The sequence below is a fragment of the Lysobacter sp. CA199 genome (assembly GCF_052078715.1).
In the GTDB taxonomy this organism is placed as follows: domain Bacteria; phylum Pseudomonadota; class Gammaproteobacteria; order Xanthomonadales; family Xanthomonadaceae; genus Lysobacter.
The window spans coordinates 1-57,347 of sequence record NZ_JBQJIL010000019.1 but is presented as its reverse complement, the minus strand read 5'-3'; the positions used below and the strand labels follow the sequence as shown (position 1 = coordinate 57,347).

The window sequence follows — 57,347 nt, the reverse complement described above, 5'->3', positions numbered from 1 at the left end:
TCGGCGCGCTGTTCGGCAGACAGGGCTCGTCCACCACCCGGCGCGAGACCATCATCCTGCTCACCCCGACCCTGGTCCGCAATCCGCAGGAATCGCGCGGCCTCACCGATGACTACAGCCGCCGGTTCCGCGCGATGGAGCCGTTGAACCCGAAAGAGAAGAAGAGCAAAAAGTAAACGCGGCCGCGGCCCCAAGGGGGACGAGGCAATCGCGACGCGGGGCCGGCATTGCCGGCCCCGTCGTTTTTTCGGGGCTTGCAGGACGAAGGCAGTGGACTGGCCCGCATGACGCCGCCATCACCCGCGCCGCACCCCGATCGCGCACACTATGCGCGTCCCTTACGAATGCGCAGATGCCCGAACGTCCGCACCCGCCATCGCTCCGCCGTCCCGTGCCGCCGCCCGAGCGCGTCGGCGCCGGCTCCTTCGGCGCCGCGTCATGAGCGAACTGCCGATCATCGTGGTGCCGGTGGGTGTAGACGACGACGCGCTCGACGCCTGCCTCGCCGCGCTGGAGCTGTGCACGCCGCCCGGCGCACGGGTCTGGCTGGCCGACGACGCCCAGACCGGGCCGCGCGGTTACGCCATCATCGAACGCTGGTTGCAGCGCACCGCGCTCAAGGCCGACTACAGCCGCCGCCAGCGCAGCATAGGCGAGGTCGCGCACCTGGACGAAGTCTTGAAGGCGTGCGGCGACGCCGACGTCGCCGTGCTCGCCGCCGACGCGGTGCCCGCGCCGGGCTGGTTGTCGCGGCTGCAGGCGTGTTTCGCCGCCGACGGCGCGATCGCCTCGGCCACGCCGTGGTGCAACGCCGGCGAAGCCGCGGCCTGGCCGCGGATCGGCGAAATCGCCGCGCCGCCCGACGCCAGCGACGCCGAGCGTCTGGCGCGCGCGCTGGCGCAGATGCCGGCGGTGCTGCCCGAACTGCCGGCCGCGATCGGCCACGCGGTGCTGTTGCGCGGCAGCGCGCGGCGCCGCGCCGGCGGCCTGGACGCGTCGAGTTACGGCTCCTGGTACGCCGCGTTGACCGATTTGTCGCTGCGTCTGTCCGGACTGGGTTGGCGCAACGTATTGTGCGATACCGCCTTCGTCGCCCGCGTCGGCGAAGGACGGCCCAGCGACGGCGACATGGACGCGCTGGCCGCGCGCTGGCCCGACTGGCATGCGCGCCTGGCCAATTTCCTCATGCGCGATCCTCTGCGCGATCTGCGCCAACAACTCGCCGAACGGTTGGAACGCGTCGGCCCACCGGACATGCAACGTGATCTCTTCCTCTGACCAACCGATGAGGTTGTCCGCCAAGGGCCCGGCCTTCAACGCCGTAGTGGTCAGCTACCGCAGCGCCGCGACCATCGACGAATGCCTCGAGCGCTTGCGCGCGTGCGACGGCGTCGCCGCTATCCGCGTGGTCGACAACCAGTCCGACGACGGCACCCTCGACATCGTCCAGCGCCAGGCCTCGCTCGATCCGCGCCTGCGCTTCATCGCCAACCCCGACAACCCCGGTTTCTCGGTCGGTTGCAACCAGGGCGCGGCCGATCTGGAGCCGGCGCCGGACGAAGACGACTGGCTGGTCTTCGTCAATCCCGATTGCATGGTCGAAACCGACACGCTGCGGCGCCTGCACGCTTTGGCCACGCCGCTGGGCCCGGTGCTGATCAGCGCCGACCTGGTCAACGAACAGGGCGAACGCGATGCCGCGGTGCGCCGCCGCGACCCGGATTTCGGCGCCATGCTCGCCGGCCTGTTGCGGCCGTGGGCCGCGCCGAAGATGGCGGTGGCGCCCGACGACACTCAGGCCGTGCAAGTGGTCGAAGCCACGTCCGGCGCGCTGATGTTGATGCCGCGTCCGCTGTTCGCGCGCGTCGGCGGATTCGACGAAGGCTATCGGCTGCACGCCGAGGACCTGGACCTGTGCCGGCGCGTGCGCGAAGCCGGCGGCACGGTCGCGGTCGCCAACGACGTGCGCGTGGTGCACGTGCGCGGCGTGTCCAGCCGCTCGCGGCCGTTCTTCGTGGAATGGAACAAGCACCGCGGCCTGTGGCGTTATTTCCGTAAATTCGAAGCGTCGCGTCGTGGCGTGTTGGTGCGCGCGGGCGTGTTCGCGGCGATCTGGCTGCGGTTTCCGATCGCGGCTTTGCGCGCGGCCTTACGCTAAGCGCGGTCTCGCTGCTCGGCGTCGCCAAGCTTGCGCTTTAGCGGGACTTTTGTGGGAGGGGCTTGAGCCCCGACGCTTTTGGCTCCGGTCGCTGCGCTCGCATGAGATCCAGGCGATCCGAACGAAGAGCGTCGGGGCTCAAGCCCCTCCCACAAAAGACTTCGCTGCTTTCGTTCAGGCGGCTTAGATGCGATGACGCTATTGCGCCATCGGAAGGCGACGGGTCGGTAACTCGCTCGCGATTCGTGGGCAGGGGACTTGAAATCCGGTGTCTTTCGCCCGGTCTTTGTGGGCTCTAGACGCCTCGGCGATCCGAACGAAGAGCGTCGGGGCTCAAGCCCCTCCCACAAAGATTTCGCCGCTTTCGAAGCACTTTGCGCTTTCGTTCGAGACGCGTGAGGGTTGAAGGCCTACAGCTCCATCAGATCGCGACCGATCACCAACTCGCCCTTGAAGTGCGGCGCGACCGCCGCGCGCCATACCTCGTCGGTCAAGGCCGGGTCGCCGCCGGGTACGAAGTGATTGAGCACGAGGGTCTTCACTCCGGCCGCGGTGGCGAGTTCGCCGACTTGTTCGGTGGTGGTGTGGCTGTCGAGCAGGTGCTGACGCAGTCGCGCTGCCTGCGCTTCGCTGGCGATGAGTTTCTCCAGCGCGGGCAGGTACATCACTTCGTGGACCAGTACGTCGGCGCCGCGCGCCAGTTCGATCAGCGCCGGACTCGGCCGGGTGTCGCCGGAAAACACGATCGAACGGTCGGGCGTATCGAAGCGGTAGGCGAAGGCCGGGCGCAGCGGCGGATGTTCGACCAGCGCCGCGCTGACCCGCACGCGTTCGTCGCGCATCACCTCGCCGCCGCGGAGCAAGTCGTGCGGGCGGATCATCGCGGCGAGATCGGGACGGCCTTCGTCGGCGATGCGGGTGCGGATATCGGTGGCGTTGAGGCGCAGGAACTGCCGGGTCATGCGCTTGAGCGGCGGCGGTCCCCAGGTGTCGACCGGGTGGCGCAGGTCCGCGGCCCAGGCCAGCCACAGCAGATTGCCGTAGTCGGCGTTGTGATCGGAATGGTGGTGAGTGACGAACACGCTGTCGATCGCGCCCAGCGACAGACCGGCCAGGGCCATCTGCCTGGCCACGCCGTTGCCGCAGTCGACCACGTAGATCGCGCCGTCGACCACCACCGCGCTCGCCGGCGCCGCGCGCAAGGCCTTCGGCGTGGGTCCGCCGGCGGTGCCGAGCAGGATCAAGCGAGTCTGCGCGACCGGTTTCGCCGGCGCGAAGAGCTGCTGCGGCGCGGCGAAAGCGGGCAGGGCGCTCAGCCCCAGCGCGGAGGCGGACGCCAGCAGCAGACGGCGGCGTGCGGAATCTGTGAGTCGGTCCATGGCTTTAGCCTAACCTGCGATCGCGATGTGTGACGTCTGCGAATTCGCGGCCGTACGGACCTGCCCGTATAGTCGGACGATCGGGCCCGCGGGCCGACCACAAGGAACTGGTCATGTCGTTGTTCAGCAAGCTGTTCGGCGGCAAGCGCGAGACCGCGGTGCTGACCCATCCGATGGACCTGCACGCGTTCACCGACCGCTACGCGGCGGCGTTGCGTGCGGCCTGGCCGCAGGCGCGATTGAGCATCGCCCACGGCGCGCTGGCGGCGGACACGCGGATCGAGTGGTCGCTGGACGACGGCTTCCAGGCCACGCATTTTCTCGGCAACAGTTATCAACGTTATCTGGATGCGCCGGAACTGCTGGAAGACGTGTTCGCCGATCAGGTGGCCGCGGCGCGCGAATTGCAGCGCCGGTTCGCCGCCGACGGCGCGGAGCCCGGCGACGCGGACAACGCGATGATTCTGCCCGTGCTCAAGACTCGCGGCTGGCATGAGGTCGCCTTGCAGCAGGCGCGTTCGATCGGTAACGGCAACCGCATTGCCTTCATCGTCGAGCCGCTGGTCGGCGATCTGGTGCTGACCTATGTCGAGGACAAACCCGATTCGATGAACTTCCTGTCGCCGGACGAAGCGCAACGGCGCGGCCTGGATGCGCAGACGTTGCGCGAACGGGCGCTGAGCAATCTGAGCCGGTTCCTGCCCGAACTGGACGTGCAGGGCAACGGCGGCCGCTATGCCGCGCGCCTGGATCGCAACTACGACGCGAGCATGGTGCTGCTGTTCGAACACTGGCGCGAGCGCGTGCAGGTGCGCGGCGAGCCGGTGTTCGCGATCGCCGCGCGCGATGAGGTGCTGGTGTGCGGCAGCGAGGATCGCGAGAGTCTGGATTCGCTGCGGGACATCGCCGAGGAAATCTCGCGGACCTCGGCCTATAACCTGTCGCGCACGTTGTACGTGTTCCGCGAAGACGGTCTGCACGTACTGGTCGATTGAGCCCCGGCCGACGCGGGTATCCGCGCCGGGTCGCGCAGCGCGCGAATCAGGGTTCGGTCGAAACGATCAAGGCTTCAAGTTCGGTCCGTTCTTGCGCCGTGCACGGATCGAGAAAGTACAGGTCCGGGCCATAGGTCAGATCGAACTTCACATTGAAGTGTTTTCCGCGCCAACGGCAGAAGAACACATCGGCCTCGGGAACGAAGCCTTGACGGATCAGCTCGGCTTCGCCACGCCTGAACAGCGCGCGCAGCGACGCGGCGACCTCGAGGTTGTCCATGTGCAGGAACGAAGCGCGGCTCATGCCGGGTGGCGCTCAGCGATAGCGATTGATCTGGTCGCGCAAGGATTTGGCCGCTGCGGCGGCGGCTTCGGCGTAGTCCTCGCCCTGGGAGGCGTACAGGATCGCGCGCGAGCTGCTGACTATCAGGCCGGTGCCGTCGGCGGTCTTGGCGTTGCCGATCACCGCTTCGACGTCGCCGCCTTGCGCGCCGACGCCGGGCACCAGGAACGGTATGTCGCCGACGATCGCGCGTACCTCGCGCAGTTGCGCCGGCCAGGTCGCGCCGACCACCAGCGAGCAGTTGCCGTGGGCGTTCCACTCGCGCGCGACTTTCTCGGCCACGTGCTGGTACAGCGGTCGGCCGTCGACCAGCAGGTCCTGCAGATCGCCGGCGCCGGCATTGGAGGTGCGACACAGCACCACCACGCCGCGGTCGGCGCGGTCCAGGAACGGCTGCACCGAATCGCGACCCATGTACGGATTGACGGTGACCGCATCGGCGCCGTGGCGATCGAAGGCTTCGCTGACGTAATGCTGCGCGGTGCTGCCGATATCGCCGCGCTTGCTGTCCAGGATCACCGGAATGCCCGGATGCCGCGCGTGGACGTACTCGATCAGCCGGCTCAGCGCGTCTTCGGCGCGCAGCGCGGCGAAGTGGGCGATCTGCGGTTTGAACGCGCAGGCGTACTGAGCGGTGGCATCGACGATGTCGCGATTGAAGACGAACACCGCGTCGGCATCGTCGGCGAAACGCGCCGGAAACTTGGCCGGCTCCGGATCCAGGCCCACGCAGACCAAGGTGTCGGCTTGTTGCCAGCGGTTACGCAGGGACTGCATGAAGCTCATGGCGGGAATCCTGGGATGGAGACGGGAATCAAAAGCGCGAATCAAAAGCGCGAATCAATAGCGAGAATGGGGAACTGTGGATCAAGGTATTCGGAATCAGTAACGAGCCCGAATGCTGCAGTACTTGCGAACCGCTTCGCCACGTCAGTCCCCTGATCCCGCATCTCGTTCCCCGCCCTTTACCCCCTCACGTAACGATGATCGGATCGCCCGAAGTCACCACCACCGTGTGTTCGAACTGCGCCGCGAAGCCGCGGCGGCAGCGCATCGCCCAGCCGTCTTCGCCTTCGTCGGTCTGGGTGCAGTGGGTGGCCAGAAACGGCTCGACCGTGATCACCATGCCTTCGTGCAGGCGCCGGGTATCGCGCGGATCGTAGTAACCGGGAATATTGCCCGGCGCTTCGTGCAGGGCGCGGCCGACGCCGTGGCTGCCGAGGTTGCGGATCACCCGCAGGCCGCGCTTGGCCGCGATGCCTTCGACGGTGCGGCCGATGCTGTTGATCAGGTTGCCGGCGCGCAATTGCGCGATGGCCGTGTCGCGCGCTTCCAAGGTGGCGTCGAGCAACTTGCGTTGGGTGGGGTTGGCCGGGCCGATCACGAAGCTGCCGCCGGTGTCGGCGAAGTAACCGTCGAGTTCGGCCGAGACATCGATGTTGACCAGATCGCCCTCGCACAACACGGTGCCGTCGGGGATGCCGTGCGCGGCGACGGCGTTGATACTGATGCAGGTCGCGCCGGGGAAATCGTAGGTCAGCTGCGGCGCCGAGCGCGCGCCGGCGTCGCGCAGCATGGCTGCGCCGATGGCATCGAGATCGCGCGAGACCGCGCCGGGCACGGCGGCTTCGCGCATGGTCGTCAGGATCGACGCCACCAGCGAACCGGCGCGGCGCAGACCTTCGAGTTCGAACGCGTGCAGGACGGTCATGTGGATTCCTCGGGGGCGGAGGCCATGGGCAGATTAACTCCATGCGGGTGCACGGCGGAACACGGGAATGCCGGCGCGCGTGCCACGATTTGGACGATGGCCGGAGGTCTTTTGTGGGAGGGGCTTCAGCCCCGACGCTTTCCGGGCAGATTGCCGTGCCCGGGGCGAAGAGCGTCGGGGCTGAAGCCCCTCCCACAAAAGGCTTCGCGGTTTCGAATCCGGGGCGGCGATCGCCGCGAAGACCGATGGCTCGGAACCCGGCCTGCCGCGCGAGCCTGCCGCCGATACGACAACGGGACCGTCTCCGGTCCCGTTGTCGTAACGCGCAGGAGCAGGGTTACTTCAACGCCTTGAACCGCAAACGATGCGGCTTGGCGCCTTCCTCGCCCATGCGGCGCTTCTTGTCTTCTTCGTACTCGCGGTAGTTGCCCTGGAAGAACTCGACGTGCGAGTCGCCTTCAAACGCCAGGATGTGGGTCGCGATGCGGTCCAGGAACCAGCGATCGTGCGAGATCACGAAGGTGTTGCCCGGGAATTCGAGCAGGGCGTCTTCGAGCGCGCGCAGGGTTTCGATGTCCAGGTCGTTGGACGGCTCGTCGAGCAGCAGCACGTTGCCGCCCTGCAGCAGGGTCTTGGCCATGTGCAGGCGGCCGCGTTCGCCGCCCGACAGCGAGCCGACCATCTTCTGCTGGTCCTGGCCCTTGAAGTTGAAGCGGCCGATGTAGGCGCGCGACTGGATCTCGATGCCGTTGATGTTGAGGATGTCCAGGCCGCCGGACACTTCCTGGAACACGTTGTGGTTGCCGGTCAGCGCTTCGCGGCTCTGGTCGACATAGGCCAGCTTGACGGTCGGGCCGGTCTCGATCGTGCCCGAATCGGGCAGTTCCTTGCCGATGATCATCTTGAACAGCGTCGACTTGCCGGCGCCGTTGGGGCCGATGATGCCGACGATCGCGCCCGCGGGCACGCTGAAGCTGAGGTCTTCGATCAACAGGCGATCGCCGAACTTCTTGTTGACGTTCTTGAACTCGATGACCTTGTTGCCCAGGCGCTCGCCCGGCGGAATGAAGATCTCGTTGGTTTCCTGGCGCTTCTGGTAGTCGACCGCCTGCAGTTCATCGATGCGCGCAAGACGCGCCTTGCCCTTGCTGCGGCCGCCCTTGGCGTTGCTGCGGGCCCACTCGAGTTCCTTCTGGATCGCTTTCTGGCGCGACTTTTCCTGGTTGTCTTCCTGCTTCAGGCGCTCGTCCTTCTGCACCAGCCAATCGGTGTAGTTGCCCTTCCACGGAATGCCGCGGCCGCGGTCGAGTTCGAGAATCCACTCGGCGGCGTTGTCGAGGAAGTAGCGATCGTGGGTGACGGCCACCACAGTACCGGTGTAGCGCGCGAGGAACTGCTCCAGCCATTCGACCGATTCGGCGTCGAGGTGGTTGGTCGGTTCGTCGAGCAGCAGCATGTCGGGCTTTTGCAGCAGCAGCTGGCACAGCGCGACGCGGCGCTTCTCGCCGCCGGAGAGGTTGCCGACCACGGCCTCCCACGGCGGCAGGCGCAGCGCGTCGGCGGCGACTTCGAGCTGGTTCTCCAGCGTGTGCGCGTCGCCGGCGGCGAGGATCGACTCCAGGCGCTGCTGTTCGGCGGCGAGCTTGTCGAAGTCGGCTCCGTCTTCGGCGTAGGCGGCATAGACCGCGTCCAGCGCGGCCTGCGCGTTGATGATCTCGCCCAGCCCGACTTCCACGGCCTGACGCACGGTGTGGGCCGGATCCAACTGCGGCTCCTGGGCCAGGTAGCCGACTTTGATGCCGTTGGCCGGGCGCGCTTCGCCGGTGAAGTCGGTGTCCACGCCGGCCATGATCTTGAGCACGGTGGACTTGCCGGCGCCGTTGAGGCCGAGCAGGCCGATCTTGGCGCCCGGGAAGAACGACAGCGAAATGTCCTTGATGATCTGACGCTTCGGCGGCACGGTCTTGCTGACGCCGTTCATGGTGTAGATGTATTGCATGCGAGCTCCGAAGCAAAGGCGCGCCGAGCCGGGCCGGGAATGGCCGGGGGGCGGGGCGGGGGGCATTGCGAATCCCCGATTATCCCGCAGGCGCTGGCGTGGTTCCAGCGCGGGGCAGAGGGAAAAGGTGAATGTGGACCGACGGCGGCCTTTGTGGGAGGGGCTTCAGCCCCGACGCCTTTTTCTCAGGGCGGGGCGATCTGACCGGAAGGCGTCGGGGCTGAAGCCCCTCCTATAAAGACCACCGCCCGAGAGAGCGGCGGGGATTACAACCAGACGATGAAGGCGACCACCGCCGCCACGGCCGCGTATTTGAAGAAGTAGTAGGTGCCCTTGCTGCGTTCCTTCAGGGCCTTGGACTTGAGCCGCAGCACGTAGAAGTAACGGAAAATCTTGTTGATCGCGCCGGTCTTGTCGCCTTCGCTGTTGGGCGAGGCGCCCGCGGCGATCAGGCGCTTGGCGATGAAGCGGTTCAGGCCGCGCGCCCAGCCCCAGCGCATCGGGCGCTCGATGTCGCAGAACAGGATGATCCGGTTCTGCTCGGAACCGTTCTGGGCCCAGTGGATGTAGGTCTCGTCGAACATGGTCCATTCGCCGTCGCGCCAGCTGTAGCGCTGGCCGTCGACGTCGATGAAGCAGGCGTCGTCGTTGGGCGTGTCCAGGCCCAGGTGCAGGCGCAGCGAGCCGGCGTAGGGGTCGCGGTGCGGACGCAGTTCGCTGCCCGGCGGCAGTTCGGTGAACATCGCCGCCTTGACGCTGGGCACCTCGCGCAGCAGTTGGGTGGTGACCGGACACAGCTCGGCCGCCGAGGGGTGGGCGTCGTCGTACCACTTGAGGTAGAAGCGCTTCCAGCCGCGGCGGAAGAAGGAATTGAAGCCGACGTCGTTGTACTGGTCGGCGGCCTTGATCTGCTGTATTTCGCGCAGGTGCAGCGCTTCGGCGCGGATCTCGCGCCAGCGCGCGCGCAGCGGCTCAAGCTCGGGGAAGTGCTGATCCGGGTTCAGAAATGCGGTGGTGGGCACGCGCGAGCAGGCGTACATCAGCACGTTGATCGGAGCCATGAAGGTCGAATGGTCCAGCAATTGCCGGCCCAGACGATGGCGTACGCGCCCGCGGAAGTGCACATACACCGCGCTGGCGAGGAACAGGAAGACGAAGACCCATTTCATGGTCGGATATCCAAAGCTGAAGCTGTCATAGTCGGGGCCGCCGTGAGCCTGGCGGCCGGACCGGCCGGTAGAGGCGGGTCCAGGGAAAGAGTCGACGGTCATTGTCCGCCGGGTCGGGCTGCGAGGGCAGCCCCGTCTTGGCGGTTGGCCGCCATACGCCCCTAGGCTAACATTTCAAGTCTTGCGTCAAGCCACCCGCAGGTTAACGGCTCAGCGCCCGGCCTCTCCCTGAAATGGCCCGGCGCGCCTGCCATCCGGCCTGATGCGACGTTCCTCCCCCCTCCCGTCCGCTCTTTCCCCGAGGCCGCGAATGTTCCCCAGCCACACCCGTATTGCCGGATTCGACGACGAACTTGCCCAGGCCATCGCCGACGAGGCCCGCCGTCAGGAAGACCATGTCGAGCTGATCGCCTCGGAAAACTACGCCAGCCCGCGCGTGCTGGAGGCTCAGGGCAGCGTGCTGACCAACAAGTACGCCGAAGGCTATCCGGGCAAGCGCTATTACGGCGGCTGCGAATACGTGGATATCGCCGAGCAACTGGCCCTGGACCGGGTCAAGCAGCTGTTCGGAGCGGGCTCCACAGAAGATATGTACGCCAACGTGCAGCCGCATTCGGGCTCGCAGGCCAACCAGGCGGTGTACTTCGCCCTGCTCAACCCGGGCGACACCATCCTGGGCATGAGCCTGGCCCACGGCGGCCACCTCACCCACGGCGCCAAGGTCAACGCCAGCGGCAAGCTGTTCAACGCGGTGCAGTACGGCGTCAACGAACAGGGCCTGATCGATTACGACGAAGTCGAGCGTCTGGCCGTCGAGCACAAGCCGAAGATGATCGTCGGCGGCTTCAGCGCCTACTCGCAGGTGGTCGATTGGGCGCGCTTCCGCGCCATCGCCAATAAGGTCGGCGCCTACCTGTTCGTCGACATGGCCCACGTCGCCGGCCTGATCGCCGCCGGCGTTTACCCGACCCCGGTGCCGCACGCGCATGTGGTCACCTCGACCACCCACAAGACCCTGCGTGGCCCGCGCGGCGGCATCATCGTCGCCAAGCGCTGGGAAGGCTCGGTCGACACCGGCACCGGCGCGGTGGATTTCGACGAGATGCAGAAGAAGCTGCAGAGCATCGTGTTCCCGGGCATTCAGGGCGGTCCGCTGATGCACGTGATCGCGGCCAAGGCGGTGGCGTTCAAGGAAGCGCTGGAGCCCGAATTCAAGGACTACCAGGCGCAGGTGGTCAAGAATGCCCAGGCGATGGCCAAGACCATCATCGCGCGCGGCTACAAGATCGTTTCCGGCGGCACGCAAAACCACCTGATGCTGGTCGACATGATCGGCAAGGGCATCACCGGCAAGGACGCGGAAGCCGCGCTCGGCCGCGCCCACATCACGGTCAACAAGAACGCTGTCCCCAACGATCCGCAGAAGCCGTTCGTGACCTCGGGCCTGCGCATCGGTACCCCGGCGGTCACCACCCGCGGCTACAAGGAACCTGATTGCGTGGCCCTGGCCGAGTGGATCTGCGACGTGCTCGACAACCCGAAGGACGAGAAAGTCATCGCGGGCGTGCGCGAGAACGTCACCAAGCAGTGCGCGCAGTTCCCGGTGTATGGCTGAAAGGTCGGGATTCGGGATTGGTGATTCGGGATTAGAGAGCGCATTCGCGGCGGCTTGGCACTATGCTGAGCCCTGCCGCAACCGCTTTTGACTTCCCGACTCCCAAATCCCGCCCCCATGCACTGCCCCTTCTGCCAGCACCACGACACCCGCGTCATCGACTCGCGCGTGTCCGACGACGGCGCCACGATACGGCGCCGCCGCGTGTGCGAGGCCTGCGGTGAGCGCTTCAGCACCCTGGAAACCATCGAGCTCAAGCTGCCGGTGATCATCAAGGGCGACGGCCGTCGCGAGGCGTTCGACGCGCGCAAGCTGCGCGGCGGCTTCGACCGCGCGCTGCAGAAGCGGCCGGTCGCGGAAGAACAGATCGAAGCGGCGGTGCGCGCGGTCGTGCATCAGCTGCGCATGACCGCCGAACGCGAATTGCCCTCGCGCCGGGTCGGCGAATTCGTCATGGCCGAGCTGCGCAAGCTCGATCATGTGGGCTACGTGCGTTTCGCCTCGGTGTATCGATCGTTCGAGGACGTGGCCGATTTCCGCGAGGAACTCGACCGCCTGGAGCGCGATATTCCCGGCGACGGCCAGTTGACCTTGCTCGGCGACGACGAGCCGCGCTTGGACAACAAGAAGAAGCGTTGAGCGTTTTCACGGCGTTGTCCGCCGGTACGCGCCAAAAGGAGTTCGCGCATGCGCAACCTGATCAGATTCGCGTCGTTCGTGGTGGCCGGGTTGGCCGCGGCGCCCGCCTGGTCGCAGGCCGGCAACACCGCCGAAGATCAAGAACGCGCGCCGCTCGCGGGCCGTTACGTCCTGGAGGGCGCGACCCAGGCCCGCTCGCAGTTGCTGCTGCAGGCCGACGGCAGTTTCGAGTTGGATTTTCAGCATGCCGGGCGCGAGCAAGCCGCCAGCGGCCGCTGGACGCGCAGCGCCAATGACGTGGTGTTGACCAGCCAACCGCGCAAGACCGGCACGCCGCTGTTTTCCGTCGCCGAGGCGACGCCCTGGCAGAAGGGCGCGCAGGCCGCGTTGAAGGAGTCAGAGTCCGCTCACCGCAGCGAGCTCATCCGCGCCGCGTGTCCGTTCGTCAAGACCTACGAGGAAGGCATCGTCCAGGCCAGCGCGAGCAACGCGGCCGCGCAGGTTTTCGCCGAAGCCGAGAAAGACGCCGAGCGCAAATCCTCCGTCGAGGCCGATTTGACGGTCGCGATGATGGAACTGGAACAGGCTCGGGCGGAGGCCGAAATCGCGATCGGAACGGCGATCATGACCGGCATCGTGCGCGGACGCCCCAGCGACGACACCGCCGCGCCGGCGGCGATGGACGATATGGCCATCACGGCCGATAGTGCGGTGCGCGCGTATCTGGAACGGGTGAAGGACGTCGGGCAGCTGTATGCATTGAGCGGGCGCGGCATACCGACGCTGCGCGAGCCTGCATTCAAGCGCGAGGCGTGTTTGCGCGAACCGCGCATGGCCGACGCGAAGCCCGGATACGGGATCGTCATCGACTATTCGGACCCGGACTTCTCGCTGCAGTCGTTGCCGGTGGATTTCATCTATTCCGACGGCCGCGTCGAGCGCCGCGAAACCAGCCCGGACAAATCGGCGCTGGTGCCGCAGCGTCCGGGTACGCGCCTGACCCAGGTCACGGTGCATATCGATCGCATCCATTCCAATCATCCGGCCGAAACGCTGGCGGTGGATGAAAGCAAGGGGCGCATTTTCGTGCTGCGCTTGGATACCGCCGCGGTGAGGCCGTTGGCGTTTGAGGAAATGCCGCTCAAGCTCGATGGCGGCGATCTGAAATCGCTGGATTTCGGCGGCCGCTATGTCCGGCATTGAGGAGCCCGCAATGAACGGTGCTCGTGCGGTACGCATCCGACGCTATCGATTCGGCCCGCTTGCGCTCGCGTTGATCGGCTGCCTATCGGCGTCGGCGAATGCCGCCGCGGCAGCGTGTGCGGCGCCCGGCGATGCGGCGCTGGTGGCCAAATACACCACGCCGGTGGACAACTTCGCCACGCCGTCCGAGAAATCGATCTCGACCCTGCAAATGAACAAGGACGGCAGCTTCCGTTGGTACGACCTGCCGCCGCTGCCTTATCCGGAAATCGCCGGTTGCTGGCAGCGCAAGGGCGATACCGTGATGCTCGTACTCGGCGCGCCCGCCGGCGGCGACGGGGTCAAGCGCTCGATGCCCACGCCATGGACCCAGGCCGATTTGAACCAGGTGCGCCGCGAAGGCGTCCAGACCATCGCGCAGGCGGTCGATGCCGGGCTGCTGGCGGCCGGGCGGGTGTGGGCGTATCAGACCCGCAAGGCCGGCGAGCCGGTGCGGGTGAAAGTGTACGAGCCCACGATCGGCATCCCGCCGGGCGAGGTCAAGGTCACGCTGCGATTGCGCGACGGCGAACTCGTCGAAGGCGCGCCGGTGCCGGACGAGGAACAGGTCATCGATAACCGTCCCCGGCCGAGCGGCGGCGAGTATCTGTTCGCCTCCTTGCCCGGCGACGCCGCGGTGCGGGCCATCGGCATCCGTTTTCCGAACCAGCCCGATCGCCCGCGTTGGGTGACGGTCGAGGACGACACCAGGCTGCTGTACATGATCGAATTCGACGCCAGGGCCACCGCTTCGCTGTATGGCGGTGTGATGACGTTCAACGTGGACGCCGATGGCAGCCTGAGTCCGACGCCGCCGGATCGTGGCGAACCTTTCAAGCGCACGCCATGACCACCAACTTCACCACCACCGACCACGCTCACATGGCCCGCGCCCTGCGTTTGGCCGAGAAGGGCGCCTACACCACCAAGCCCAACCCGATGGTGGGCTGCGTGATCGCACACGGCGACGAAGTCGTCGGCGAAGGCTGGCACGAACGCGCCGGCGAGCCGCATGCGGAAGTGCATGCGCTGCGCGCGGCCGGCGAACGCGCGCGTGGCGCGACCGCCTACGTGACCCTGGAGCCGTGCGCGCACACCGGCCGCACCGGGCCGTGCGCCGATGCCTTGATCGAGGCCGGCGTGGCGCGCGTGGTCGCGGCGATGCGCGACCCGTTCCCGCAGGTCGACGGCGCCGGTTTCGCCAAGCTGCAGGCGGCCGGCATCGCGGTCGCCAGCGGTTTGATGGAAGCGCAGGCGCGCGCGCTCAATCGCGGGTATCTCTCGCGGATCGAGCGCGGGCGGCCGTGGTTGCGGGTCAAGCTGGCGACCAGTCTGGACGGGCGCAGCGCGCTGGCCAGCGGCGAGTCCAAATGGATCAGCGGCGACGCCTCGCGCCTAGACGTGCAGCACTGGCGCGCGCGCAGTGGCGCGATCGTGACCGGCGCGGGCACCGTGCTCGCCGACGATCCCTCGCTGACCGTGCGCCTGGGCGACGACACAGCCTTCGTCGCGCCGTTGCGGGTGGTGCTCGATCCGGGCCTGGCCACGGTGGCGCGCGGCCGCGTGCGCGAGGGCGATGCGCCGACTTTGTATCTGCACGCGCCCGACGCCAAGCCGCCGCGCGATTTCGCCGCCCAGCACGCGGCGGTGCCGATGATCGACGGCCGCATCGATCTGCAGGCGGTGCTCAGGCTGTTGGCCGAGCGCGGCGTCAACGAGATCCAGCTCGAAGCCGGCGCGACCCTGGCCGGCGCGTTCCTGGCGCAGAATCTGGTCGACGAGGTGTTGCTGTACGTCGCGCCGGTGTTGCTCGGCGAGAACGCGCGGCCGATGTTCGACGGCCTGGGCATCGAGGCGATGACCAGCAAACTGCATCTGGACCTGGTCGATCTGCGCCGGCTCGGCGAAGACACGCGGGTGCTGTTGCAGCCGAGGCGATAACGGCGGCGACGGCGCGCCGAGCGTCCGTCGGCCGAAAGCGGCACCATCGCAACACGGCCTGCGGGAGTTCACGGGCATGAACCAGAACGCATTCAAGGACCATTTCTCCGCCATCGCCGGCGCTTATGCGGCCGCGCGTCCGGAGTATCCGGACGCGTTGTTCGAGCAGATCGCCCGCCATGTGCCGGCTGATGCGCAGGTGTGGGAACCGGGCTGCGGCAGCGGCCAGGCCACGCGCGGACTGGCCGCGCATTTCGCCCACGTGCACGCCAGCGACCCCAGCGCGCGACAGGTCGAGCAGCATTGGGCGCGCGACGCCGCGCTGCGCGGCGAGGGCCGGGTGAGTCTGGCGATCGAACCGGGCGAACGCACCGAACTGGGTCCGGCCAGCGTGCAACTGGTCGCCGTGGCTCAGGCCCTGCATTGGTTCGAACGCGAACGTTTCTTCGCCGAATGCGAGCGCGTGCTCGCGCCGGGCGGCGTGCTGGCGGTCTGGGCCTATGGCGATTTCCTGGCGCCGGAAGGGATGAGCGAGGCGATGGCGGGGTTCCACGCGCAGATCGACGGTTATTGGCAGCGCGAGAACGCCGAAGTCCGCGCGGGCTATGCCGAGTACGAATGGCCGTTCGCGGCGTTGCCGACCGCGCCGCTGTGGCTGGAGGCCGAGTGGGGCCTGGGGCGGTTTCTGGGTTACCTGAACAGTTTGTCGGCGACCGAACGCTGCAAGGCCGCCACCGGCGAGGATCCGGTCGCGATCAATCGACCGACGCTGTCGCGGGCCTGGGGCATGGCCGAGGACGTGCGCACGATCCAGTGGCCGATGCATCTGCATCTGCGGCGGAAGAGCGGGGATTAGGGGTTGGGGATTGGGGATTTCGGGACTCGGTGGTGCCCTCTCCTGCGTCTGTTTTTGCTCGTCATTCCCGCGTTCGCGGGAATGACGGCGAAATCGATTTTTACGTGTCTGTCACCAGCCAGGGCTGTCCGACTAAGTTGATAAAATGCCTTGAATTAAGGTGTTTAGTGTCTCGCGCTGTCCGGGGCTCGCTGGTCACATCCAGGAAAACTGTTGGTATAGTTGTTGGTATCAAACAGAAGCAAGGAGGCAGACAGATGGCGTTGACTGATCTACGCATCAGGCAGGCGAAGGCTGGGGAAAAGCCGTATCGCTTGGCGGATGGTGGCGGGATGTTCCTTGAGGTGCGCCCCAACGGGGCCAAGTTCTTTCGATACGCCTATCGCATTGATAAGAAGCCGAACCTGTACGCGATCGGGGGCTATCCCGAGAAGACCCTCCTGCAAGCGCGTGAGGAGCATGTACGAGCGCGCGCGCATGTAAAGGCCGGTCGTCATCCGGCCCATGAGCGTGCCCGTGAGCGGCGCGAGGTCATCCAGCTCAACAAAGAAACCTTCAAGGCGACGGCCGAGGAGTGGTTCAAGAGTAAGCGGACTATCCCCGCCGAGGGGCCGAACAAAGGACAGCGCGGCTGGTCGGCCAGTCATGAGGATCGGACCCGGCGATACTTGGACAAGGACATCTATCCGAAGCTGGACAACATGGCGCTGCGGTCAATCAAAACCGTTGACGTGGCCGGCATCGTAAAAGCGATGGAGAAGCGCGGGGCTCCAGTGGCAGCGCTCATCGCTCGCCAGATTGTCTCGCAAGTGTTTGTGTACGCGATCTCCGACGGGCGTGCTGATTTCGACCCCGCCTACATCATTCGCCGCACCGCCAAGCGAAGGGGCACCAAAGTCGTTCACAAGACGCCGCTTCGCCCGAGCGAAATACGGGTGCTGTCGGATCGTCTGTCCGCATTTAAGAAGAAGCGAGTGCGGGTGATCGCGATCTTGCTGCTGCTTCACACCTTTATTCGAGGGAAGGAGTTGCGGACGACGCCTTGGGCGGAGGTTTTGCCGGCCCTCGACAGTTCCTTGTGGGTGATTCCTGGAGAGAGGATGAAGATGGGAAGGACTCACCTAGTCCCGCTGTCGCCGCAGGTAGTAGAGCTTCTGAAGGAGCTGCATGCGCTGACCGGCGACGGTGAGTACCTGTTCCCGCATAGCAGAAAGGCCGGGTTGCCAATGGGCTACGATGGGGTCAACTACGTCCTGCGGGAGTTGGGTTATCCCCGCCGTTCGCTCACCGGGCATGCTTTCCGTGCAACTGCTTCGACCCTACTCAACGAAATGGACTTTCGTTTAGAGCACGTCGACATGCAGTTGGCCCATGCAAGCGGCGATGCGTACAACCACGCGCGCTACCTTCGCGAACGCACCAAGATGATGAAAGTGTGGTCGAACTTCATCGACAAGATCGCGCGCGGCGAAGACGTCGAGGGGCAACTCGCAAACGAAGGCTTCATTGCTTCGTTAGTCAATTGAGCATGGGTCGCCAGCGCCTCGCGCGCTGGCGACCATCTGCTTCACTGCGGTCAAGCCGCAGACCGGATCGAAGCGCCTTTCGTATTGCGCAGGTTGATCCGTGAGGCGATCCATGCCTGGATTTCATCATTGACCCAAGCAGAAATGCCGCCCCCCAGCGGAACCGGCCTAGGGAATGCATCGCCGCTGCCAAGCGCGTAGACGCTGCTACGACTCATCCCAGTTTTTTCAATAACGGCTTTAAGCCGGAGGAGCTGGGCGGGTACGAGCCGCACGCGCGGCACGAGGCCGAAGCGCTTGTCGCGCTGCGCAATACACTCATCGATCCAGGCCTGGACTTCGCTCTCAACCCATCCGGGCATGGCGCGGCTCAGCGCCACCGGCGTGGGGAATGTGCCCGCCTGGGCTCGGGCATAGAGCGTGCTTCGCCCGAGCCCGGTGCGTTCCATGACGGTCTTCGCTCGGATCAGTCGCGCATCCATTATGCCGCTTTGCCTTTAGGTTCAGTATTCTGTACCTTATGGGCGGAAATGTGCCTCGTCAAGGCCGAGCGGGATGGGAGGTGTGCTACTTAATGCCCTGAGCCATCTCTGCCAGCAGCGGCGACGACATGCTGGGCGAACTGGTCAAGACTTTGTATAGGAGGGCGATGGCGCGGGCTTCGCGGGGAATGCCCGTTCGGTCAGGCGCGATGGCTTTGAGAACGAGCTTCAGTCGGTCTATGTCAAGTTCAGCGGATCGGACGTTGGCGCGTTGTTCGCCCGACCCCGTCGCCAACCACTCGACGGAAAACCCTGTCACTGCCTGGATCGCAAAGAGGTTCGCAGGGCTTGGGGAGGCGATGCTGTCGCACTCCCATTGACTGACTAAGCTTTTGCCTATCTTGACCTTGGTAATGCTGGAAATGCCTGCCGCTAGTGCTTCTTGCGACAGATTGGAGTCTAGGCGTGCGTAACGAATCCTTGCGCCAGTCGTTCGTGGATGGGCGACTGCGGCAGTGCGGAGAGGACGCTTAGTCATAAGTTGCCGATCTTGTTAGAAGAAGGTTTATTAAAACGCACCTAATGCGAGATAGCTTAACCTATCTGCGGGGTACCTATTTGGGAATTCTATTACGGAAAGGAAGGGGTCTTAGTAGGTCTGGGCATCACCTTTTATCTCTCTTTCCATCAGACTTAAAGCGCTTTTATAAGGCAATCGTCTAGTGAGACGGGCTCATTAATAGGCAGTGAGGCCACAGCCTCACGCCCTCTCTTAGTCCGCCCAAGTGGCGAGCTGATTCGATGGCTGAGGGGAGCAATCGAGGAGGAGCGACCCACTTGAGCGTCAGCGAATATTGTGACGCGCGTCAACTTTTCAAGCGCAATGTGCTCGGCGCTCCCGAACCTTGCGGCCAGCAATCCGGTGGTGTGCATTGAGGGCACAGCCGGTGATCACTTCTTGAGTCCTGACGACCTGCTTAACGTCGTCGGAACCGCTTGAATCTGAATGTGTAGACGGCCGACGGGTGAATCATTGAAGCTCGCGCCAGAAAGAAAGGGGGAGGCCCCCTGAAGAAAAACGAGAAAGGATCTCAAGTGAAGGACACCGAAGGCAGCAGCACCGTTATCCCGCTCCCTACCCCGCTCAATGTCACCCGAATCCGGCTGGGCAATATCTGGCTCGTGGCTGCCGAACTGGTTCGGAGGGTGGGCCACACTCAGCGTAGCGCCGGCGAAGCGCCCTATGTACTTGTGCTCGATTCATTAGGCGACGTGCATGCGGTGCAATCCGGTGACCCGGATTACGCCAGCAGCGTCTGCGCGGATGGCTTCATTTGCACCCTGGACGCTACGACTCCGATTGGCGAAGTTGCGGCGGGTCTGCGTGCCGCTATCCGGCGCCTGGGTGCGCAGGAGATCGCATGAGGGCGCAGCGGCGCTACGGTAGCTCGTTGATCCGGCAGATCGGATCGTCCGATCGCGTGAAGCGCGAACGGACGAAGCGAGGTGACCTGGAGGCCACGCATGGGCGCGCGCTGGTGCGCTGGGCGGATCTCATGTCTAAGGCAGGTCGACCGGAATTGGCTTTCCTTCTCCATATCCCCAATGGCGGAGCCCGCTCCGCAATGACCGGGGCGGAGCTGAAGCGTCAAGGCGTCCGCAGAGGGGTCTGGGACTATCTGTTGCCCGTGCAGCGTCATCCGCTTGGCGTAACGCCTTATGCGGGGCTCTGGATGGAATTTAAGCGACCGGGTGAACGCCGCGCGATCCGCGGCGGGCTGTCTCCGCAGCAACTGGCATTCGGACGGTTCGTTCATGGCCACGGCTTTGCCACCGTAGTCGCTTACGAGTGGACTGAAGCCCGAGACGCGCTCCTGGCTTACTTGGATGCCCAAGAGGTGCCTTTTTTTTGGTGCCCATTAGGTACAGTTTAATGCACCTAGCGCCATAAGCAGCCAATGCTCTTTGGTCGCCAGTGTCAACCGAGTGATTCCCACGTCAAAGGAGTGTCTTCGTGCGAAGCGAAAGAACAGTACGGGAAAATGATGTGATGGCCTCGCTCCCCAGGTTTGGAAGGGGTGTGGCATGAGTGCGGACTTTATGACTCGCCCTGAGCGGGCGACGCAGCGCCGTCAAGGGCGGGTGCTGGTGCAGAAAGTGAAAGCATGCGGCGGATGCTTCTGCTGCACCTACAGAGACCGAAGCAGCGAGGCATGGGGGCGCGCGCTGTGTGGGAAGAAGACGCCCGCTCGTTTCCTCAAGGCCGGCTGCGACTTCGATCCTGAGTACAGCCGCATCTACGGAAGGGAGCAGGTCGAATGACAGACCCTCACCCCCTTCCGTTCCGGCGTCGTAACGTCGCCAAGATGCTGGCGCGACTGCATCCCAAGGGCATCACCGAGCCCTTTAACGGCGCGCGCAGTACCGCGCCGCAGCGGGAGACGGCGATGGATATTGCGGGCGCCTTGGGCGCGGCCGGACAAGCTGGCGCGGCCCAGCGCCTCGCGGTCCATGTGCTGTGCTTACGATGGTGGCCGGGCCTGTTCGAAGGCCCTGCCCGCGTCGTCGGCCATCGAACGGTGCCGGTAGCGGCTCCAGTAGTGCCGTCCTCACCCAGGCAGGCTGCGTTGCGAGCACCCGCTGATCTGCAGGCGTCGACGGTACGTTTACCCGTGGAGCAGCCCGCCGAAACGTTGGCCTTCCGGCGACTGGCGGATCTCATCGGCTCCCGACTCGCGATCCGAATTCAACGTGACCGCGCGCGCCAAGACGCGGAGCTGGTGCAATGGCTGTCCGCCTGGGTGCATGGCGGCGAAGCACCGCAGCTGCCGGATGGGCAGTACGCGACGCGCGAGTGCTTGGACGATGCGCTGACTCAGCGGGTACTTGCACCGGGCTTTCTTGGCGCCTGGTCGCGCGCGGTGATCGATGAGTTTCGCCAGCCGAACCACTGTGCCGCCTGCCACGGCTTCGGCGAACGCCTTCAGCTCACCGGATTGGGCGGCAGTCGCGCTCGCGCGGATTTCCTGAGCTGCGAGCACTGCATCGGCCAGGGCGTCATGCCCTGGTCGAAGAAGCGCCGCGCGCAGCAGCTATCGATCGGCGAGCACCCGTTCCGGAACTACCTCAACACCCACCACGAGGGCGCACTGGCGCTGCTGCGCGAGTTGGAACATCGCGGAGCCGTGCTGCTGCTGCGCCACCTGGGTACAGACGACCCCACGGAGACCGTATGAAGGTCAAACCAGATATCCCCGGCAGGAAAGGCAGTGACCGTTCCGCTCGCCGACAGGCACCGCGTAAAGCCAAGTCGCTAGATGCACGCCAAGCGTTTCTGGCGGCTGCGAAACAACAGGGGCCGCGCGATGACGGACGCAAGCAAAGAAAGCTCGCCGAACTTGGCGCGCAGATCCTCGCAACACCGCCCGCTCGTCATCAAGTGGCGTACCTGCATTCCGCGTTCTGCCGCGTGGGGCTGCCCAGGTCGACGCCCGAGGGCGATGTGTTTGAAAGAAGCAGTGGAAACGTCAGCCTGCAGCTGGAAGCGGGCACCTTATGGAACGGGACGCAGACCATCACACCGGGCTTGCCATGCGGCACCCGACCGCGACTGTTGCTCCTGCATCTGATTCGCACGTACCTGCATACACACAATCGAACCATCGATCTAGGCGCGACACTTCGGCAGTTCCTGATCGAAACCTTGTGCATCGAGCCTAGCGGCGGCAAACGCGGGGCCGGAACTGCATTCAATCAGCAACTGGCGGCCTTGGCCGCTTGTCGGCTGTGGATTGGATATGGACCGACGTCCGGATCGGCGGGCACGCGACGCGCCACTGGATGGGTCTCAGTATTTGAAGACGCATCGGTGGAGGGCGCGGCGTCTGACTCGCGCAAGCCTTGGCAAGGCTCGATTACGATCTCGCGCTCGTTCGCGGCCAGCTTGCGCGACTCCGCGGTTCCGCTCGACATCCGCGCGCTGCGCGGTATTCAAGACAGCGCGCTGTCATTGGACGTGTACGCGTGGCTGGCGCATCGACTGCACCGCTTGGAGCATCCAGGCGTACTCCACTGGGCCAGCCTGCGCGGCCAGTTCGGGCATGAGTACCGCGACAAGAGGGCATTCAAGCGTAATTTCAGAAAGAGCATGCACGACGTATTGATCGTGTATCCGCAGGCGCAGGTGCGGCCGGTCTTCGGTGGCTATCTGTTGACGCCTTCGCCATCCCCGGTGATAGGCATGCCGGGCAGCGACGGGGCCTTGTAGCGACCAGCTAATTCATTTCAACCCAGCCGGCCACCCCGCATCGACGGATAGCGGAGTGGCCCACCTTTCGTGCCGTGTCGGGCGCGATCACCATCCTTTGCGCAGCGAGCTGCGCGAAGGCATCGTCGTGCGCGAAACAAAAACGGCGTTTTTTAAGGATAAACGCATCGTTTATTCGTGCCGAAACTGTGGATAAGCCTGAGGATAAAGGCACTTATGCACAATGAATCAGAACCCCCACGAGGATGAATCGCAGTCCCCGTTTTGGAGGAATTGCGATCCCCAAAATACGCTGAGTTAGTGCCCCCCTAAAGCTTATAGCTCTTGCTTATAGCTTTTGCTTATATAAAAACCTTGTAGTAGGCGGCGTTTTCTGTGGATAACTCCGGTGATCGATGCGGACGAATCGAAAACTGCGTTCATCGGGCCGCGCATAGGCGTTGGATAGGAACTTCTCGCGTGCGCGCCGAGGCCGATGCCGTAGGCGAAAATCATTAGGTTCAGAATACTTGACCTAGCGCACCCCCATCCCCTACGCTTCGCCACGCTGGGTCGATTACGCCTCCCCCTCGACCCAGCGCCCGCCCACTCCCACGCCGGGGTGGGTTCCCCCCGAAGCCCCCGACCGCTCCCCTCGGTCGGGGGCTTCTTCATTTCGGCCGTACTGGCCGCCTTCCCCAAGCGCAGCACGTCACCCGCCTCAGCGGCGCGGCGGGCGCAGCGCATTGCTCAGGACGTCGCATGCTCCGTTTACCGGCTACCCCGACCGCGCTGATGCGCGAAGTCATCGCGCCTGCCCTGGCGCAGTTCCCCGCCTCGTGGGCGAGCAGCGAAGCCATCGCGCTGCTGGTGGCCATCGCCATCCAGGAAAGCAACCTCGCTACTCGCCGCCAGGGCACAGCGTTGAAACCAGGGCCGGCCCGTGGCCTGTGGCAGTTCGAAGTGGCCGGCGCCGATGGCGTGCTCCACCACCCGCAAACGCATGCCCAGGCGCTGACCCTGTGTCGGGAGGCGCGCATCACCGCCAGTGCGGGCGCAGTTCACCGCCGTGTCGAGATCGACGATCTGCTGGCGTGTCGCTTCGCGCGCTTGCTGCTGCGCAGCGACCCAGCGCCGCTGCCGACCGTGGACCTGCGTTCGGAAGCGGCCGCATTCGCCTACTACCTGCGCAACTGGCGTCCTGGCGCAGCGCGTACGCCGCAGGGTCGCGCGAAGTGTGCGAAGCGCTTCACGCGGGCATGGCGACTCGCGCTGGAGGCCGTGGCATGAGCGATCCGTCCACGCAGACCGCCGCCGCGCTCGCTAGCCAAGTCGCGGCGGCGTCCGGTGCAGCAACGGGCGCGACTTTGCTGGTGCTGGGCATCCCGCTTGAGGCGCTGCTGGCGGCGCTGATCGGTGCGGCTTTGAGCTACGTCGCCCGTCCTGCGGTATCGCATTCGAAGATTCCGGTGCGCCTGCTGGGCATCGTGTCGGATGCCCTCATCGGCGGCTGGCTGTTCGTGATCGTCGTGAAGCTGACGCCGCTGCATCGCTTTGGCGTAGACGACATTCCCATCGAGGCCGGAGCGGGCCTGCTGGCGCTGCTGTGGCGTGTGCTGCGTGTGTGGCTGCCGGCGAAGCTGGATCGGGCCTTCGACGCACTGCTGGCGTTCTGGACGCAGGGGCGCGATCACGATGACAGCGGGGACTCGCGATGATCGCCGTGCTGTCGGTGGTTGATGGCATGGCGTGCGCGGTCGTGGCCTGGGTCTGCGGCGCGTTCTTGCTCAGCGCTCATGGCAGCGGTGTTCGGTCGCTCGTGTTCAACCTCAGCCTGCTGATCCTCGCGGTCGGCGTGGTCGCACTGGCGTTTCTCCCTTTGGGCGGCATCGGCATCGCGGTGTGGTCGCTACGGGCCGCCAAGATCGCAGGCGCAGTCGTTGCCGTCGAACTCTATGCGCAGCGCCTGGGCTGGACCGCGCAAGCGCGTGCTGTGCTGGAGCTACTGGCGCAGCGCGCGACCCAGGTACGCGTCCTTTGGCGTCGTCTTCGTGATCGATCTGCGCGTAAGCGCTCTGGACGCCCGACGTGATCGCGGCCGTCGCCGCTTTCAAGGCTATGGCGGGTCGTTGGACGCTGGTCCTGGCGCTCGCGCTGCTGGCGAGCCTGTCGCTCAACCTGTGGCAGTGGGAGCGGGCGAGAACCGCACCACTGCGGATCGAGAACCGCACGCTGGGCGCGGCGCTGACCACCGTCCAGGCGCTCGCCACGGACGCTACGCGCGACAACAAGGCGCTGCTGATCGAACTGGACGCGCTGGTTGAGCGCGGACGCGCCACACGCACCGTCTACCGCCATGCAGCCAGCCAAGCGCCGCTGCCTACGCAGTGCGCGCCCGGAGCCGCACGCATTCAAGCAGTCAACCAAGGGCTCGGGCCGTCCGAGCCCTCTCAAGAGAGAGTGAAGTGATGCAGAAGAACGCAGTATCCGCCCTGATCGAGACCCATGTGCTGCTGATGATGCTGAAGCCGGATAGCGGCGAGGGACGCTTGGGTCACAAGCGACCGGAGACGAGTCTGAGTCCGAAGTTCGACCCTAACTGCGGCGCGCTGACAGCGGCGGTCGAAGCGCAACGCCCGATGTCGGCAGTGACCAGCGAGCCGAACTCACCGCCGAGTTCGATCGTCGCGGCATGCGTGGAATTGGGGGAAGAGCAACTTACCAGTCACGAACTGATCGATCGCTTGGTCAAGTGCCTGCTGCCCGTACTGGCGCGGGAAGCACCGGGCAGTGCCGTCGCGTCCACCTTCAACGTGCTGCCGCCCGTGTTATCAGCGCAGTCGCCGTTACACGCGGATCTGCAAGATCGCGTCAAAAGGCAGCGCGAAGTCAATCGACGGTTGCGTAGGCTACTGGAGCGAGTCGTCGTTTGAACCATCAGGGCACTGCACTAGCCGCGCTGGTGATCGCACTCGCCGGTTGCAGTACCGCCCCCAGCGCCGGGACACCCCCGGCGCTGTGCGACGCGCGCTGCTTAGTTCCGTGTGTGGATGAGCGAGGCGATACCGGCGTGCGCTGGGAATCAGCCGCAGACGACCCGGCCGCTTTCGACGCGTTGGGCGAGTCGGTCATCCCCGCATTGGCGCAGAAGTTGCGGCAGTGCGAGTTGCACCGCCGCGCCTGCGAGCAGTGTCTGCGGCGTCTGCACGATCACCGTGTCATCGCGCTTTAACCCACTTCGTCTCCAAGGCATCACGATGACGCCTCAGCGCTCAGCCCAATCGTCCAGGCGCGTGCGCAGGCGGCGCAGGGTGCGCTATCTGTCGCTGTTCTCCGGGATGGAAGCCGCCCAACTGGCCTGGGGGCCGTTGGGCTGGGACTGCGTTGGCGTCGCCGAGATTGATCCGGCCCCGTGCGCGGCACTTGCGCACCGCATGCCCGGTGTCCCGAACCTTGGCGACGTCGTGGGCATCACGCCGCACATGGTCGCCGCGTTGGGTCGTATCGATATTGTGGTCGGCGGTTCGCCCTGCCAAGACCTGTCCGTCGCAGGGCGACGTGCGGGGCTGGCTGGCCAGCGATCCGGCCTGTTCTTTGAGCAACTCAGAATCTTTGATGCAGCACGATCTCTTTGCGGGGCACGATGGCTTGTCTGGGAGAACGTCCCCGGAGCCTTCAGCAGTAACCGAGGCCGAGACTTTGCAGTCGTGGTTGGGCACATGGCAGGACTTGACCTCTCGTCCCCCGACCAGGGCTGGGGCACGGAAGGCGTGGCGCTCGGTCCCCGCGGCCTTGTCGAATGGGGCGTGCTGGACGCGCAGTGGTTCGGAGTGGCGCAGCGGCGCCGCCGCGTGTTCGCTGTCCTCGATACTGGAGACTGGGCCGGTCGCCCCCCGGTACTACTTGAGTCCGACCGCCTGCGCGGGGATCTTGCGCCGAGCCGCGAAGCGCGGAAAGGCGCTGCCGGAACCGCTGAAAGGTGCGTTGGAGGCCGTGGCGGCGCAGGCCCAAATGTTGCCGACCGAGAACGGTTGATCGCGGGGACGCTCCAAGCTAAGAACAAGTCGGCTTGCACGGCCACGACTCAGGACGCGCGCGCGGGCTTGGTGGTGCCATTGGCCTTTGGCGGCAACAACACTGCCGGAGCGATCCAAGTCGCGACCGCGCGCACCGCGTGTGCTAGCCCCAGTGGGCGAATGGACTTCGACTCCGAGACCTTCATTGTCCAGCCCGTCGCGCATACGCTGCGTGGTGCCGGCTTCGACGCCAGTGAGGACGGAACCGGTCGCGGCACGCCCTTGGTCCCGATGGCATTCACGCAGAACCAGCGCGATGAAGTGCGCCCGCTCAACGTGGCCGGTGCGCTGGCGGCCCGCCCAGGCGTTAAGCAATCCACGTACCTTGCCCTGAGCGATGGTGGGCCGAAGGACACCGCGCGGGTTGAGTCGGCTTTCGTCGCCAGCGACTATAAGCAAGGCTCCTTCGCGGAAACGGACACCGCGAACCCGTTGACGACCAGCTCGGACCGCAGTCGCGCAGCGCCCATCGCGACTGCCTATGGTTTTCAACCGCGCATTGCCCGCAACGGTCGCGGCGACATGGGCGCGGTCGCGGCCGCGCTCAATGCGCAGTCGGGCAGCACCGGCAAGGGCGATGCCGCGCCCTGCGTTGCACAGCACAGCGCCGTGCGTCGCCTCACGCCCCGCGAGTGCGAACGGCTACAGGGAGCGCCCGACGATTGGACGTTGACGCCGAACGCACTCGGCAAGCCGATGGCAGATGGGCCGCGCTACAAAATGCTGGGAAACAGCTTTGCGGTGCCGGTCGTGGCATGGATCGGTCGTCAAATCGCGCACGCGATGCAATTCGACGCCAGCGGCACCCATTCAGAAGACCGAGGATTCGATGACTGACAAGATGTCTTCGGCCCCGGAGTCGGTCATCGCCGCCTACCGACGCCTATCGGTCAAACAAGCTGCATTCGCGTTGGCCATTCCAACCGCACCCAGCCTGGTGCAAGCGGCGTTGACGGCCGGGTACTCCGATAAAGCGGCCAAGGCGCAGAGCAGCAGACTGGCGCAGCACCCGGACGTAAACACCGTGGCCGATTGGCTGGTGGGCGGCGGCTTAGCGGTAGCGCAACTCACGGTCGAAGGGGTCATGCGCGAGCTGGCGGCCCTCGTGTTCGCCGATCCCACGCAGCTGTTTGATCCGGAAACAGGGGCGTTGAAGCCCCCGAGCGCTTGGCCGGAGGCGGCCGGTAAGTTCGTGACCGCCGTCGATGTCGCCGACTTGTACGAAGGCAGTGGGAGCGACCGAACGAAGGTCGGCGAGATCCACAAATTCAAGTTCGCCGACAAGCTAGGGGCGATCAACACAGCACTGAAGCTGTTGAACGCTTTCCCGGAGAAGAAAAAGGCAGTGACCCACACGCATCGGGTCGGCGTAGTGGTCGTACCGGCTAAAAACGTCCATCGGGATGCGATTGATGTGCAGTCGGCCGAATCGCTACCCCTGCCGGTGGTCGTGCCGACTCGGATGGACCCGTTTCGATTGATGAAGCCCTCCGGGTCGTGAGCAGCAACAAAGCGTGATCGAGGACTCGTCGAGGCGCGCGAAACGCCTTAGCCTGAGCAGGCGGCCTATGCCGCCCTGCCTGCGGAGTTCGCCTATGTCCGTCGAGTCCATGTCATCCATCGAACCTACCTCGCCGATGGCGAAGCGCTGCCTCTATATCGCGGTGCCAACGAATGCCACGCAGTTCAAGGTGGGGATCGCGCACCGACCAATGGAACGCCTGCGAGGGTTAGGCCTTGTCGCACTCGACCTGAACTATTCCGCAGTGGTCGAGGGACCGGCCCCCGCTATCGCGCAGTTGGAACGCGTCCTGCACTTTGAGCTGGACGCGTGGCGCAAGCCCATACCTGATCGGCGCGCTGGATTCACTGAGTGGTTCGACCGTTCCGGCCTAGGCCCCGCGCTGGACGCGATAGCCCGCCTGTTGGAATCACACAAACACTTGGAATTGCGTCGAGTCTCTTGGGACGAATTGGAAAGCAAATCCCCAACCGCAAAGGGTGACTCGGAGCTGTCACCACAGACCCGCCGCGCAGCGAGGCAGGCGCAGCGTCGACTGGAGTGGACTAAGACGATCGAGCGAACCGCACAGCGTGCGTTGGCCCACCTCGATCATTTGCAGATGATGATCGAGTTCGCCGTGACACGCGGGCGAGGTGTGGCGCTGGGTCAAGGCGGCGAATTGGTGATCGGATTTGACGGCCTGACCGAATCGGACCGTCACTGGCTGCACGATTGGAACGCGCGCCAAGAGCCGGTCGGCTGCGTCGAGATTTATCATTTCTTGTTCGTCCTCTCCATCGACAAGGTTGGGACGTTGGTTGAAATCTGTTTTACGAAGACACCGCCGAATGAGTTGATGACGACCCTGCACGAACAAGGTGTTGCCAAGTCTTTGCCAGTCGCGGTCAAGGCGTACGATGCGCTGAATCGCTTCTTCGACGCATTCCACCGACGTATGGCCGCTATGCCGGCCGTTGAATACCGAAATCTAAACAGCAAACTGAGAGAACTGTCCGACGAATCGTCTGCCAGTCCTATGAATTCGCGGACCGGCCTGCCTCCTGACCAGTGACGAAACTCGGCTTAAGCCGAGCGCGGGCCAGCAATGACTTGGTCATAGTTCACTTAGCTTACTCATGGATCACTCCTCGGCCGACGAGGAGGTGGTGTGGCAGCCGACCGCGAAACAAGCCGAGTTCCTGGCCTGCGACGACTTCGAAGTTTTGTACGGCGGCGCGGCCGGTGGTGGCAAATCCGACGCCCTGCTGATCGACGCCTGGGCGCTGGCGCATAACGGCCCCCAGCATCCGCAGCACCGCGCGATCTTGTTCCGGCGCAGCTTCCCGGAACTGAAAGACCTGATCGATCGCTCGCACGAGTTGTACCCGGCCTTCATCGAGGGTGCGGTCTACGACAAGAACGAGCACCGCTGGCGCACGCCCTGGGGGGCGATGGTCGAGTTCGGCTATCTCAACCACGACAACGACCGCTTCAAATACCGTGGCCGCGCCTGGAATGTCATCGGTTTCGATGAGCTGACGCTCTGGACGACGCCGGTCTGCTATCTCTACCTGCTGTCGCGCAACCGCACCACGGCGCGCGACCTGCCGCGCTACATGCGCGCCACCACCAACCCCGATGGCGTCGGGCAGCGGTGGGTAATGGAGCGGTTCGCCATCGAAGAAGCCGGTGGCCCTGCGCGGCTGTCGGTGGAGATGGATTTCGAGGAAGAGGACGGCGCGGGTGGCTACCGCGAGGTCAAGCGGGCGTTCTACCGCACCTTCATCCCCGCAAAGCTCGCCGACAACCGTCACCTTCGCGGTACTGGGTATCGCGAGACGTTGATGATGCTTCCGCCAGAGGAGCGCGACGCGCTCTTACGCGGGCTGTGGCGCGGCAACCGCGTCGAGGGCGCTTTCTACTTCCGCGAGTTGCAAGCGATGCGCGCTCAGCAGCGCGTCGGGAAAGTGCCGCATGTCCCCGGTGTGCCGGTCAACACCTTCTGGGATCTGGGCTACAGCGACTTCAATTCGATCTGGTTTCACCAGCAGATCGGACTGACGCATCGCTTCATTCGCAGCTATCAGAACAGCGGCTACGGCGTCGATCACTACGTGACCTTGCTGCAAGAACTTCAGCAGCAGCACGGCTATCACTACGGCACCCACTACCTCCCTCACGACGGCGCGCACCACTCCGGTCAGACCGGCAAGACCATGTACCAATTGCTTAACGAGTCCATGCCCGGTAACAACTTCCAGATCGTGCCGCGCGTCCATGCCCTGATCGTCGGCATCCAACAGACGCGCGCTGCGATGGCGTCGTGCTGGATCGACGAGACCGAGTGCGCCGATGGGCTGGCCTCACTGGCGGCCTACCGGAAGCGCTACAACAAGATCATCAGCGCGTTCGCCGACGAACCGATTCACGACAGCCACTCCAACTATGCCGATGCCTTTCGCCAGTTCGCGCAGGGCTACGACGGTGCGCGGATGGTGGTGACGAGTTCGTCTGCCGAGTGGAAGCGCAAGTTGGCCCTGGCGCAGCGTGCCGCGCGTCGCAACCACATGACAGCCTAAGCCTTCTATGAGCGATCATCGGAGCGCCAAGCCACAACACTTGGTCAGTGTGAGTGGTGGCAAGGACTCCACGGCTTGCTATTTGCTGGCCATTGAGTCGGGTCGTCCGTTCCGAGCGGTCTTTGCCGACACCGGGAACGAGCACGAGGCGGTCTATGAGTATCTAAGCAGGCTTCACGAGCGAACCGGCGGACCTCGGGTCGAAACGGTGCGTGCCGACTTCACGAAACAGTTGGCCCGGCATCGTGAGTTCGTCCTTCGTGAGTGGCCGAAGCAAGGCATATCGAACGAGATCGTGCAGGAAGCGGCTGCGCTGCACGCGCCTACCGGAAACCCCTACTTGGACTTGTGCATCAGCAAGGGGCGATTCCCGTCGAGGATGGCGCAGTTTTGCACCAGCGAGCTGAAGGAAATCCCGATCACCTCGCAAGTGGTCTTCCCGATGTTGAAGCGAGGCCCCGTCCTGCAATGGCTGGGTATCCGGGCCGATGAGAGCCGTAACCGGGCGACGCAGCCCCGATTCAACCGCCATGACTCGGGTTCGTACCTGTGGCGACCCATCTTTCGGTGGTCAGTGGAAGACGTGTGGGCGCAGCACAGGAAGCATGGCCTCAAACCGAATCCTCTCTATGAGATGGGTATGGGCCGGGTGGGTTGCATGCCGTGTATCAACTGCCGCAAATCCGAGTTGCGCACCATCGCGGAACGGTTTCCTGACCACATCGACCGTATCGAACGCTGGGAGCGCGTGGTGACCAGTACGAACAAGCGGCGGTCTTCCACCTTCTTTGCCGCTGTGACCGACCCCACTGACGTTGATCGGCCTGGAACCTATGCGGGCATTCGCACATTGGTCCAGTGGTCTCGGACCACTCGTGGGGGTCGTCAGTACGGGATGTTCTTCGAAGGCCAGCAAGGATCGGGTTGCAGCTCTGACCTGGGCCTGTGTGAAACCGAAGCGGCCTGAACGCTCAAGTTCTTTGTAAAGCCTTTAATTCAATGACCGACACGACCCGCCATCGCGACGTAGCGCGCGAGGTGTTCTGGCGTCTGGAGGAATTGCGCACGCGGGGGCATGAAACCTACATGCACCATGCGCGTCGCCTGGAGGACTACTACCTCGGCGGCGGGCGGCAGTGGCGGGCGCAGGACCGCCGCGCCGTCGAGGAAGAGGGCCGACCGGCGCACGAGGTGAATGTCTGCTTGCAGGCCATCAACGCGGCGGCCGGCTATCAGATTCAGAACCGCGTGGACATGGCCTATCAGCCCAAGGGAGGTCGGGCCGACGAAGCCCAGGCCAAGGTGCTCTCGAAAGTCATCAAGCACGCTCTGGAAAATACAGATTATCGGTACGCCGAGACTGACTGCTTCATGGACGGGATCATCCAGCAGCGGGGCTATCTCGACATTCGGATGGATTACTCGGACAACGAGGAAGGTGAGCCGCGCATCATCACGCTCGATCCGATGGACGTTCTACCTGACGCAGACGCCAAGGGCTACGACCCCGACAGTTGGGCCGACTGCACGACGACCCGCTGGCTGACCGCGTTTGAGATCGAGCAGCACTACGGCCGCGCCGCGGCTCAGGAAATCGTGGGTTCGTCCCGCAACTATTGTGATACCGACAATTGGTGGACCGATGTAGGCGTGCGCCGGGAAGGCTTCGCATCGATGCCGCCCAGCTATGCGATGAGCGTGGGCTACTACGGCACTGAAGGCCCGTGGCGGCGCTATCGGATCGTGGACCGGCAGGCGAACGAGTATCAACCCACGCTGGTCGCGCGCTGGCCCACGGGCGATCTTCGTATCGTGGAGGGTCTGCCGAGCGAGCACTTGGCGTGGCTGATCGACCAGGGCGTCTACGTGACGCGTCGGCGCATGCGCCGCGTTCGTTGGCAGGTCTGCGCACCGGAGGTCTGTCTTTACGACCAACTCAGTCCCTACGAACACATCACCGTCGTTCCGTACTACCCGTACTTCCGGCGCGGACGCACCATCGGGATGCTGGACAACGCCGTTAACGTCCAGGACATCCTCAACAAGTTCATCAGCCAGTACGCCCACATCGTCAATGCCAGTGCCAACGGCGGTTGGCAGGGCGAAGCGAACGCCCTGGCGAACATGACCGACGAACAGTTCACCGAGGATGGCGCGCAAACCGGCCTGGTGCTCCTGCGCAAGCCCAACACCCAGCCGTTCCAGAAGATCGAGCCGAACCAGCCGCCGACCGGCATCGAGAAGATGATCGAGTTCGCCGCCGGCCACATGCAGGCGGTCACAGCGATCAATGAGAGCTTGAACGGGCAAGGTGGGGCCGATATGAGCGGCGTCGCGATCCAGGCGCGGCAGTACGCGGCGCAACAGGCGCTGGGCGTCACGCTCGACAACCTGGGCCGCACGCGCAAGTTGGTCTCGACCCGGATGCGGAAGCTGGTACAGCGCTTCATGGGCGGCCCGCGCATCATCCGTATCAGCGAGCCCGACCCTTACGGCGTGGATCGGCGCGTTCCCCTGCAACTAAACATGCCGCAGGAAGACGGCACGATCCTCAACGACCTGACGCTGGGTGAGTACGACGTGACCGTCACCGAGCAGCCGTACACCGTCACCTTCGACAACAGCCAGTTCGAGCAACTGCGCACGATGGTCAAGGAGATGGGCGTTCCCATTCCCCACCACCTGATCGTGAAGGCTTCAACGCTGGCGAATAAGTCGGAAATAGCCGACGCGCTGCGAGAAGCCGAAGGCAAGGCGGACCCGGTGGCCGAGGCCGAGGCGGCGCTGAAGCAGGCACAGGCGCGGCTGGCGCACAACAAGGCCGTCAGTGCGGCAGTCGAAACGCAGTTCAGCGCGCTGCGGACCGCAGAGATCATTTCGACCATTCCGCAGACCGCCGCCATCGCCGATGCGCTGCTGCGATCGGCCGGGTTTGAAGACCAAGACGCCGCGCCTATCGTCCCGAGCGCGCCGGCAGGCTATCCGCCTGGGTCCGTCGATCACGCCGAGAACACTTACCCGCTGACGCCCGACAATCCCGACCGGGGATTGAGAACCGGGCTGACCGCGACTCCTGAAGCCCTAACCGCATGAGTCCTATGGCCGACATCGATCCGACCGACCTGAACCCCCATCGCATCACCGAGGCGCAGCGCGCAGCCCTGCATGCCGCAGATCCCGATGCGTTCGACGACGACCTCATTGAGGAATCTACCAAAGAGGGCGCGAACGAATCCCTGCTGCCGCCCGGCGACCCAACCAGCATGTCGGAGACGGACACACCCGCGCCCGTGCGCGGCGCGGTGCCGATGATCCCGAAGCCGCGTCTGGATGAAGTGCTTAATCGTGTCTCCGAGCTGGAGCGACAATTGCGCGACCGCGATGCGCGCGACGCGGCCCTTGCAGGCGGCGCACCGGATCGGGACTTCGACGCCGAGCGCGGTCAGATCAAGGCGCAGTGGGAGACAGAGACCGCCACGCTGAAGAAGCAATGGGACGATGGCGACCTGGATGCCGACGAATACCACGATCAACGCGACGCCCTCACGAGCAAATACGGCGGTCTGGGAAACGCGCTTACTGTGGAAGAAGCCCGTCACGTCGCAAAGGCGGAACGCGTCGCGGCGAATCAGCAAGCCGCTCAAGATGCCGCCCAGACGCGCTGGAACGACAAGATCGCCCAATGGGTCGCCGCTAACGATGCATTCATGGGCAATCCGATCCGGAAGAAAGCCGTGGCCGATCTACTGACGGCGCTGGATACGGAGGGTGACAGCACCCTCGACGACGACGCGCTCATCGCGATGATGCAAGAACAAGCCTTCGAAGCCTTTGGTTGGACTGCGCCAGCAGCGCGCGCCGCCGAATCGGTCGTTGACCCTCGAATCGCAGCGATACAGGCGCGTCAGGCCACTGCGGCACGCGCGGCAGCAGCTGCGTCGGCAGCCCCACCCCAAGTGGCGGGCGGGGCCGGCACTGGCAGTCGCGACTTGACCATCGATCTGGCGCAGATCAAGCCAGGGGACTTCAAGAAGATTCCGGAGAGCACACAGCGTGCCCTCTTGGGTGAGGACGTTATTTAGTCCTCTGCTCCGCTAGTTGGCGGGGACGCGGGCTCTGTGAGTCGAGCAAGCTTTTTTCGGTAGCTGCGGCTCCATATGTGCGGGTCAAACGAGTACCCGTGGCGCCGCAGAATTTTCTCGGCCCGTGGGATGCATTTAACCTTCCACTGACTTTTTTTATGAAGGCGGGTCTTCAGATCCTTTTCATGGTCAAAGGCTTCATCCCGAGTGGGAAACAACAGCACCGCAAGTAGGTGCCAACGTCGGCCGCGTGTCCATCCGTCGTTGGTTTTGCTGTTGTGAGTACGAAATCGCTGGCGCAAATTCTGTGTCGCGCCTAAGTACACTTCGCCTTTATTGGAAAGCAGAAGATAGGTCCATCCCGGCATGGCGTGCTCCTTGCATGGCCTGACCCGAAGTATGCCGCGCCACCCCGGACGGGTGGCTCGCTCGTTGAGTACAACGCTTCCGCATTGCGCGTACTGCGACACAGAACGCGACCCTGGTAGGGCATCCCCGGCCCGCAGCCCCGTCTTGGCTGCGCTTCCGCAACGACCCGCGACAGAGGTCACGCCCATGACTTGAACCATATCCCGCCAGGGAGGATTCACCGTGTCCGTTACCGATTTCGGCCGGCAGCAGCCCCAACAGAAACTTGCTTGGGGCCACAAGGCGTACGAGGAGTACGTCGAGAAGTTTTTCTTCACCAAGATGCTGGGCCAAGGCTCCGAGGCCATCATCGAGCACATCACCGAACTGTCCAAGAACTCCAAGGGCGAGGTCGGTGCTTACTTCCACCTGATTTCCCGCATCACCGGCGGCGGCGTCGTCGGCGACAACCAGCTCAAGGGTCGCGAGCGCACGCTCGATTCGCACTGGCAGCGTGTCAACTTCGACCAGCTGCGTAACGGCATCAAGAACAAGGGCCGGCTGGCCGACCAAAAGTCGGTCCTGCAGTTCCGCCGTCCAACGCGTAAGGCGATGGCCCTGTGGTTGGCCGATACCTGGGAAGACCAGGCCATCCTCACGGCGTCGGGCGTCAGCTACGCGTTCAACACGGACGGCAGTCCCCGCACTACGCCCGAGGGACAAGACCCTTGGACGGAGTTGGAATACGCCAACGACGTTCGTCCGCCGACCACGAACCGGCATTTCCGCTGGGACGCAACCGAGGGTTTGGTGGCGGGCGATACGTCGGCCGTCGAGGCGGCCGATCTTCCTGTCTACGACATGCTGCCTGAGATCAAGGCGCGCGCTGCCACCAAGCGGATGACGCCGCTTCGGCTCGCGGGCAAGGACTACTTCATCGTTCTCGCCCACGAGAACACGATGGCGCGGTGGTACCGCAACCCGGACTTCCGCAGTGCCATCGTCAATGCGGACGTGCGCGGCGAGGCCAATAAGATCTTCACGGGTGCCATCGTGACGATGAACGGTCTCGTCATTCACCCCTACGCCCGCGTCTACAACACGCTCGGCGCCGCACTCGGTTTGAAGTGGGGCGGCGGCAACGTCAACGGCTCGCGCACGCTCGTACTGGGTGCGCAGGCGCTGGCCTTGGCCGACCTGGGCGTTCCGGGTTGGGAAGAGGAAGACGAGGACTACAAGAACCGCTACGGCGTGTCGATCAACAAGATGGGCGGCTGGTTGAAGCCGCAGTTCCCCTCGTCCTACGACGGCGGCAGCGTCGAAGACTTCGGCGTGATGGCGATCGATCACGCGATCTGATCTATGGGCCGCCTGCAGGCGGCCTTCTTCTCTCAGGAGCCTCTTATGAGCAAGCCCGACACCGTGAGCGTGCAGTACCTGCGCGTGCGCGTTTTCGACTACACCTTCGCCGACCTGCCTTCGGGCACGTTCGTACCCGCGCTCAAGCTGCCGATGGGGTCGGTCCTCATCGCCGCATTCAACCTTGTCGAAATTCCCTCCAACGCCGGCACGTCCGACGTGCTCGATATCGGAACGGCCGCAGCGCCGGCATCGTTTCTGGACAACAACGACTTCAAGACCGCCGCGAAGACGGCGTTCACCGCGTTGGGCGGCCCGTTCGCTCAGGGGCTCAGGCTCGGGGTGACACGAACGGCGGTCGGCACCTCCGCAACGGCCGGTCGCGGCTGCGTGGTCGTGCAGTACGTCGTGAAGGGCACCGCCGATGAAGTCTACGGCTAGGCCGGCGTTGCACCTCGCGATTCTTTCCTCCCTTACTTTGCAAGGAGAACTCAATGCAGTTCCGCCACCCCGATGGTGCGCGTCTGGCGCTGACGACCGGCCATGTGACGCATGTGGGGCCCGACTGGGCACCACTGCACCCGCTGTTCCATGCCGAGGCGCTTGCGCAAGGCTGCGAGTGCGACCAGCGCACGATCCGAACGCGGCAGGTCGTCACGCCGCGCGCATCGGATACGGCGGTCAAGGCGCTGGACGAGTCCGAGCTGATCCGCGGTGCGCTCATGACCCTGGCACAGCGGCAGCAGCCCGGCGATCTGACCGCCGATGGGATGCCCGATTTGAAGGTCGTCGCCAGCCTGTGCGGCTTTCGCGCCAAGAGAGAGACCGTCCACGCGATTTGGCACGACCTCGTGGCCGCGAATCTCGGCGACGACGCGGACGATGAGACGTAACGGTTTCGTGTTGAAGGGGCGCGCGCGATGAATCTGGCCGCTTTGATCGCCACGGCGCGCGAACGCCTGGATGATGAAATCGAACCGTACTTGATCACTGATGCGTCGCTCGCCGGTTGGGCGACGGAAGGCGAACGGGAGGCGTGTCTACGGGCACGCCTTCTGTTTGACGACGAGCCGGGCGAGGTGACAACGGTGACGCTCGCGTTGGGCCAAGGCGTGTACTCACTCGATGCGCGCGCCTTGTTTGTCGTTTCGGCGACGATCACTTGGTCGGACGGGACGCAGCCGGCACCGCTCGACCTCAAAGGCTTGGATTGGATACGCGAGCGATCGCGTCAGGAAAGCAGCTTTGGCACTCCGTGCGTATTGGCGGACGACGGCCGCGCGCGAATCCACCTGTGGCCGCGCCCGGTACGGCCCGGTCGGTTGCAGTTGGCGGTGTATCGCGCGCCGATGCGTGCGTTGCTCGACCCGCTGGATGAGCCGGAGATCGCGCCCAAGCATCACGAGGCGCTGATTGACTGGATGCTGTACCGGGCTTTCCAGATCAAGGATCGCGAGATCGAGGATGTATCGCGCGCGGTGCTCGCCCTGCGCGAGTTCACCTTGAACTTTGGTGAACGCCCCACGGCCGACGTGCAGCGCCGGCATCGTGAACGTCGGCGCTCGACCACGCGCTACGGCGGCTACTGACCGTGGGCGTGCGCGACGACGAACTGGCCCCTCGGGCCGGGTGGCCCCTGGGCTTGAACAACCTCGCAGGCGAGACGGCGCTGCCGGTGAGCGAGTCCGGAGCGCCGGTCGCGGTGCGCGAGGCCGACAACGTTGACTTCGATGTCGCCGGCAAACCGCACCGCCGCGACGGTTACACGCTAGCGGTCCCCGGTACCCGCGTCCATAGCGCGTGGGGGGACGCAGCGTGGCCGTGGGGTTTGTTCGTCAGTGGCGACACGCTGACCGCGTTGCACCCGGACGAACGAACCGAACCTTTGATCGACGGTCTCGCGCCCGGTTGGCCCGTGGCCTACGAACGGCTCAACGACTCGGTGTTGTGGAGCAACGGGGTGCAGTGCGGCTTGCTCGGCCTGGACTTGGATGCGATGCCGTGGGCGTGCTCCACGCCGGAAAGCGCCCCGCGCATCGAAATAGAGGCCGGTGGTGCCCTGGATGCTGGGCACTACCAGCTCGCTATGACGTTTCTGGACGCGCGCGGTCGCGAATCCGGCGCATCCAGCCCCGTCGCCTTTGCAGTACCGGCGAACAGCCGACTGCGGTTGTCGCAGTTGCCGCAGCCGCTGGATGTGCTGCGTGTACCTCGGGTTCGCGTGTACCTCAGTTCCGGACTCGATGGCGTGTTCCGCGTCGCGGCGACGCTGCCGGTCGGTGTGACGGAATTGACGCTGACCGAGCCGGCGTCAGGACGCGCGCTGGAAACGTTGAACTTGCGTCCGCTGCCAGCGGGACAGGGCCTGTGTATCCATAACGGCCGCCAGTTTGTCGCGCGTGGCGCAGAGGTGTGGTTTTCGCCACCGCTGCGCTATGGGCTCACGCAGCCCGGCCGCGACCGCGTGGGATTCGCCGGCCGCGTGGATTTGCTCGCCCCGGTGGCCGATGGCAACGACGGTGCGGGATTGTTCGTGGCCGACGCCAAGCGCACGTATTTCTTGGCCGGCGCGTCGCCTGCCGAATGGCGTCAAGTCATCGCCTACCCGGTGGGCGCAATTCCGGGCGCGCTGATTCGGTTGTCGGGCGAGGTGTGGAACCTACCGACCAAAGCCCCGCTTCCCGTCTGGATCGCGCGCAATGGGCGCGTCTGCGTGGGACTGCCGGGTGGACAGGTCATCACACCGCAGCCGCGTGAGGGCTCTCCCGAGGCTGTCATCGATGCCGCTTCGCGCGGCGCGCTGCTGTACCGCGAGCACGACGGAAAGCAACAGCTCATCACCACCTTGCGCGACGCCCAGCCGCAGGCCCTGGCCGTGCGCGACCGTGCGATCGCACGCGTCTACCGACACGACGACCCATGAAACTTCTGACCCCTCCCGAGACCGTCCAGGCGCGCTTGGCGCTTTGCCGCGCCTGCCCACACTTTCAGGCGCACTCGGCGCCGCTCCCTGGCGGCGGCACGTTGCCGACCGCCAGCTGCGCGCGCTGCGGCTGCTTTCTCCATCTCAAGACCCGGCTGTTCGGCGCGCGTTGCCCCGAAGGCAAGTGGTGAAGGAATTTCCATGACTCAAAACCTCTGGCGCACTCACGCCGACGAGATTGCGCGCGAGCTGCGGCGTCACCGCTACGAGCGAAGCGACCAAGGTCTGCTGCTGACGCACATGGGTGTGTTTGTCGGCGGTGCTATGAAGGTGCGTGACTACCGCGATGGCCACTACCAGTCCATCGCCATCGACGCGAACACCTTGCTCAACGAAGGCTTGAACCACCTTCTCAACGTGGCCTACCCACCCACAGGCGGCTACCCGCAGATTACGCAGTGGTACTTGGCCCCGTTCAAGGGCAACTACACACCTGACCCGACATTGACCGCTGCGCAGTTCCCGGCAGCGGCTGACGAATTCACCGCGTACACGGCCACCACGCGACCTGCGTGGGTCATCCCGCGAGCGGCGAGCGCGCAAAGCACGGGCAACACCGGCAACGAAGCGCTGTTCGTCCTGGCCGCAGGCGGTCCCTACAACCTGTACGGCTGTCTGATCGTGTCGTCGTCGGCGAAGGGTTCCACGACCGGTGTGGGCACGGCGGCGGTGCGGTTCGACCATCCGCGTTTGAACATGGCCGGTGGCGACAAGCTCGGCATCGAGTACGTGTTGACCGCGACCGACGCGGGCTGATCGTGCCGGGTGCTCGCCATACCGACTGGACGCACGTCCATGTGGTCGGCGACAAGACGCGCGCGGCAGGCTACGTTCCGTTCGCGCGCAAAGTGCTCGGCGCGGTCGTGGCCGACGCCGCCCACTTGGGCCTGCGCACGCACCAGATGACCCAGCATCTGCCCGATGGCGCGGTGGTGATTGGTGAGCTGCGCGGCGGCATCCCGCGCATGACGATTGTGCCGCCGCCATTGACCCAGCGGCCCGTCGATCCGCCGCGCGGCAAAGACGATTTTGTGGTGTGGGCGCGCGACACCGCGCACCCGCAAGGTTTGGACGCCCGATTCCCGCAGCAGATCCTGCGCCCGCGTTGGACGACCTACTTTCATGAAGCGTCGACCACCGGTTACGCCGAGTTCGCGGGCAAGAAAGGCACGTACCGCGCGCTGTTTCCGGACGGCATTCGTTATGCGGCCAACGTGGACTGGCGTAGCAAAGACGATGAGCGCATCCAGTGGTACGGCCCGTCCAGTCGCTACTTCGTTGATGGCTATCGCCGGCCGCTGACGCAGTACGGGCGCTGGGTGTTCTGCCTGGGCCAAGTGTTGCTGGACGTGGACCGGTACTGCGAGGCCAGCGAGGTCGATTTCCCCGAACGCTTAGTAATGGGCGCGGCCTTCGATGGTCGCTGGTTGATGGTCATCATGGCGGCCTTGTCGGAAGTGAGCTGGCCGCCCGCGCCGCCGCTGGCTGCACTGCACCCGGACGGCTGGGCGAGCCCGTCCTACTTCATGGGCGATGTGCCGCTCGCGCTGCGACGATTTGAAATGGTCATCGATCCATCGGCGCCGGGACCGATGAAACGGCGGGTGCTCGCGCGATCCCACGAAACGTTATGGGACGGCATAGAGGCGCGCGCCACGGCTCCCTGGCATTTCGATGCGACCGGCAGGGTGGCCGTGACCCATGTACCGCCGAGTTCAGCGCAAACGGTGCAGCAGGGCGAGGTGTGGTCGCGTCCTACCGAGGCGAACATGCGGTTGGAGTTGATGGTGGCGGCCACGGGCGCGGTGCGCTTAACGCGCGCGGCGGTCAGTTTGGCGGCCGGCGACGGAGCCGCGGCGACCTTGGCCGAAGACGGTCCTGCGGTGTTGCAGGTCGTGCGGCGCGGTCGCGGGCTGGCCTATCGGCTGGACGGTGCCGAAACCGTCGCGTGGGAGTTGGGGTTGGTTACGGACCCCACATCGGGCCGGGTCGATTGGTGTCGCCGGCAAGTGCTGTGCGCGGATTTGCGCGAGGGTGCATTGCTGCTGCTGGAGTCGAGGCAAACCTTCGCGGGTGGACCGTCGCCCGCGCTTCGTTTCCGTTACCGCGTCGTGCTGTGGCAACGCGGCAGCGAGACCGTCATCGCACAGACGCCGATTGAGCGAACTGCGTTCACGATGGTGCCGACCTATACGGCGGTGCTGGCGCGCTTGGCGGAAGCCTCCATTGCCCCATTGGCTTTGATGCATCTGCACGCGTTTGGGTCATCGAATCTCGGGTTGACCACCAACTTCGGCATGTCGCTGCTTGCGGCGCATCTCACGACTCCATTCCGCAAAGCCGATACGTTTGGTCAAACCCGGATCGCGAACTCGGCCGGCGCGTGGCTGGCCATTCGCGACGCTGCGAGCAGCGCGAGCAACTCGGCGGCGAATCAACAGACCGACCTTGCCGGTCACACCACGATGCCCGGTTTCGCCAGCGTCGACGGCGTCACGGTCTGTTCGTACAACACCAACCTCTATCTCAATGGCGATGAGGTAATCGCGAACTACGCGACCGGGCAGCCGCTGAGCGCGTTGACCGGAGTCGGTGGCGAACAAGCCCGCTACCACCCGGTGTGGTTGCTCGGAAAGCCCACACCCGTTTAGTTGATCCCACCCTTCCTTCGGACTCCTCATGCTTCTGCTAACGCCTGCGTTGGCCAACGTGCTGTTGGCCCAAATCAAAACCCGACTCGATGGAGGACGCCTGATTCTGTTCGCCGGCACCGTGCCGCGCACCGCCGCCGAAGCCCTTAACCTGGCCAGCGTGCATACGGAGCTGGTGCGTATCGGGCTCAATGGCACCGGCAGCGGCCTGACGTTCGACACGCCGATCAATGGGGTGTTGAGTAAGTCGCCCACTGAAGTTTGGCGCGGCACTACGGCGTTTGAAGGAGCCGACGCCGCGCAGACCACATTGACTCCTACGTTCTATCGCTTCTGCACGGCCGGCGATGACGGACGCGCGGTCGCGGACGCGCTGACTGGCACGCGCCTTCAAGGTGCGGTGGGTGGTCCCAGCAGCGGAGCCGAACTGCGCCTGGGCATAGCGGCGCTGACGGCGGGCAACGAGCAACCGGTGGGCGATTTCGGTTGGCGCCTGCCGCAGGCGGCACTGGGCGGTTGATGTGGGCGCGTTGACTAAGACCGCTACGGTGACGGTCACACCGGGCACCCCGGCTTACCCCGCCGCTCCCGCCATCGCGTTCCATCTGTATGCCACGCCCTCACCTCGCTCCACGGCGTTCCGCCAAAAAGGCAGCTTCCCGAATCGGCCCGAGCACTTTCGTCAATGGAGCCAGTTGGACGCCTCGCCGCCCGATGGCTGGTATGGGCCGATCCGGCACATGACGTTCGTGCGCTTTCCGGGGGTACGCATCATCGGCAACGGCTATCCCGAGCCCGGTCATGACGGCCCGATTACCGGCGTGTTCGATGTGCCGACGACGACAGGGATGCATCGGGAGTCGCGAACGTATTACCGAGAGGGGCTGCGTGGGTTATGGATTCCGCGCGATGGCACTTATGTCGATCCACCCGGTTGCCAAACGGGCGGGCCGTGCCGCGTCGTAATGCTTTCAAACTTCCCTGGTCGTGACGCGGTTCCAGGCGTTCCCGACATCGAGACAGTGGATACGCACGACGGCTGGAATGCCGGTGCGAACAGCGTGGACCGACTCGACGGGGATCTGCGCACAGTCTTTCAGGTCGATATCGCGGCGGCCGGCGCGGTGGGTTTCGCCTTTGAGCGTCCGGACGCGGGGCTCTACACCTCGCTGTCGCATGCGTTCTATTTCGATACCGATCCCTTGGATGGAACGCGCCGGGTGGCGTGTATGGAGTTTGGGCGTTGGATGACGACGCCGACGACCTACACGCGCGGTGACGAGTTTGAGCTGCGGCGTCAGTCTGGATTGGTCGCGTTCTCGATCAATGGCGAAAGCGTATATGTGTCGCCGAACCTATCGACCGGACCGGTCATCGTCGGGGCCGCGCTGTTCCGCGCGCAGGACCGGGTGCTGTGAGCACGATTGTGTTCGAGACCCTGGCACCGCCGAGTCCACCGGAGCCGGCAATAGGCGATGCCGCGCTCACGCTGGGTGGCTTTGGATTTGCGCGCGGGTTGAGCGCGGGTGCAGTAGGTGACGGTGAATTGTGGTTGCAGTCGGCCAGTGGCGGCGTGACGCCGCCACCTGTCGCGTTCTGCATTGGCGACGGCGCGTTGCAACTCGCCGCGACGTACGGCTTCGGCACGGGTGTGCTGCCGCCCGCGCAAGGCGATGGAATCCTGGCGGCAACGGGACGCGGCTCGGCCGCGCGCCAAGTCGGCGACGGCGCGGTGGTGCTGACCGGCTTTGGTAGCGAGTTGCGCTCGCCACCAACCACGGGAGACGACACCGTGCGTTTGAGCGCGCGTGTAAAGGCGCGCACCCGCCTGTCGTCGATTCAAACCGCGCTGTTGCACGTCAATCTCATGCTGGCGGCTGCCCCCCGCGCGCGCTGGCGTGGCACTCGCCACCTACAGTCGCAGGCGTCGTTGGGCGATACGCTCGGCCTCATCCTGCGCGAGCTGCTGACTACTTCACTCGCGCTTGGAGAACGCAACCACATCTCGGCAATTGCGGTTGAGCAGTTGGTCGATGCCCTGTTGCTCGGCGACGCGGTGAATACCGAGTTGGAGGCGATGTCGTTGATTGCTGAAGCCCTGGCACTCGGTGCGACGCTCGATCCTCTTCGGATTGGCACGTTGGTCAGTGGGCTGATGCTGGGAGCCAACGTGGCTGAGACTTTGACCGCGACGCTGCGGTGGGCGGATGAGTTGCGCCTGCGGGCTGCGCTACAACCGGGTGTACTGCGCCTTGTCGTTTTGACCGATCGAATGAACGTCGCGGCACGGACGCGTGCAAGCGCAGACGTCCATGTGGCGCTGCGAGATCACTTAGGCGCAGTGGTGCGGGTTCACCTGGACTCGGGTGAATACGTCGCCTGGGTGATGAACACGCAGAGCAAAGCGCTCTCGCGCTACACGAACTATCCGTTCAACAGTTTTCTTCCCCTGGCGGGCACGGTGTACGGGGCGACCGATACCGGGTTGTATCGATTGGGCGGCGACACCGATGCCGGCGAGCCCATCCATGCGCGCATCCGTCAGGGCATGTCGGCTTTCGGGTCACAGCTCAAGAAATCATTTCCGAGCATGTACTTGGGCTACACCGCCAGCGGCGACCTGCGCTTGAGCGTGGTCGCCGCCGATCTAAGAACGGGTGAGCGTATCGCCCACGCGTATCGACTGCGAGCGCGCGCGGCCGACAGCGTGCGCGAAGGGCGAGTCAAGGTCGGTGCGGGCCTGCAATCGGTGTACTTCGACTACGTGATCGAGAACATCGATGGAGCGGACTTCGGCCTGGACGTGATCGAGTTCCTGCCTCTGCGGGTGGATCGCCGTGTGCGCGGCAATAGCAGTGGAAGGCGCTGATGGCGATCTCAGCCACCAACGCTGACGCGGGCGAGCCGGTGTGCTTCTGGACGGATTTACAGGGCGCCACGCAAGAATGCGAAACCCCACTACCGCCGAGCGATTGGACCGCCTCGGGCACCAACGGCCACATCTTCTTCGCCTCGCCGAACACCGTTGGTAATCCGGTACAGACGCCGATCGGAAACGAGGAACCCCCTGTTGGCTTCCGGGCGATAGTGGGCTTGGGCCACACGCTGCAAACCGAGGTCAACGGCGAGTTCTACAACGCCTACGGAGCGAATCCCGAGCGGTACACGGGGCTTTTCGAAAATATCCGAATCGTTCGGTTGGCACCGGACGGTACGATTCTAGAAACGACCCCCATGCCCGGCGTCTTCGCCGTTGAGCTGGTCGGCCAAGAGGCCAACGCGAACACGTACACCTTTCGTGCGGGCTTTAGCGGGATGCTTCCTGCGCTGGATCGTGCCTACGCCTGGGGTGTGCTGGCAGAGCTCGCGATGACCAGCAGCGATTCAGGCGCAAGACCGATCCGGGTGACGTTCGGCGGCACCTTTACGTTTGAGGTGCCGACCGTGTTCGTTGTGGATATCGGCGAACTAGCATTCCCGCTTGGACCGGTAGAAGAAGGCGGTGTGGCGTACTCGGCTTGGATCAACACACTGCCGTGCGGAGACAGTGCGGTGGCAACGATTCGGGTCGATAGCGGACCGCCTATGCCGTTGCGCTTCAATCACGGCTGCCATTGACTGGCAGGCAGGGCTTATCAGCTAGAACCTCATGATGGGAGATGCTCGTCTGGAGCTGCCGCCACGGCCGCTGGGCTTCTTCCCCGGCTGGTATTGAGCGGCAGCAGGCTACCGCTCCGGCAACCCGCAGCGCTCCGGTGGGATGGCAACGTCGAAGAATTTCCGGCCGTTCGCGTCGTTGTAGTGGTAAACGACCGTCATCTTGTTTTTCAGAAACGAACGTATGGAGGGCGACTTACAGGCGCCCTGGACCAGGCGCTCTTTATACCCGTCTAGGTCGGCGCGGATACCGAGGGGATCAACGCGGTCAAAGGGGTCGACGATGCCGTCAGGGTTCGCAATCGGCGCGTAGTACCCCATGAGGGTGTAGTGGTAAGTCAGGACGCGTCCCGGCTCATGGGACACCCGATCCAGACGCGCCGTCTCATCCACCATTCGCGGCAGTTGTTGGTTGGTGAGCATGACCGCCGCAAGCAGGTCGTCACCGGTCGTCTCGTCGAACAGCGCCTCGGCCCCTGCGCGTCCGGCGAACTTGCCAACGCCCATCGCGAGCAACACGACCACCACGGCGGCTACGCCGCCGAGTATTCCCAAGACCTTTTTCATCAAGCCTCCGTTGCTTGAACCGTTCGCCTTGCCTGGGAACGCCGTAGATCGGCCGCCGCAAGTGCTGCCGAGATTGTAACCACGATCCGGAGTCTCCCTCCTTTGACTGATTTTTGCCCGGTCCTCTCGGCGGACCCGGCCGTGCTGTACGTCAGCGACGGCCACAAGACGTTTATGAACCTAGCGACTCGGACCTATGAGCTCGCGATCCAGCAAAGCGGGCAACTCGCCGGGTTCACGGCTCTGCCGACCACCTTCACGGTCAACTTCGACTACAACGCCGGGCAAGTCCCGTTTCAGCGTCCGGTGCCCCCGCGTCTGGACGCCGCAGACTTTGAGCTGCGCGTACCGCCCGATCCGGCGCGACCGCCCACGTTCGTTCCACAGACGCCCGATCTGGTCGAGTTACCGAACGAGTCTTTTCCCGCACCCACCCTGACCTATGGGCCGAAGCCTAGTGCGCTGAATCTCGTTGCGCCAACACCGCCCCGCCGCCCTGGTGCGTTAGTGGTGCCGGAAGCGCCGGGTTACGCCATGCCGGCGTTGCCGAGCTTCCTGGAACTGCATCTTCCCAACGTTCCCGACATCCGGCTGCCGCATTTCGACAGCGAGCGGCCGGTGTTTGTGGAGCCGCCGTTCAACGAGGATTGGTCGTTCTCGCCGCAGGCGTATGTCTCGGCACTGTTGAACAAGCTGCGCGGCAAGGTCGGTGCGTGGCTGGACGGCGAGGCTGCCTTGCCGCCGGCAATAGAGCGCGCGCTGTTTGAACGCGGGCGGGGCCGTATCGAGCTGGAGACGGCGGCCAACGTTGGGCAAGCGTATGAGGACTTCGCCGCGCGCGGTTTTACCCAGCCGCCGGGAATGTTGATGGCCCGTATCGACGCCGCGCGCCAAGCCGGCCAGAGCCGCCTCGCCGAGTACGCCCGCGAAGTCGCGATCAAGCAGTACGAGGAATCCCTCGCGAACATGCGCCTTGCTGTGCAACAGGGCATTGCCCTGGAAGGCGTGGCGATCAATCTGCACACCGAGGAACAGCGCTTGGCGCTGCAGGCCGCGCAGTTCCTGCGCGAGAGCGCCATCGCGGTGCTCAACGCCCGGATCAGCGCCTTCAACGCGCGCCTGCAGGCGTACCAAACCGAGGCGCAGGTCTTCGCCGAGCGCATCCGCGCGGAACTGGCGAAGGTCGAGGTGTACCGCGCCCAGATCGAAGGCGAACGCGCTCGCGGCGAGATCAACGAACAGCGTGTGCGTCTGTACGCCGAACAGATTCGTGCGCTCAACGGGCTTGCGGACTTGTACCGCGCCCGCGTCGAGGGCGTCAAAGCGCAGGCGGACGTCGAGCGATCGATCATCGAATCGTTCAAAGCCGAGGTCGATGCCTACGGCGCGCGTTACGACGCCTACGGCAAAGAGTGGGATGGCTACCGCGCGAGCGTTGAAGCCGAGAACAGCAAGGTCACGGTTCATCGCAACTTGGTCGAAGCGTTCTCCACCAAGGTGCAGGCGGTCAATGCCGGCAACGGCGCGCGGCTGGACCGCGAACGTTTGCGAATCGCCCAGCACGGCCAGCAGATCGCGGTATTCCAATCCGATCTGGAACGGATTCGCGCGCTGTTGGCTACCGAGCAAGCCCGCCTAGGCGCGGTGGGACAGCGCGCGGACGCGCAGGCCCGCATCTACAGCGCGCAGGGCGGCGTGGAGCAATCGGCCAGTGCAGCGGCCGACCGTACGTTCCAGCTCGGATTAGAGCGCGAGAACGCGCGCGTCAACACCCAGCTCAAGGCCGCCGAGATCCGCGTGCAGGAAAACATCCAGCTCACCAGCTTGTTGCTGGAAGTGCGAAAGATGCTGGCGCAAGTCATGGGGCAACTCGCCGCGTCCAGTGCGTCGGCCGTGAATTACAGCGCAGCGGTGAGCAGCTCCCGCAGCGAAGCCAAGTCGTGCAGCACCGACTTCAATTTCCAAGGCGAGATCGCCGATTCGAGTATTTAACCCGTGGCCGAAAATCCCACAATCCCGCGCCGTCGTGCGCTGAATCCTGAGTTGCAAGGCCTCAACAGCGAGTACGGCAAGCTGCGCAGTGGTTTCGATGCAGCTTCGCAGCGAAGTCAAACCCTAACGGGCGCGCGACGGCGTTTGGAAGAAACCGCCAAGCCGGAGTTGATCGTTCCGCGCAACGAGTTTCAAGCGCCCTATGAGATTTCCAAGGTGCCCAACGGCGCGCGTGCGCTGCGGCAACTGGATGGTCAGTTGGCGCAAGCAAACGCCGCGAAACAAGCCTATGCCGTGCCGTTGCAGCAAATGGCGGGAAAGTACCGCGACTTCACGAGTCGGGCGCAGACGCAAACGCTCCTGCGCAATGCGGGAGTTCCCGCGCCCGCGCCGTCCCGAGGCCTGCCGGCGGCCAATGCGCTACCGGCCACCGCGCAGACCGATCCAGGCACACGCAGTGCCAACGCCGCATCGGCATTGCCAAACGGGCCGCGCCTGCGTCCCGGCGACGCGAACACGTTTACGGGCGCGAATGGAGTCACGCGCGCCGTACCGGGTCTGCTCAATGCTTCGGCAGGTACAGCGCCCGCGCGAGTGCTACCGCCCACGATGGTTGCGCCGCCTTCGACCGCAGCGCGCGTGGCCGATACAACCCGTGGTGCGTTGGAAGGCGCGCGCGTAGCGGCATTGCAAACGCGCGTGGACGCGGGATCGATGGTCACGGACGGGTTTGGTCCGGAAGCCGAGCTGATGCGCCGCTTTGAGATTTCCCAAGGCAGCTATCAGAACAAGGGGCGACCGGGGTCGCGCGCTGCCGCTGCGCAGGCGCTGCTCGGGCAACTGGGCGCGATGAACCAAGCCAGCGCGACTGGCCAACAGGCGGCAAACGGATTGCTGCAATCGGGTGCGAGCGCGGAGAACGTTGCTAACGAGGCATTTGCGCAGCGCCGTCAGGACGCACGTCGGCTGGAGTTCGACAGCGCGACGGCGCAACAGCAACAGGCCCTTGAGGGTCAGCGTGTCCTGCGCACGCTCAACACGGCAGATGGCCGAACCGGCGCGTTGCGCCAGGACGGCAGCTTCACGCCGATCACCGACGCCACCGGTCAGGCCGTGCAGGAAGTGGTCAAAGCCGATGCAAGCGGTCGGATCACGCCGAAAGACCAACTGGATTACTTGGGCCAGCAGCAGAAGGCCGTGCTGGACAGCCTGTCGCTCGATGAAGACCAGCGCGCGCAACAACTCGCCGCGCTGGATGGGCGCGCGCAGGCGCTGTTCGCACCGCCAGCGCCCAGCACGGCGGCACCGGCCGCAGCGGCGGGGAATCCGACGCTGGATCAGTTCCTCGCGCAAGCCCGTAAGGCCAACCCCTCCGCCACTGACGCGCAGTTGACCGCGTTCTATCAGAAAAAGTACGGCACCCCATGACCGATTTGATTGATCCCTTCGACACTCCGGCCGCAACCGGGGTGGTGGACCCCTTTGCGTCCGCGCCGGCGGTGCCGGCGCAGAAAAAACCTGCCACTGGATTCTTCAGTGCCGCCGCGCGCGGCTTCAAACGCAGCCTGCCGGAAACCCAAAGCCTCTTGTACGGTGCCGGCGCGGCCTTGGCTGGCGGGGTGGGGGCAAACGGTTTGCGCGATAGCGCATTGGCGAACTACCAGCGCATCGAGCGCGAGCAGATCCAACCGCTCCAGAACGAAGCGTCGTTCAAGGGCGTGCTCGCGGGCGAGGACAGTGCAGGCGAATGGGCCGGCGACGTGCTCGGCAACTTCGGCGGTCAGGCGGTGCAGAGCTTGGCAACGGCAGCGGCCGGCGCAGCGATCGGCAGCGCCGCGCCTGGTGCGGGCACGGCGGCCGGCGCGGTGGGCGGACTCGTCGCGCGCGGCGCGGCTAAGAAGCTGATTACCGAGTCGGTCGAATCGTTGGTTGCAGATCAGGTGCGTAAGGGCATCGGCCGCGAGGCCGCCGAAGCGGCGGGCAAGGTCGCGTTGCAGCGGCGCTTGCAGCAGATCGGTGGCGCAACCGTGGCGGGTTTTGGTTTGAACACCGCGCAAGAGGCCGGTATCGCGTACACCGGCCGCGCGGATGATGCGGCGGCAGCGGGCGAAACGCTCGATGCCGGCGACGCGTGGCGCGCGCTGGGCGCGGGCGCCGTTGCCGGTGCAGTGGACAGCGCCGCGGAAGGTATCGGCGTCGGCCGCTTGCTCAAGGGTGCATCCAGCAGCCCGCGTGTCGCGCGCCGGTTGTTGGCGGGTGCAACGCAAGGCACGATCACCGAAGGCGGAACAGAGGGCGTTCAGGCCGCTCTGGAGAGGTGGGGCGCACAACGCGACCTAACGGGAAGCGAGGCGACCGACGACTACATCGAGAACATCGCGGCCGGTGCCTTGGGCGGTGGCGTCATGGGCGCGGCAGGTGGTGTGCGTCGATCGCTACCCGAAGGCCAGCCGCCGAACGCGCCTGTACTCGCCTTGCCGTCTCCGGTGATTACGGTCGACGAATTGGGCGAGGCCATCACGCCGGCCCAGGCCTTCGCCCAGCAGCAAGCTGATGTCGAGTTCCTGCGCCGCCGCCAAGCGGTGGATCTCACGGCCAACGTCAACCCCGCCCGACCGGGCCACCCGGCAGCGGTCCCCAACATTGATGCGCTGGACGATGGCGGGCCGATGGGTGCGTTGCAGTCGCTGGCCGGCGAAAAGATGAGGCTGAATCCACAGGCGCTCGCGCCGGGGATGCCGCCGACGCTTGCACTGCCCCCGCCCGAAATCACCATCAACGAGGCGGGTGAGGCCGTCACGGCGGCGCAGACGTTCCAGCAACAGCAGGCCGACGCCGAGTTCGTGCGACGCCGTCAGAGCGCGGGTCTCACGGCAGACGTCAATGAGGCGCGCGCGGCGCATCCGGGCGCGGCCCCTAACGAGGGGGCCACAGTAGGCGCGACACCGCAGCGCCCGATGCGGCGGTTGTCTATCCAAAAGGGGCCACGAGAGGGGTATCTCAATCCCGGTGCGTTCGTTCGGGACGCCGGTCTTCCCGATCCGAACAACGGCCCGCTGTCGCGCGCAGTCAATGTCGCCGCCGAACACGGTGCGCTTCAAAACGGTGCCGATAGTGCGCAAGCGGAACTCGGCGTGCTTCCGCCGACGCGTGGCCTGGAGTCGCGCGGTGCCGTTGGAAATTCGGGTCTGCCCGCTTCGGCGCGTCGCAACGCGTCATTGCCGAATCGCGGTATTGAATCGCGCGCTGGCGTGGAAGCGCCCGCAACCCTGGACCCCGCCAACGTGACGCGCGTGCGCGATTACCTCACTGCGCAAGCCGACCGTGGGCCGCTGCCGAAGACCGAGCAACTGGTGGCGGTGTTTGGCATGAACAAGCGCTCGATGAGTGAGCTGCGTAGTGAGGTGCTGGTTGAGCGTCGCAAACGCATGCAAGCCGAAGACGATGCGTTACGCGAGGCCCGCACCATCGCACCAGCCAGCAACAACGCGCCTCAGACCGCCGATGGCGGGGTGCGTTCGCCCGGACCTGCAATTGAACAAACTACCGCTGCGATCTCTTCCCCGCCCGGTGTGGAGACGAGCGCGGTTGAGGACGCTTCGACGCCGCAGCGGGTGGAGTCGACGACCCGTCCTGCTGATTCGCAAGCGTCCGATCCAACCTCGGTTGCGGTAACGCCAGCGCCGCAACCGCGCGCTCCCGAATCTACGGTCGCTGCCGGCGAGAGAGCCGTCGAAAGTCAACCAACGGCAACGGCAAAACCTGAGCCCGAAGCTCCAGCGGCGGCGTCCACGAATGAATCGTTCGCCGTGCCTTCAGACGCGCGCGGCGCGGTTGGGGAAGGTCCGCAGAACAATGAGGCCATGCGCAGCGTGACGGCGGTCGGTCCATCCGTAGCGCCATCGGAATCCAGTGCAGCTGTTCGATCTAGCTCGCAGCCGAGTGCGGGCTCGTCCGCTGCCGACTTCGTGCGGGTGCGTGATGTATACGGCGACTCCCACCGCGTGCGTGCGACCGATCTGAGTGGCACACGCACCATGTTGCCGACCTTCAACGCCACCGGCCAGCGCAGGCTGGGTCGCTCAGTGCTGCGCGACAACCTCGATCAAGACGGCAGTCGCGCGCGTGAAACGTGGAAAGACGTACGCGAGATTACCCGTAGGGGAGCGACGTCGGCTGAGAACGAAGGGTTCCGTTCTCGCCGCGCCGCCTTGGCCGCCATCGAGCAGCACGGGCAAGCGCCCGAAGACTTCGATTTGGTGTCGCGGGGTGGCGGTCTGGTGCCGGTGCGCAAGCGCTCCACCCCGTCCTCTGAAGCGTCCACGCCATCGGCGGCTACCCCCACGAACGCGCCGGACGATAGCGTCGATGCAATGCCGCCTGCAGGCTCCCCAACGCGCGTGTCGGCGGTTTATGATTCGCCGCCGAACGCCAAGGAGCAGCACGATGGGCAACTACCTGAATCAAGTCATCAAAGCGATCGGTCGGGAGAACTTCCAGACGCTGAACGCGAGCGACCTGCCGCTACTGGACATGTGGAATCTGCTGGAGATTTGGTACGTGGGCAGCCCGAAGAAGTTCCGGCAGCTCGTGGGAAGCGGCGAACTCGTGCCGCTGCTGACGGGAACGCACCGGCACGCCCTGGAAGACGCAAGCGAGACTCGGCTGACGAACCTGCATCTGACGCCGAGCGAGTGCCTGGAAGTGGCCGGACTACCGCTCAAGCTGTAACCGCCCCTGCGGACTTCGCGCTGACCGACGAACTGGAGTTTCAGGGCGTCGGCGATGTCAAAAAGTTCAACCAAAACCTCAATGCCATCCGGGTACTGAAGGCCGTCGAGGCGCGCGGTACGCCGGCGACGCCGGAGGAACAATCGGCCCTGGCGCGCTACGTCGGTTGGGGCGGTCTACCGCAAGCCTTCCGCCATCCCACCACGGGGGCGGTCAAGAAGGGCTGGGAACAACGCGTGGCCGACCTAACGGCAGCGTTGTCTGCCGAGGAGTTGGCCGCCGCCGGCCGGTCCACGCAAGACGCACACTACACCGCCCGCAACGTCGTCGACGCAATGTGGGATGCCGTGAAGCGGCTCGGGTTCACGCACGGTCGTGTGCTGGAGCCCAGCCTGGGCACCGGCAACTTCTTCGGCCGGATGCCGGCGTCGCTGCGCACCGCGACACAGCGTACGGGCGTGGAGTTAGACCCGATCACCGGGCGCATCGCACGCCAGCTGTATCCCACCTCGACCGTGCAGGTTCGCGGCTTCCACGAGCTGCGCACCGTGCCCGAGAGTTTCGATCTGGTCATCGGAAATCCGCCGTTTGGCGCGCAGTCCGTCCACGATCCGCAATACCCGGACCTGTCGCGTTTCAGCATCCACAACTACTTCTTCGCCAAGTCGATTGCCGCGTTGCGACCGGGCGGCCTGTTGGCGATGGTGGTGTCCAATTCGTTCTTGGACGCGAACACGCGCACCACCCGTCAATGGATCGCCGAGCGCGCGCGCTTCCTGGGCGCGATTCGACTGCCGCAAACTGCGTTCGCCAAGAACGCGGGTACCAACGTCACGACCGATATCGTGTTCTTGCAGCGACTGGCAGAAGGCGAGACCGCAAACCCCGAGGACTGGGTGCAGGTCGGCGAAGCGCGCGATGAGGCAGCGGGACAATCGTTCGCGTTGAACCGCAGCTTCCTCGATCATCCGGAACGGATGTTGGGTCGCATGGCGTGGAGCACCCACACCGCGCACGGATCGCAGGGCGCCGTGTTGGAAGCGACGCCGGGTGTGGATCTGACGCAAGCCCTGGCCGACGCGGTATCGGTGTTGCCCGAGGCGGTCTACCGTCCGCCCGGTATCAGCATCGAGCAAATGGAACGCGACGCGCGCGACGCGGAGCAGACCGCTGAGTCCGCCACCGCGCCGCCCGCTAACGTCAAGGTGTACGGCTACTACGTCGATGCCGATGGCACGCTGCGCCAGCGACAGCCCGATCACAACGGTCAACCCACACACGTCGAAGCAGGACTCAAGGCCGGCGAAGCCCAACGCGTTCGCGGCATGGTTGGCATTCGCGACGCGATGCGACGCTTGCTCGCCGCGGAACTGCGCGAGGCTACTACCGACGCCGAATTGGCCGAGCTGCGCGCGGAGCTGAATCGGGTCTACGACGCGTTTACCAAGGAATCTGGCCTGCTGACGCGCGATGTGAACAAGCGGGCCTTCCGCTCCGATTCCGACGCGCCGTTGCTGCTGAGCCTGGAGCGGGACTACGACCGGGGCGTCTCGCGCGAGGCCGCGAAGAAAAGCGGCGGGACCGCGCGTGCCGAGTCGGCGAAGAAGGCCGATTTGCTGAGCAAGCGCGTGCAGTACCCGGTCAAGCCGGTGACGAAGGTCAGCGACGCCAAGAGCGCGATGCTCGCCTCGCTGAATGAGCGCGGACGCATGGACATGGACTTCATGCGCGCGCTGTACCCCGACACCACCGCCGACGATCTGATGCGCGAGCTGGGCGATCTGGCCTATGCGGCTCCGGACGGCACCTTGGAGTCATCCGACGCGTACCTGTCGGGCAACGTCAAAGCCAAGCTGGCGGCGGCGCGCGCGGCAGCAGACGCGGACAACGCCTATCGCCGCAATGTGGACGCCTTGGAGAAGGTGCAGCCGGTCGATGTGGACCCCGCCGACATCTTCGTCCAGCTGGGAACACCGTGGATTCCGACCAGCGACTATGCCGCATTCGCCAAGGAGACCTTTGAAGGCACTTTGACCGGGCAGCACGTCGCAGCACTGGGACGCTGGATGGTCAAGGTCAAGAGCCAGAACAACGTGCTCAATCACGACCGGTGGGGGACCGCACGGATGGGCGCGGATGAGTTGATGGCCGCGTTGATGATGAACAAGTCGGTGACGGTGTACGACGCCAGCGGCTCGCGGGACAAGCCGCCGATACTCAACAAGGACGCGACGGCGGCGGCGCAGGGTAAGGCCGCTGAGCTGGCGCAGGCCTTCGGCGACTGGATCTGGAAAGACGTGGACCGGCGTGAGCGCCTGGCGCGGCATTACAACGACACGTTCAACACGAACGTAGAGCGTCGTTTCGATGGCGCGCACATGAGCTTTCCGGGCATGGCGCGCGGCATCCTGGCCAACGGCGAGCTGCGGCCCCATCAATCCGGCTTCGCTTACCGGATGATTCAGGACGGCGTGGCCCTGGCCGAGCATGTGGTCGGCGCGGGCAAGACCTACGCATCGATCGCGGGCGTGATGGAGATGCGCCGCCTGGGCCTGTGGCGCAAGCCCATGATCGTCGTACCGAACCATCTGGTCGACCAATGGTCGGCCGACTTCCTGCGGCTGTATCCCGGCGCGAATGTCCTGGCGGCCAGCCGTCAGGACTTTGAGCGCGGCAAGCGGCGTCAGTTGTTTGCGCGTATCGCGACGGGCGAATGGGACGCGGTGATCGTCGCGCATTCCTCGTTCGGGTTTATCCCGCTCCCAAGCGATGCCGAAGCGAACATCCTGGAGACCGAGGTTCAGGAGATCGGCGAAGCCTTGGACGCGATCCGGGATGGCGAGGGCAAGAACTCGCTTTCGTTCAAGCAGCTGCAAAAGCGCAAGGACCGCATCACGGAGCGACTGGACCGCATCTCCGAGCGCGGTCGCGACGACCTGCTGGATTTCGCCGAAGTCGGCGTGGACGCGCTGTTGGTCGATGAGGCGCACGAATTCAAGAACCTGTTCTTCGTCACCACCCAGCGCAACGTCGCCGGCCTGGGCAGCCCCGAGGGTTCTAAGAAAGCCTTCGACCTGTTCGTGAAGATGCGGTACTTGGAAGGCGTCCACCAAGGCAAGAACCGCGTGTTTCTGACGGGTACGCCCGTGTCGAACACGCTGTCGGAGGTTTATCACTTCCAGCGCTACCTGCAATACAACGCGCTTCGCCAGCTCAACGTGACCCAGTTCGACGCGTGGTCGAGCACGTTCGGCGCGATGGTCACGGACTGGGAGATGGATGCAGCGGGCCGGTTCAAGGAGAAGAAGCGCTTCAGCAAGTTCGCCAACCTGCCCGAGCTGCGCACGCTGTGGCGGCAGTTTGCCGACACGGTGACGCGCGCGGACCTGATGCGCGACGCGCAGGCACAAGGCCATCGCTTCCCACTGCCGAAGATCAAGACCGGTGGTCCGCAGAACATCGTCGTCGCGCGCTCGCCGTTGCAAGCGGCCTACATCGGCATTCCGACGCGGCAGCTGGATGGCAACGGTCAGCCGTTGTTGGACCCGGAGACGGGTGCGCCCAAAGAGCGGTATCCGCGCGATTCGATCATCGGGCGCATGGAAAACATGCCGAAAGACCCGAGCATCGATAACTTCCTCAAGGCGACGGGCGATGCGCGCAAGGCCGGGTTGGACTATCGCTTGGTCGATCCTTCGGCCCCGGACTTTGCCGATTCAAAGATCAACATCGCTGCCGGCCATATCGCTCGGATCTGGCGAGCCTGGACACCTCGGCGTGGCACCCAATTGGTGTTTTGCGATTTGTCGGTGCCGGCATCGGCGCGGGGTCGCGCGACCGAGGCGGCACAAGCGAAGGGACCGACGTGGTTCGTGCGCAACGACGCTCAGCAGCTGGAGCATGTGGATGGGGTCAAGGTCGCGTTGTCGGCATGGCCGGATCGGGTGTTCTTTCTGCAAAAGCGGCGAGGCGCGCAGGCCGTCATCGATGCGGGCTCCGGCGCGACGGTTGCGCGTGACGTGAAGCGGCAGGACGCGATTGACTTGGCCAATGCCAAGCTGGCCAAAGATCGTGATGCATGGCAACGCAGGTTCGACACCGATGCCATTCCGGCCGAGGACATTGATGCCTATGTCGCGCGCTGGGAAGCCGAGCAGGAGGCCAAGGAAGGCGACGCCAATGAAGCAAGCGATGAAGAAGGCGAGTCCGCGCAGGCGGTGGTCAGCCTGGACGAGCTGCTGGCCGATCAAAGCCGCTTCAGCGTCTACGACGACCTGAAGTCCAAGTTGATCGCGCAAGGGATTCCCGTCGATCAGATCGCTTTTATCCACGACTACGCCACCGATCAACGCAAGGCGGATCTGTTCGCGAAGGTCAACCGCGGCGACATCTGACTGGCCTGCGTTAACTGGTCCAGAAGTAAAGTTAGTTTAAGCGGCTAAACGTGGATGTGCACTTGCGTTGGCAGGCATGAAGGCCTCGGGCGCTGGTGGTCTGTAGTTCAAGGCGCTGTGCGG

Annotated in this window: 53 protein-coding genes (1 of these 53 running past the window's edge); 43 read left to right on the top strand and 10 right to left on the bottom strand. The window is 64.9% G+C overall.

The features are described from left to right. The 3 genes from gspD to ACTOWJ_RS28010 form a co-directional block, all read left to right on the top strand. Positions 1–176: the 3' end of a type II secretion system secretin GspD gene (gene gspD / locus ACTOWJ_RS28020; RefSeq protein ID WP_441337925.1), read on the top strand. 2,071 nt of this gene lie to the left of the window's left edge; the window shows 176 of its 2,247 coding nt (coding positions 2,072–2,247); its start codon lies beyond the left edge, outside the window; its stop codon occupies positions 174–176. Positions 177–438: 262 nt separating this feature from the next. Beyond that, complete coding sequence (locus ACTOWJ_RS28015) at positions 439–1,278, top strand: glycosyltransferase (RefSeq protein ID WP_441337924.1); 840 nt, start codon at positions 439–441, stop codon at positions 1,276–1,278. A gap of 7 nt (positions 1,279–1,285) precedes the next feature. After that, the gene (locus tag ACTOWJ_RS28010; RefSeq protein WP_441337935.1) at positions 1,286–2,158 is read left to right on the top strand and encodes a glycosyltransferase family 2 protein; all 873 of its coding nucleotides are present in this window, start codon (positions 1,286–1,288) and stop codon (positions 2,156–2,158) included. A 410-nt stretch (positions 2,159–2,568) separates the two neighbouring features. Here ACTOWJ_RS28010 and ACTOWJ_RS28005 read toward each other — a convergent pair whose 3' ends face one another. After that, the gene (locus ACTOWJ_RS28005; RefSeq protein ID WP_441337923.1) at positions 2,569–3,537 is read right to left on the bottom strand and encodes an MBL fold metallo-hydrolase; all 969 of its coding nucleotides are present in this window, start codon (positions 3,535–3,537) and stop codon (positions 2,569–2,571) included. Between the two features lie 113 nt (positions 3,538–3,650). On the opposite strand from ACTOWJ_RS28005, the gene ACTOWJ_RS28000 reads away from it, so the two are divergent. Continuing rightward, positions 3,651–4,532 (top strand): hypothetical protein, encoded by an 882-nt coding sequence (locus ACTOWJ_RS28000; protein ID WP_441337922.1) that lies wholly within the window; start codon positions 3,651–3,653, stop codon positions 4,530–4,532. 46 nt (positions 4,533–4,578) lie between these two features. On the opposite strand, the gene ACTOWJ_RS27995 is transcribed toward ACTOWJ_RS28000, so the two are convergent. The 3 genes from ACTOWJ_RS27995 to map form a co-directional block, all read right to left on the bottom strand. Then, entirely contained in the window at positions 4,579–4,836 is a 258-nt protein-coding gene (locus tag ACTOWJ_RS27995; protein WP_441337921.1) for a hypothetical protein, read from the bottom strand. A 12-nt stretch (positions 4,837–4,848) separates the two neighbouring features. Continuing rightward, positions 4,849–5,661 (bottom strand): orotidine-5'-phosphate decarboxylase, encoded by an 813-nt coding sequence (gene pyrF, locus ACTOWJ_RS27990; RefSeq protein WP_441337920.1) that lies wholly within the window; start codon positions 5,659–5,661, stop codon positions 4,849–4,851. Between the two features lie 187 nt (positions 5,662–5,848). After that, entirely contained in the window at positions 5,849–6,586 is a 738-nt protein-coding gene (gene map / locus ACTOWJ_RS27985) for a type I methionyl aminopeptidase (protein ID WP_441337919.1), read from the bottom strand. 41 nt (positions 6,587–6,627) lie between these two features. Here map and ACTOWJ_RS27980 point away from each other — a divergent pair, with 41 nt between their 5' ends. Continuing rightward, the gene (locus tag ACTOWJ_RS27980) at positions 6,628–7,011 is read left to right on the top strand and encodes a DUF6053 domain-containing protein (protein WP_441337918.1); all 384 of its coding nucleotides are present in this window, start codon (positions 6,628–6,630) and stop codon (positions 7,009–7,011) included. Here ACTOWJ_RS27980 and ettA read toward each other — a convergent pair. Both ettA and lpxO read right to left on the bottom strand, forming a co-directional pair. After that, complete coding sequence (gene ettA, locus ACTOWJ_RS27975) at positions 6,924–8,585, bottom strand: energy-dependent translational throttle protein EttA (protein ID WP_441337917.1); 1,662 nt, start codon at positions 8,583–8,585, stop codon at positions 6,924–6,926. The two genes, ACTOWJ_RS27980 and ettA, sit on opposite strands and share 88 nt — an antisense overlap. Positions 8,586–8,851: 266 nt before the next feature. Further along, positions 8,852–9,754, bottom strand: a complete 903-nt coding sequence (lpxO, locus tag ACTOWJ_RS27970) for a lipid A hydroxylase LpxO (RefSeq protein ID WP_441337916.1) — start codon at positions 9,752–9,754, stop codon at positions 8,852–8,854. A 310-nt stretch (positions 9,755–10,064) separates the two neighbouring features. On the opposite strand from lpxO, the gene glyA reads away from it, so the two are divergent. The 7 genes from glyA (at position 10,065) to ACTOWJ_RS27935 (ending at position 17,573) form a co-directional block, all read left to right on the top strand. Further along, entirely contained in the window at positions 10,065–11,369 is a 1,305-nt protein-coding gene (gene glyA / locus ACTOWJ_RS27965) for a serine hydroxymethyltransferase (RefSeq protein ID WP_441337915.1), read from the top strand. A 117-nt stretch (positions 11,370–11,486) separates the two neighbouring features. Further along, positions 11,487–12,008, top strand: coding sequence for a transcriptional regulator NrdR (gene nrdR / locus ACTOWJ_RS27960; protein ID WP_441337914.1), 522 nt, complete (start codon positions 11,487–11,489; stop codon positions 12,006–12,008). A 48-nt stretch (positions 12,009–12,056) separates the two neighbouring features. Beyond that, positions 12,057–13,211: a hypothetical protein gene (locus ACTOWJ_RS27955; RefSeq protein ID WP_441337913.1), complete on the top strand. Its 1,155-nt coding sequence runs from the start codon at positions 12,057–12,059 to the stop codon at positions 13,209–13,211. 10 nt (positions 13,212–13,221) lie between these two features. Then, a complete protein-coding gene (locus ACTOWJ_RS27950) occupies positions 13,222–14,100 on the top strand; it encodes a hypothetical protein (RefSeq protein ID WP_441337912.1) in 879 nt (292 codons plus the stop codon). Next, a complete protein-coding gene (gene ribD / locus ACTOWJ_RS27945) occupies positions 14,097–15,191 on the top strand; it encodes a bifunctional diaminohydroxyphosphoribosylaminopyrimidine deaminase/5-amino-6-(5-phosphoribosylamino)uracil reductase RibD (RefSeq protein ID WP_441337911.1) in 1,095 nt (364 codons plus the stop codon). The genes ACTOWJ_RS27950 and ribD overlap by 4 nt, the downstream gene beginning before the upstream one ends. Positions 15,192–15,267: 76 nt before the next feature. Next, complete coding sequence (locus ACTOWJ_RS27940; RefSeq protein ID WP_441337910.1) at positions 15,268–16,047, top strand: class I SAM-dependent methyltransferase; 780 nt, start codon at positions 15,268–15,270, stop codon at positions 16,045–16,047. A 257-nt stretch (positions 16,048–16,304) separates the two neighbouring features. Further along, positions 16,305–17,573 carry a tyrosine-type recombinase/integrase gene (locus ACTOWJ_RS27935; RefSeq protein ID WP_441337909.1) on the top strand — a complete coding sequence of 423 codons (1,269 nt, stop codon included), beginning with the start codon at positions 16,305–16,307 and terminating at the stop codon, positions 17,571–17,573. A gap of 50 nt (positions 17,574–17,623) precedes the next feature. Here ACTOWJ_RS27935 and ACTOWJ_RS27930 read toward each other — a convergent pair whose 3' ends face one another. Beyond that, the gene (locus tag ACTOWJ_RS27930; protein WP_441337908.1) at positions 17,624–18,055 is read right to left on the bottom strand and encodes a helix-turn-helix transcriptional regulator; all 432 of its coding nucleotides are present in this window, start codon (positions 18,053–18,055) and stop codon (positions 17,624–17,626) included. Positions 18,056–18,140: 85 nt separating this feature from the next. After that, the gene (locus tag ACTOWJ_RS27925; protein WP_441337907.1) at positions 18,141–18,593 is read right to left on the bottom strand and encodes a helix-turn-helix domain-containing protein; all 453 of its coding nucleotides are present in this window, start codon (positions 18,591–18,593) and stop codon (positions 18,141–18,143) included. 557 nt (positions 18,594–19,150) lie between these two features. On the opposite strand from ACTOWJ_RS27925, the gene ACTOWJ_RS27920 reads away from it, so the two are divergent. The 16 genes from ACTOWJ_RS27920 to ACTOWJ_RS27845 all read left to right on the top strand — a co-directional run bounded on the left by ACTOWJ_RS27920 (position 19,151) and on the right by ACTOWJ_RS27845 (position 34,542). Beyond that, entirely contained in the window at positions 19,151–19,480 is a 330-nt protein-coding gene (locus ACTOWJ_RS27920) for a hypothetical protein (RefSeq protein WP_441337906.1), read from the top strand. Next, positions 19,477–19,989 carry a hypothetical protein gene (locus tag ACTOWJ_RS27915; protein ID WP_441337905.1) on the top strand — a complete coding sequence of 171 codons (513 nt, stop codon included), beginning with the start codon at positions 19,477–19,479 and terminating at the stop codon, positions 19,987–19,989. The genes ACTOWJ_RS27920 and ACTOWJ_RS27915 overlap by 4 nt, the downstream gene beginning before the upstream one ends. Positions 19,990–20,373: 384 nt before the next feature. Beyond that, positions 20,374–21,291, top strand: coding sequence for a hypothetical protein (locus tag ACTOWJ_RS27910; protein WP_441337904.1), 918 nt, complete (start codon positions 20,374–20,376; stop codon positions 21,289–21,291). Beyond that, complete coding sequence (locus ACTOWJ_RS27905; RefSeq protein ID WP_441337903.1) at positions 21,288–22,322, top strand: replication protein RepA; 1,035 nt, start codon at positions 21,288–21,290, stop codon at positions 22,320–22,322. Before ACTOWJ_RS27910 ends, ACTOWJ_RS27905 begins: the two co-directional genes overlap by 4 nt. Before the next feature lie 774 nt (positions 22,323–23,096). Continuing rightward, a complete protein-coding gene (locus ACTOWJ_RS27900) occupies positions 23,097–23,591 on the top strand; it encodes a hypothetical protein (protein WP_441337902.1) in 495 nt (164 codons plus the stop codon). Beyond that, the gene (locus tag ACTOWJ_RS27895; protein WP_441337901.1) at positions 23,588–24,019 is read left to right on the top strand and encodes a hypothetical protein; all 432 of its coding nucleotides are present in this window, start codon (positions 23,588–23,590) and stop codon (positions 24,017–24,019) included. Before ACTOWJ_RS27900 ends, ACTOWJ_RS27895 begins: the two co-directional genes overlap by 4 nt. Further along, on the top strand, positions 24,016–24,393 hold the full coding sequence (locus ACTOWJ_RS27890; protein WP_441337900.1) for a hypothetical protein: 378 nt from the start codon (positions 24,016–24,018) through the stop codon (positions 24,391–24,393). The genes ACTOWJ_RS27895 and ACTOWJ_RS27890 overlap by 4 nt, the downstream gene beginning before the upstream one ends. Continuing rightward, entirely contained in the window at positions 24,390–24,770 is a 381-nt protein-coding gene (locus ACTOWJ_RS27885) for a hypothetical protein (RefSeq protein WP_441337899.1), read from the top strand. Before ACTOWJ_RS27890 ends, ACTOWJ_RS27885 begins: the two co-directional genes overlap by 4 nt. After that, positions 24,770–25,234 carry a hypothetical protein gene (locus ACTOWJ_RS27880; protein ID WP_441337898.1) on the top strand — a complete coding sequence of 155 codons (465 nt, stop codon included), beginning with the start codon at positions 24,770–24,772 and terminating at the stop codon, positions 25,232–25,234. The genes ACTOWJ_RS27885 and ACTOWJ_RS27880 overlap by 1 nt, the downstream gene beginning before the upstream one ends. A gap of 378 nt (positions 25,235–25,612) precedes the next feature. Continuing rightward, the gene (locus ACTOWJ_RS27875; protein ID WP_441337897.1) at positions 25,613–27,214 is read left to right on the top strand and encodes a DNA cytosine methyltransferase; all 1,602 of its coding nucleotides are present in this window, start codon (positions 25,613–25,615) and stop codon (positions 27,212–27,214) included. After that, on the top strand, positions 27,207–27,878 hold the full coding sequence (locus ACTOWJ_RS27870) for a terminase small subunit (protein ID WP_441337896.1): 672 nt from the start codon (positions 27,207–27,209) through the stop codon (positions 27,876–27,878). Before ACTOWJ_RS27875 ends, ACTOWJ_RS27870 begins: the two co-directional genes overlap by 8 nt. 94 nt (positions 27,879–27,972) lie before the next feature. Then, complete coding sequence (locus ACTOWJ_RS27865; RefSeq protein ID WP_441337895.1) at positions 27,973–28,953, top strand: GIY-YIG nuclease family protein; 981 nt, start codon at positions 27,973–27,975, stop codon at positions 28,951–28,953. A 151-nt stretch (positions 28,954–29,104) separates the two neighbouring features. After that, entirely contained in the window at positions 29,105–30,460 is a 1,356-nt protein-coding gene (locus ACTOWJ_RS27860) for a terminase large subunit domain-containing protein (protein WP_441337894.1), read from the top strand. A 7-nt stretch (positions 30,461–30,467) separates the two neighbouring features. Further along, on the top strand, positions 30,468–31,427 hold the full coding sequence (locus ACTOWJ_RS27855; protein ID WP_441337893.1) for a phosphoadenosine phosphosulfate reductase domain-containing protein: 960 nt from the start codon (positions 30,468–30,470) through the stop codon (positions 31,425–31,427). Between the two features lie 32 nt (positions 31,428–31,459). Beyond that, positions 31,460–33,553: a portal protein gene (locus ACTOWJ_RS27850; protein WP_441337892.1), complete on the top strand. Its 2,094-nt coding sequence runs from the start codon at positions 31,460–31,462 to the stop codon at positions 33,551–33,553. A gap of 5 nt (positions 33,554–33,558) precedes the next feature. After that, positions 33,559–34,542: a hypothetical protein gene (locus ACTOWJ_RS27845; protein ID WP_441337891.1), complete on the top strand. Its 984-nt coding sequence runs from the start codon at positions 33,559–33,561 to the stop codon at positions 34,540–34,542. On the opposite strand, the gene ACTOWJ_RS27840 is transcribed toward ACTOWJ_RS27845, so the two are convergent. Beyond that, positions 34,539–34,910 carry a GIY-YIG nuclease family protein gene (locus ACTOWJ_RS27840; RefSeq protein WP_441337890.1) on the bottom strand — a complete coding sequence of 124 codons (372 nt, stop codon included), beginning with the start codon at positions 34,908–34,910 and terminating at the stop codon, positions 34,539–34,541. The two genes, ACTOWJ_RS27845 and ACTOWJ_RS27840, sit on opposite strands and share 4 nt — an antisense overlap. A gap of 223 nt (positions 34,911–35,133) precedes the next feature. Here ACTOWJ_RS27840 and ACTOWJ_RS27835 point away from each other — a divergent pair, with 223 nt between their 5' ends. From ACTOWJ_RS27835 to ACTOWJ_RS27780, 12 genes are read left to right on the top strand one after another with little or no spacing between them, the layout of a single operon-like run. Then, a complete protein-coding gene (locus tag ACTOWJ_RS27835; RefSeq protein WP_441337889.1) occupies positions 35,134–36,249 on the top strand; it encodes a phage capsid family protein in 1,116 nt (371 codons plus the stop codon). A gap of 45 nt (positions 36,250–36,294) precedes the next feature. Further along, a complete protein-coding gene (locus tag ACTOWJ_RS27830) occupies positions 36,295–36,690 on the top strand; it encodes a hypothetical protein (RefSeq protein ID WP_441337888.1) in 396 nt (131 codons plus the stop codon). A gap of 53 nt (positions 36,691–36,743) precedes the next feature. Further along, positions 36,744–37,142 carry a hypothetical protein gene (locus tag ACTOWJ_RS27825; protein WP_441337887.1) on the top strand — a complete coding sequence of 133 codons (399 nt, stop codon included), beginning with the start codon at positions 36,744–36,746 and terminating at the stop codon, positions 37,140–37,142. 27 nt (positions 37,143–37,169) lie between these two features. Then, a complete protein-coding gene (locus tag ACTOWJ_RS27820) occupies positions 37,170–37,838 on the top strand; it encodes a phage adaptor protein (protein ID WP_441337886.1) in 669 nt (222 codons plus the stop codon). 2 nt (positions 37,839–37,840) lie between these two features. Next, positions 37,841–39,172 (top strand): hypothetical protein, encoded by a 1,332-nt coding sequence (locus ACTOWJ_RS27815; protein ID WP_441337885.1) that lies wholly within the window; start codon positions 37,841–37,843, stop codon positions 39,170–39,172. Then, on the top strand, positions 39,169–39,363 hold the full coding sequence (locus ACTOWJ_RS27810) for a hypothetical protein (protein WP_441337884.1): 195 nt from the start codon (positions 39,169–39,171) through the stop codon (positions 39,361–39,363). The genes ACTOWJ_RS27815 and ACTOWJ_RS27810 overlap by 4 nt, the downstream gene beginning before the upstream one ends. A 10-nt stretch (positions 39,364–39,373) precedes the next feature. Next, positions 39,374–39,988, top strand: coding sequence for a hypothetical protein (locus ACTOWJ_RS27805; RefSeq protein WP_441337883.1), 615 nt, complete (start codon positions 39,374–39,376; stop codon positions 39,986–39,988). Between the two features lie 41 nt (positions 39,989–40,029). After that, positions 40,030–41,883, top strand: coding sequence for a hypothetical protein (locus ACTOWJ_RS27800; RefSeq protein ID WP_441337882.1), 1,854 nt, complete (start codon positions 40,030–40,032; stop codon positions 41,881–41,883). A gap of 49 nt (positions 41,884–41,932) precedes the next feature. Beyond that, positions 41,933–42,403 carry a hypothetical protein gene (locus tag ACTOWJ_RS27795; RefSeq protein ID WP_441337881.1) on the top strand — a complete coding sequence of 157 codons (471 nt, stop codon included), beginning with the start codon at positions 41,933–41,935 and terminating at the stop codon, positions 42,401–42,403. Between the two features lie 10 nt (positions 42,404–42,413). Further along, on the top strand, positions 42,414–43,301 hold the full coding sequence (locus ACTOWJ_RS27790; RefSeq protein ID WP_441337880.1) for a hypothetical protein: 888 nt from the start codon (positions 42,414–42,416) through the stop codon (positions 43,299–43,301). Beyond that, positions 43,298–44,752 (top strand): hypothetical protein, encoded by a 1,455-nt coding sequence (locus ACTOWJ_RS27785; protein ID WP_441337879.1) that lies wholly within the window; start codon positions 43,298–43,300, stop codon positions 44,750–44,752. The genes ACTOWJ_RS27790 and ACTOWJ_RS27785 overlap by 4 nt, the downstream gene beginning before the upstream one ends. After that, on the top strand, positions 44,752–45,501 hold the full coding sequence (locus ACTOWJ_RS27780) for a hypothetical protein (protein ID WP_441337878.1): 750 nt from the start codon (positions 44,752–44,754) through the stop codon (positions 45,499–45,501). The genes ACTOWJ_RS27785 and ACTOWJ_RS27780 overlap by 1 nt, the downstream gene beginning before the upstream one ends. Before the next feature lie 108 nt (positions 45,502–45,609). On the opposite strand, the gene ACTOWJ_RS27775 is transcribed toward ACTOWJ_RS27780, so the two are convergent. Continuing rightward, positions 45,610–46,107, bottom strand: a complete 498-nt coding sequence (locus ACTOWJ_RS27775) for a hypothetical protein (protein ID WP_441337877.1) — start codon at positions 46,105–46,107, stop codon at positions 45,610–45,612. 174 nt (positions 46,108–46,281) lie between these two features. On the opposite strand from ACTOWJ_RS27775, the gene ACTOWJ_RS27770 reads away from it, so the two are divergent. The 3 genes from ACTOWJ_RS27770 to ACTOWJ_RS27760 are packed head-to-tail and all read left to right on the top strand — an operon-like array spanning position 46,282 to position 57,224. Beyond that, positions 46,282–48,099 (top strand): hypothetical protein, encoded by a 1,818-nt coding sequence (locus ACTOWJ_RS27770; protein ID WP_441337876.1) that lies wholly within the window; start codon positions 46,282–46,284, stop codon positions 48,097–48,099. A gap of 3 nt (positions 48,100–48,102) precedes the next feature. Further along, on the top strand, positions 48,103–49,527 hold the full coding sequence (locus ACTOWJ_RS27765; RefSeq protein ID WP_441337875.1) for a hypothetical protein: 1,425 nt from the start codon (positions 48,103–48,105) through the stop codon (positions 49,525–49,527). Beyond that, positions 49,524–57,224 carry an Eco57I restriction-modification methylase domain-containing protein gene (locus ACTOWJ_RS27760; protein ID WP_441337874.1) on the top strand — a complete coding sequence of 2,567 codons (7,701 nt, stop codon included), beginning with the start codon at positions 49,524–49,526 and terminating at the stop codon, positions 57,222–57,224. Before ACTOWJ_RS27765 ends, ACTOWJ_RS27760 begins: the two co-directional genes overlap by 4 nt. Positions 57,225–57,347 lie beyond the last annotated feature (123 nt).

Coding starts and splice junctions, on each gene's coding strand:
- ACTOWJ_RS28015 (WP_441337924.1), top strand. CDS start 439: ATGAGCGAACTGCCGATCATCGTGGTGCCGGTGGGTGTAGACGACGAC.
- ACTOWJ_RS28010 (WP_441337935.1), top strand. CDS start 1,286: ATGAGGTTGTCCGCCAAGGGCCCGGCCTTCAACGCCGTAGTGGTCAGC.
- ACTOWJ_RS28005 (WP_441337923.1), bottom strand. CDS start 3,537: ATGGACCGACTCACAGATTCCGCACGCCGCCGTCTGCTGCTGGCGTCC.
- ACTOWJ_RS28000 (WP_441337922.1), top strand. CDS start 3,651: ATGTCGTTGTTCAGCAAGCTGTTCGGCGGCAAGCGCGAGACCGCGGTG.
- ACTOWJ_RS27995 (WP_441337921.1), bottom strand. CDS start 4,836: ATGAGCCGCGCTTCGTTCCTGCACATGGACAACCTCGAGGTCGCCGCG.
- pyrF (WP_441337920.1), bottom strand. CDS start 5,661: ATGAGCTTCATGCAGTCCCTGCGTAACCGCTGGCAACAAGCCGACACC.
- map (WP_441337919.1), bottom strand. CDS start 6,586: ATGACCGTCCTGCACGCGTTCGAACTCGAAGGTCTGCGCCGCGCCGGT.
- ACTOWJ_RS27980 (WP_441337918.1), top strand. CDS start 6,628: ATGCGGGTGCACGGCGGAACACGGGAATGCCGGCGCGCGTGCCACGAT.
- ettA (WP_441337917.1), bottom strand. CDS start 8,585: ATGCAATACATCTACACCATGAACGGCGTCAGCAAGACCGTGCCGCCG.
- lpxO (WP_441337916.1), bottom strand. CDS start 9,754: ATGAAATGGGTCTTCGTCTTCCTGTTCCTCGCCAGCGCGGTGTATGTG.
- glyA (WP_441337915.1), top strand. CDS start 10,065: ATGTTCCCCAGCCACACCCGTATTGCCGGATTCGACGACGAACTTGCC.
- nrdR (WP_441337914.1), top strand. CDS start 11,487: ATGCACTGCCCCTTCTGCCAGCACCACGACACCCGCGTCATCGACTCG.
- ACTOWJ_RS27955 (WP_441337913.1), top strand. CDS start 12,057: ATGCGCAACCTGATCAGATTCGCGTCGTTCGTGGTGGCCGGGTTGGCC.
- ACTOWJ_RS27950 (WP_441337912.1), top strand. CDS start 13,222: ATGAACGGTGCTCGTGCGGTACGCATCCGACGCTATCGATTCGGCCCG.
- ribD (WP_441337911.1), top strand. CDS start 14,097: ATGACCACCAACTTCACCACCACCGACCACGCTCACATGGCCCGCGCC.
- ACTOWJ_RS27940 (WP_441337910.1), top strand. CDS start 15,268: ATGAACCAGAACGCATTCAAGGACCATTTCTCCGCCATCGCCGGCGCT.
- ACTOWJ_RS27935 (WP_441337909.1), top strand. CDS start 16,305: ATGGCGTTGACTGATCTACGCATCAGGCAGGCGAAGGCTGGGGAAAAG.
- ACTOWJ_RS27930 (WP_441337908.1), bottom strand. CDS start 18,055: ATGGATGCGCGACTGATCCGAGCGAAGACCGTCATGGAACGCACCGGG.
- ACTOWJ_RS27925 (WP_441337907.1), bottom strand. CDS start 18,593: ATGACTAAGCGTCCTCTCCGCACTGCCGCAGTCGCCCATCCACGAACG.
- ACTOWJ_RS27915 (WP_441337905.1), top strand. CDS start 19,477: ATGAGGGCGCAGCGGCGCTACGGTAGCTCGTTGATCCGGCAGATCGGA.
- ACTOWJ_RS27910 (WP_441337904.1), top strand. CDS start 20,374: ATGACAGACCCTCACCCCCTTCCGTTCCGGCGTCGTAACGTCGCCAAG.
- ACTOWJ_RS27905 (WP_441337903.1), top strand. CDS start 21,288: ATGAAGGTCAAACCAGATATCCCCGGCAGGAAAGGCAGTGACCGTTCC.
- ACTOWJ_RS27900 (WP_441337902.1), top strand. CDS start 23,097: ATGCGCGAAGTCATCGCGCCTGCCCTGGCGCAGTTCCCCGCCTCGTGG.
- ACTOWJ_RS27895 (WP_441337901.1), top strand. CDS start 23,588: ATGAGCGATCCGTCCACGCAGACCGCCGCCGCGCTCGCTAGCCAAGTC.
- ACTOWJ_RS27890 (WP_441337900.1), top strand. CDS start 24,016: ATGATCGCCGTGCTGTCGGTGGTTGATGGCATGGCGTGCGCGGTCGTG.
- ACTOWJ_RS27880 (WP_441337898.1), top strand. CDS start 24,770: ATGCAGAAGAACGCAGTATCCGCCCTGATCGAGACCCATGTGCTGCTG.
- ACTOWJ_RS27870 (WP_441337896.1), top strand. CDS start 27,207: ATGACTGACAAGATGTCTTCGGCCCCGGAGTCGGTCATCGCCGCCTAC.
- ACTOWJ_RS27865 (WP_441337895.1), top strand. CDS start 27,973: ATGTCCGTCGAGTCCATGTCATCCATCGAACCTACCTCGCCGATGGCG.
- ACTOWJ_RS27855 (WP_441337893.1), top strand. CDS start 30,468: ATGAGCGATCATCGGAGCGCCAAGCCACAACACTTGGTCAGTGTGAGT.
- ACTOWJ_RS27850 (WP_441337892.1), top strand. CDS start 31,460: ATGACCGACACGACCCGCCATCGCGACGTAGCGCGCGAGGTGTTCTGG.
- ACTOWJ_RS27845 (WP_441337891.1), top strand. CDS start 33,559: ATGGCCGACATCGATCCGACCGACCTGAACCCCCATCGCATCACCGAG.
- ACTOWJ_RS27840 (WP_441337890.1), bottom strand. CDS start 34,910: ATGCCGGGATGGACCTATCTTCTGCTTTCCAATAAAGGCGAAGTGTAC.
- ACTOWJ_RS27830 (WP_441337888.1), top strand. CDS start 36,295: ATGAGCAAGCCCGACACCGTGAGCGTGCAGTACCTGCGCGTGCGCGTT.
- ACTOWJ_RS27825 (WP_441337887.1), top strand. CDS start 36,744: ATGCAGTTCCGCCACCCCGATGGTGCGCGTCTGGCGCTGACGACCGGC.
- ACTOWJ_RS27820 (WP_441337886.1), top strand. CDS start 37,170: ATGAATCTGGCCGCTTTGATCGCCACGGCGCGCGAACGCCTGGATGAT.
- ACTOWJ_RS27810 (WP_441337884.1), top strand. CDS start 39,169: ATGAAACTTCTGACCCCTCCCGAGACCGTCCAGGCGCGCTTGGCGCTT.
- ACTOWJ_RS27805 (WP_441337883.1), top strand. CDS start 39,374: ATGACTCAAAACCTCTGGCGCACTCACGCCGACGAGATTGCGCGCGAG.
- ACTOWJ_RS27780 (WP_441337878.1), top strand. CDS start 44,752: ATGGCGATCTCAGCCACCAACGCTGACGCGGGCGAGCCGGTGTGCTTC.
- ACTOWJ_RS27775 (WP_441337877.1), bottom strand. CDS start 46,107: ATGAAAAAGGTCTTGGGAATACTCGGCGGCGTAGCCGCCGTGGTGGTC.
- ACTOWJ_RS27770 (WP_441337876.1), top strand. CDS start 46,282: ATGAACCTAGCGACTCGGACCTATGAGCTCGCGATCCAGCAAAGCGGG.
- ACTOWJ_RS27760 (WP_441337874.1), top strand. CDS start 49,524: ATGACCGATTTGATTGATCCCTTCGACACTCCGGCCGCAACCGGGGTG.